Source organism: Staphylococcus sp. HMSC65H10 (genome assembly GCF_001839185.1).
Classification (GTDB): domain Bacteria; phylum Bacillota; class Bacilli; order Staphylococcales; family Staphylococcaceae; genus Staphylococcus; species Staphylococcus simulans.
In genome coordinates, this window is the sequence record NZ_KV840310.1 from 1 (window position 1) to 57,671 (window position 57,671).

The 57,671-nt window shown below is 34.9% G+C and carries 58 protein-coding genes and 1 pseudogene (1 of these 59 running past the window's edge); 41 read left to right on the forward strand and 18 right to left on the reverse strand.

Annotated elements, in window-relative coordinates:
• Positions 1 to 66: 66 nt before the first annotated feature.
• Both HMPREF3270_RS01420 and HMPREF3270_RS01425 read left to right on the forward strand, forming a co-directional pair.
• A complete protein-coding gene (locus tag HMPREF3270_RS01420; protein WP_070848347.1) occupies positions 67 to 1,638 on the forward strand; it encodes a DNA-binding protein in 1,572 nt (523 codons plus the stop codon).
• A gap of 21 nt (positions 1,639 to 1,659) precedes the next feature.
• A complete protein-coding gene (locus HMPREF3270_RS01425; RefSeq protein WP_070848346.1) occupies positions 1,660 to 3,207 on the forward strand; it encodes a bifunctional metallophosphatase/5'-nucleotidase in 1,548 nt (515 codons plus the stop codon).
• 207 nt (positions 3,208 to 3,414) lie between these two features.
• Here the strand turns inward: HMPREF3270_RS01425 and thiD are convergent, their stop codons facing one another.
• The gene (gene thiD, locus HMPREF3270_RS01430; protein WP_023015477.1) at positions 3,415 to 4,245 is read right to left on the reverse strand and encodes a bifunctional hydroxymethylpyrimidine kinase/phosphomethylpyrimidine kinase; all 831 of its coding nucleotides are present in this window, start codon (positions 4,243 to 4,245) and stop codon (positions 3,415 to 3,417) included.
• Between the two features lie 107 nt (positions 4,246 to 4,352).
• Between thiD and HMPREF3270_RS01435 the strand changes: the two genes are divergently transcribed.
• From HMPREF3270_RS01435 to HMPREF3270_RS01455, 5 genes are all read left to right on the forward strand, one after another.
• Entirely contained in the window at positions 4,353 to 5,018 is a 666-nt protein-coding gene (locus tag HMPREF3270_RS01435; RefSeq protein WP_057510139.1) for a uracil-DNA glycosylase, read from the forward strand.
• Positions 5,011 to 5,388: a DUF5327 family protein gene (locus HMPREF3270_RS01440; protein ID WP_002481371.1), complete on the forward strand. Its 378-nt coding sequence runs from the start codon at positions 5,011 to 5,013 to the stop codon at positions 5,386 to 5,388. Before HMPREF3270_RS01435 ends, HMPREF3270_RS01440 begins: the two co-directional genes overlap by 8 nt.
• Positions 5,389 to 5,408: 20 nt before the next feature.
• Positions 5,409 to 5,792 carry a DUF423 domain-containing protein gene (locus tag HMPREF3270_RS01445; protein ID WP_002481372.1) on the forward strand — a complete coding sequence of 128 codons (384 nt, stop codon included), beginning with the start codon at positions 5,409 to 5,411 and terminating at the stop codon, positions 5,790 to 5,792.
• Positions 5,793 to 5,857: 65 nt separating this feature from the next.
• Positions 5,858 to 7,360 (forward strand): APC family permease, encoded by a 1,503-nt coding sequence (locus HMPREF3270_RS01450; protein WP_371106793.1) that lies wholly within the window; start codon positions 5,858 to 5,860, stop codon positions 7,358 to 7,360.
• A gap of 195 nt (positions 7,361 to 7,555) precedes the next feature.
• Positions 7,556 to 8,182 (forward strand): DedA family protein, encoded by a 627-nt coding sequence (locus HMPREF3270_RS01455; protein ID WP_070848345.1) that lies wholly within the window; start codon positions 7,556 to 7,558, stop codon positions 8,180 to 8,182.
• A 162-nt stretch (positions 8,183 to 8,344) separates the two neighbouring features.
• Here HMPREF3270_RS01455 and HMPREF3270_RS01460 read toward each other — a convergent pair whose 3' ends face one another.
• The gene (locus HMPREF3270_RS01460; RefSeq protein WP_070848344.1) at positions 8,345 to 9,136 is read right to left on the reverse strand and encodes a DUF2812 domain-containing protein; all 792 of its coding nucleotides are present in this window, start codon (positions 9,134 to 9,136) and stop codon (positions 8,345 to 8,347) included.
• A gap of 170 nt (positions 9,137 to 9,306) precedes the next feature.
• On the opposite strand from HMPREF3270_RS01460, the gene HMPREF3270_RS01465 reads away from it, so the two are divergent.
• The 7 genes from HMPREF3270_RS01465 (at position 9,307) to HMPREF3270_RS13870 (ending at position 17,749) form a co-directional block, all read left to right on the forward strand.
• Positions 9,307 to 9,525 (forward strand): hypothetical protein, encoded by a 219-nt coding sequence (locus tag HMPREF3270_RS01465; protein WP_070848343.1) that lies wholly within the window; start codon positions 9,307 to 9,309, stop codon positions 9,523 to 9,525.
• 70 nt (positions 9,526 to 9,595) lie between these two features.
• Positions 9,596 to 10,873: a glycosyltransferase gene (locus tag HMPREF3270_RS01470; protein ID WP_070848342.1), complete on the forward strand. Its 1,278-nt coding sequence runs from the start codon at positions 9,596 to 9,598 to the stop codon at positions 10,871 to 10,873.
• Positions 10,870 to 12,996, forward strand: a complete 2,127-nt coding sequence (locus HMPREF3270_RS01475) for a peptidase domain-containing ABC transporter (RefSeq protein WP_070848341.1) — start codon at positions 10,870 to 10,872, stop codon at positions 12,994 to 12,996. Before HMPREF3270_RS01470 ends, HMPREF3270_RS01475 begins: the two co-directional genes overlap by 4 nt.
• Before the next feature lie 25 nt (positions 12,997 to 13,021).
• On the forward strand, positions 13,022 to 13,876 hold the full coding sequence (locus HMPREF3270_RS14405) for a lantibiotic dehydratase (protein ID WP_176747534.1): 855 nt from the start codon (positions 13,022 to 13,024) through the stop codon (positions 13,874 to 13,876).
• Between the two features lie 29 nt (positions 13,877 to 13,905).
• Positions 13,906 to 15,948, forward strand: coding sequence for a thiopeptide-type bacteriocin biosynthesis protein (locus HMPREF3270_RS14410; RefSeq protein ID WP_070848339.1), 2,043 nt, complete (start codon positions 13,906 to 13,908; stop codon positions 15,946 to 15,948).
• A complete protein-coding gene (locus HMPREF3270_RS01490) occupies positions 15,945 to 17,090 on the forward strand; it encodes a lanthionine synthetase LanC family protein (protein WP_070848338.1) in 1,146 nt (381 codons plus the stop codon). The genes HMPREF3270_RS14410 and HMPREF3270_RS01490 overlap by 4 nt, the downstream gene beginning before the upstream one ends.
• A gap of 497 nt (positions 17,091 to 17,587) precedes the next feature.
• Entirely contained in the window at positions 17,588 to 17,749 is a 162-nt protein-coding gene (locus HMPREF3270_RS13870; RefSeq protein ID WP_176746705.1) for a hypothetical protein, read from the forward strand.
• 464 nt (positions 17,750 to 18,213) lie between these two features.
• Here the strand turns inward: HMPREF3270_RS13870 and HMPREF3270_RS01495 are convergent, their stop codons facing one another.
• The 3 genes from HMPREF3270_RS01495 to hemQ form a co-directional block, all read right to left on the reverse strand.
• Positions 18,214 to 18,675, reverse strand: a complete 462-nt coding sequence (locus HMPREF3270_RS01495) for a threonine/serine exporter family protein (protein WP_070848337.1) — start codon at positions 18,673 to 18,675, stop codon at positions 18,214 to 18,216.
• A 15-nt stretch (positions 18,676 to 18,690) separates the two neighbouring features.
• Entirely contained in the window at positions 18,691 to 19,473 is a 783-nt protein-coding gene (locus tag HMPREF3270_RS01500; protein ID WP_070848336.1) for a threonine/serine exporter family protein, read from the reverse strand.
• A gap of 809 nt (positions 19,474 to 20,282) precedes the next feature.
• Positions 20,283 to 21,032, reverse strand: a complete 750-nt coding sequence (hemQ, locus tag HMPREF3270_RS01505) for a hydrogen peroxide-dependent heme synthase (protein ID WP_023015472.1) — start codon at positions 21,030 to 21,032, stop codon at positions 20,283 to 20,285.
• A 168-nt stretch (positions 21,033 to 21,200) separates the two neighbouring features.
• Between hemQ and pta the strand changes: the two genes are divergently transcribed.
• From pta to HMPREF3270_RS01535, 6 genes are all read left to right on the forward strand, one after another.
• Positions 21,201 to 22,190 carry a phosphate acetyltransferase gene (gene pta / locus HMPREF3270_RS01510; RefSeq protein ID WP_002481381.1) on the forward strand — a complete coding sequence of 330 codons (990 nt, stop codon included), beginning with the start codon at positions 21,201 to 21,203 and terminating at the stop codon, positions 22,188 to 22,190.
• Complete coding sequence (locus HMPREF3270_RS01515) at positions 22,190 to 23,029, forward strand: lipoate--protein ligase family protein (RefSeq protein ID WP_002481382.1); 840 nt, start codon at positions 22,190 to 22,192, stop codon at positions 23,027 to 23,029. Before pta ends, HMPREF3270_RS01515 begins: the two co-directional genes overlap by 1 nt.
• 460 nt (positions 23,030 to 23,489) lie before the next feature.
• Positions 23,490 to 24,413, forward strand: coding sequence for a mevalonate kinase (gene mvk, locus HMPREF3270_RS01520; RefSeq protein ID WP_002481383.1), 924 nt, complete (start codon positions 23,490 to 23,492; stop codon positions 24,411 to 24,413).
• Between the two features lie 5 nt (positions 24,414 to 24,418).
• Entirely contained in the window at positions 24,419 to 25,414 is a 996-nt protein-coding gene (gene mvaD, locus HMPREF3270_RS01525) for a diphosphomevalonate decarboxylase (RefSeq protein ID WP_060803733.1), read from the forward strand.
• Entirely contained in the window at positions 25,411 to 26,487 is a 1,077-nt protein-coding gene (locus tag HMPREF3270_RS01530; RefSeq protein WP_070848335.1) for a phosphomevalonate kinase, read from the forward strand. Before mvaD ends, HMPREF3270_RS01530 begins: the two co-directional genes overlap by 4 nt.
• Positions 26,488 to 26,649: 162 nt before the next feature.
• Positions 26,650 to 26,991, forward strand: a complete 342-nt coding sequence (locus HMPREF3270_RS01535; RefSeq protein ID WP_002481386.1) for a YuzB family protein — start codon at positions 26,650 to 26,652, stop codon at positions 26,989 to 26,991.
• 151 nt (positions 26,992 to 27,142) lie between these two features.
• Here the strand turns inward: HMPREF3270_RS01535 and HMPREF3270_RS01540 are convergent, their stop codons facing one another.
• A complete protein-coding gene (locus HMPREF3270_RS01540; protein ID WP_002481387.1) occupies positions 27,143 to 27,376 on the reverse strand; it encodes a hypothetical protein in 234 nt (77 codons plus the stop codon).
• A 424-nt stretch (positions 27,377 to 27,800) separates the two neighbouring features.
• On the opposite strand from HMPREF3270_RS01540, the gene HMPREF3270_RS01545 reads away from it, so the two are divergent.
• From HMPREF3270_RS01545 to HMPREF3270_RS01600, 12 genes are all read left to right on the forward strand, one after another.
• Complete coding sequence (locus HMPREF3270_RS01545) at positions 27,801 to 28,277, forward strand: GNAT family N-acetyltransferase (protein ID WP_023015467.1); 477 nt, start codon at positions 27,801 to 27,803, stop codon at positions 28,275 to 28,277.
• Between the two features lie 33 nt (positions 28,278 to 28,310).
• Complete coding sequence (locus HMPREF3270_RS01550; RefSeq protein ID WP_002481389.1) at positions 28,311 to 29,609, forward strand: HD domain-containing protein; 1,299 nt, start codon at positions 28,311 to 28,313, stop codon at positions 29,607 to 29,609.
• 64 nt (positions 29,610 to 29,673) lie between these two features.
• Positions 29,674 to 30,201, forward strand: coding sequence for a YwhD family protein (locus HMPREF3270_RS01555; RefSeq protein ID WP_141763116.1), 528 nt, complete (start codon positions 29,674 to 29,676; stop codon positions 30,199 to 30,201).
• A gap of 156 nt (positions 30,202 to 30,357) precedes the next feature.
• Complete coding sequence (locus tag HMPREF3270_RS01560) at positions 30,358 to 31,542, forward strand: amidohydrolase (RefSeq protein WP_070848333.1); 1,185 nt, start codon at positions 30,358 to 30,360, stop codon at positions 31,540 to 31,542.
• Positions 31,543 to 31,672: 130 nt separating this feature from the next.
• Positions 31,673 to 32,089, forward strand: coding sequence for a YwiB family protein (locus HMPREF3270_RS01565; RefSeq protein WP_002481392.1), 417 nt, complete (start codon positions 31,673 to 31,675; stop codon positions 32,087 to 32,089).
• Positions 32,090 to 33,754 (forward strand): arginine--tRNA ligase, encoded by a 1,665-nt coding sequence (argS, locus tag HMPREF3270_RS01570; protein WP_057510148.1) that lies wholly within the window; start codon positions 32,090 to 32,092, stop codon positions 33,752 to 33,754.
• 136 nt (positions 33,755 to 33,890) lie between these two features.
• A complete protein-coding gene (locus tag HMPREF3270_RS01575) occupies positions 33,891 to 34,796 on the forward strand; it encodes an ABC transporter substrate-binding protein (RefSeq protein ID WP_060803726.1) in 906 nt (301 codons plus the stop codon).
• A 1-nt stretch (position 34,797) separates the two neighbouring features.
• Complete coding sequence (locus tag HMPREF3270_RS01580) at positions 34,798 to 35,745, forward strand: FecCD family ABC transporter permease (RefSeq protein ID WP_031262631.1); 948 nt, start codon at positions 34,798 to 34,800, stop codon at positions 35,743 to 35,745.
• 58 nt (positions 35,746 to 35,803) lie between these two features.
• A complete protein-coding gene (locus tag HMPREF3270_RS01585) occupies positions 35,804 to 36,547 on the forward strand; it encodes an HAD family hydrolase (protein WP_060803725.1) in 744 nt (247 codons plus the stop codon).
• On the forward strand, positions 36,522 to 37,346 hold the full coding sequence (locus HMPREF3270_RS01590) for an alpha/beta fold hydrolase (protein ID WP_070848332.1): 825 nt from the start codon (positions 36,522 to 36,524) through the stop codon (positions 37,344 to 37,346). The genes HMPREF3270_RS01585 and HMPREF3270_RS01590 overlap by 26 nt, the downstream gene beginning before the upstream one ends.
• Before the next feature lie 166 nt (positions 37,347 to 37,512).
• Positions 37,513 to 38,019, forward strand: a complete 507-nt coding sequence (locus HMPREF3270_RS01595) for an SA0570 family protein (protein WP_070848331.1) — start codon at positions 37,513 to 37,515, stop codon at positions 38,017 to 38,019.
• A 116-nt stretch (positions 38,020 to 38,135) separates the two neighbouring features.
• Positions 38,136 to 38,849, forward strand: coding sequence for a hypothetical protein (locus tag HMPREF3270_RS01600; RefSeq protein ID WP_002481399.1), 714 nt, complete (start codon positions 38,136 to 38,138; stop codon positions 38,847 to 38,849).
• A gap of 138 nt (positions 38,850 to 38,987) precedes the next feature.
• Here the strand turns inward: HMPREF3270_RS01600 and sarA are convergent, their stop codons facing one another.
• Together sarA and HMPREF3270_RS01610 are read right to left on the reverse strand one after the other, a co-directional pair.
• Positions 38,988 to 39,362, reverse strand: a complete 375-nt coding sequence (gene sarA, locus HMPREF3270_RS01605; RefSeq protein WP_002481400.1) for a global transcriptional regulator SarA — start codon at positions 39,360 to 39,362, stop codon at positions 38,988 to 38,990.
• 326 nt (positions 39,363 to 39,688) lie between these two features.
• Positions 39,689 to 40,612: an efflux RND transporter periplasmic adaptor subunit gene (locus HMPREF3270_RS01610; protein WP_070867151.1), complete on the reverse strand. Its 924-nt coding sequence runs from the start codon at positions 40,610 to 40,612 to the stop codon at positions 39,689 to 39,691.
• A gap of 321 nt (positions 40,613 to 40,933) precedes the next feature.
• Between HMPREF3270_RS01610 and HMPREF3270_RS01615 the strand changes: the two genes are divergently transcribed.
• On the forward strand, positions 40,934 to 41,158 hold the full coding sequence (locus HMPREF3270_RS01615; protein WP_002481402.1) for a hypothetical protein: 225 nt from the start codon (positions 40,934 to 40,936) through the stop codon (positions 41,156 to 41,158).
• Between the two features lie 52 nt (positions 41,159 to 41,210).
• Here the strand turns inward: HMPREF3270_RS01615 and HMPREF3270_RS01620 are convergent, their stop codons facing one another.
• Entirely contained in the window at positions 41,211 to 41,423 is a 213-nt protein-coding gene (locus tag HMPREF3270_RS01620; protein WP_002481403.1) for a DUF2922 domain-containing protein, read from the reverse strand.
• A 15-nt stretch (positions 41,424 to 41,438) separates the two neighbouring features.
• Positions 41,439 to 41,642, reverse strand: coding sequence for a DUF1659 domain-containing protein (locus HMPREF3270_RS01625; RefSeq protein WP_002481404.1), 204 nt, complete (start codon positions 41,640 to 41,642; stop codon positions 41,439 to 41,441).
• Positions 41,643 to 41,947: 305 nt separating this feature from the next.
• Here HMPREF3270_RS01625 and HMPREF3270_RS01630 point away from each other — a divergent pair, with 305 nt between their 5' ends.
• Positions 41,948 to 43,996 (forward strand): cation:proton antiporter, encoded by a 2,049-nt coding sequence (locus tag HMPREF3270_RS01630; RefSeq protein WP_070848329.1) that lies wholly within the window; start codon positions 41,948 to 41,950, stop codon positions 43,994 to 43,996.
• Between the two features lie 107 nt (positions 43,997 to 44,103).
• Here the strand turns inward: HMPREF3270_RS01630 and lif are convergent, their stop codons facing one another.
• The 5 genes and pseudogenes from lif to HMPREF3270_RS01650 form a co-directional block, all read right to left on the reverse strand.
• Positions 44,104 to 45,345: a lysostaphin resistance FemAB family serine transferase Lif gene (gene lif / locus HMPREF3270_RS01635; protein WP_141763117.1), complete on the reverse strand. Its 1,242-nt coding sequence runs from the start codon at positions 45,343 to 45,345 to the stop codon at positions 44,104 to 44,106.
• Positions 45,346 to 45,466: 121 nt separating this feature from the next.
• Positions 45,467 to 45,561 (reverse strand): annotated as a pseudogene (locus HMPREF3270_RS13875).
• 382 nt (positions 45,562 to 45,943) lie between these two features.
• Positions 45,944 to 46,876, reverse strand: coding sequence for a manganese ABC transporter substrate-binding lipoprotein MntC (gene mntC / locus HMPREF3270_RS01640; protein WP_002481407.1), 933 nt, complete (start codon positions 46,874 to 46,876; stop codon positions 45,944 to 45,946).
• Positions 46,873 to 47,709 carry a metal ABC transporter permease gene (locus tag HMPREF3270_RS01645; protein WP_070848327.1) on the reverse strand — a complete coding sequence of 279 codons (837 nt, stop codon included), beginning with the start codon at positions 47,707 to 47,709 and terminating at the stop codon, positions 46,873 to 46,875. The genes mntC and HMPREF3270_RS01645 overlap by 4 nt, the downstream gene beginning before the upstream one ends.
• A 24-nt stretch (positions 47,710 to 47,733) precedes the next feature.
• Positions 47,734 to 48,447, reverse strand: a complete 714-nt coding sequence (locus HMPREF3270_RS01650) for a metal ABC transporter ATP-binding protein (RefSeq protein WP_070848326.1) — start codon at positions 48,445 to 48,447, stop codon at positions 47,734 to 47,736.
• Between the two features lie 125 nt (positions 48,448 to 48,572).
• Between HMPREF3270_RS01650 and HMPREF3270_RS01655 the strand changes: the two genes are divergently transcribed.
• Positions 48,573 to 49,229, forward strand: a complete 657-nt coding sequence (locus HMPREF3270_RS01655) for a metal-dependent transcriptional regulator (RefSeq protein ID WP_002481410.1) — start codon at positions 48,573 to 48,575, stop codon at positions 49,227 to 49,229.
• A gap of 156 nt (positions 49,230 to 49,385) precedes the next feature.
• Positions 49,386 to 50,090: a phosphatase PAP2 family protein gene (locus HMPREF3270_RS01660; protein ID WP_023015454.1), complete on the forward strand. Its 705-nt coding sequence runs from the start codon at positions 49,386 to 49,388 to the stop codon at positions 50,088 to 50,090.
• A 58-nt stretch (positions 50,091 to 50,148) separates the two neighbouring features.
• Here HMPREF3270_RS01660 and HMPREF3270_RS01665 read toward each other — a convergent pair whose 3' ends face one another.
• From HMPREF3270_RS01665 to HMPREF3270_RS01675, 3 genes are all read right to left on the reverse strand, one after another.
• Positions 50,149 to 50,640: a GNAT family N-acetyltransferase gene (locus HMPREF3270_RS01665; RefSeq protein ID WP_002481412.1), complete on the reverse strand. Its 492-nt coding sequence runs from the start codon at positions 50,638 to 50,640 to the stop codon at positions 50,149 to 50,151.
• A 10-nt stretch (positions 50,641 to 50,650) separates the two neighbouring features.
• Complete coding sequence (locus HMPREF3270_RS01670; protein WP_070848325.1) at positions 50,651 to 51,403, reverse strand: M50 family metallopeptidase; 753 nt, start codon at positions 51,401 to 51,403, stop codon at positions 50,651 to 50,653.
• Positions 51,404 to 51,513: 110 nt separating this feature from the next.
• Entirely contained in the window at positions 51,514 to 52,071 is a 558-nt protein-coding gene (locus HMPREF3270_RS01675) for a sugar O-acetyltransferase (protein WP_023015453.1), read from the reverse strand.
• 137 nt (positions 52,072 to 52,208) lie between these two features.
• Between HMPREF3270_RS01675 and tarA the strand changes: the two genes are divergently transcribed.
• From tarA to HMPREF3270_RS01700, 5 genes are all read left to right on the forward strand, one after another.
• Positions 52,209 to 52,964, forward strand: a complete 756-nt coding sequence (gene tarA / locus HMPREF3270_RS01680; RefSeq protein ID WP_070848324.1) for an N-acetylglucosaminyldiphosphoundecaprenol N-acetyl-beta-D-mannosaminyltransferase TarA — start codon at positions 52,209 to 52,211, stop codon at positions 52,962 to 52,964.
• A gap of 235 nt (positions 52,965 to 53,199) precedes the next feature.
• On the forward strand, positions 53,200 to 54,396 hold the full coding sequence (locus HMPREF3270_RS01685) for an MFS transporter (protein ID WP_070848323.1): 1,197 nt from the start codon (positions 53,200 to 53,202) through the stop codon (positions 54,394 to 54,396).
• Positions 54,397 to 54,452: 56 nt separating this feature from the next.
• A complete protein-coding gene (locus tag HMPREF3270_RS01690) occupies positions 54,453 to 54,779 on the forward strand; it encodes a DUF2200 domain-containing protein (RefSeq protein WP_371106794.1) in 327 nt (108 codons plus the stop codon).
• Between the two features lie 428 nt (positions 54,780 to 55,207).
• Positions 55,208 to 57,115: a threonine--tRNA ligase gene (thrS, locus tag HMPREF3270_RS01695; RefSeq protein WP_060803716.1), complete on the forward strand. Its 1,908-nt coding sequence runs from the start codon at positions 55,208 to 55,210 to the stop codon at positions 57,113 to 57,115.
• 241 nt (positions 57,116 to 57,356) lie between these two features.
• Positions 57,357 to 57,671: the 5' portion of an aspartate aminotransferase family protein gene (locus tag HMPREF3270_RS01700; protein WP_070848320.1), read on the forward strand. 1,023 nt of this gene lie beyond the right edge of the window; 315 of the gene's 1,338 nt are visible here — the first part of the coding sequence; it begins with the start codon at positions 57,357 to 57,359; its stop codon lies beyond the right edge, outside the window.

Here is a 57,671-nt window from a genome sequence, read left to right on the forward strand (position 1 = left end):
ATATATCAACCGAATTTGACAAAGAGCCTAATAAAGACAGAATTTACATTTGGAGGTATTTTAAAAGTGAGAAAATTAAACAAATTTTTTGCAGCTTTAGCTATTTCTACAATTTCCATCACTACTGTTCCAATTGATACATACTCAAATGCTGCACAAGCAGCACCGACTATCGGTACGAACCAAAAAGGAGAAGTAGTATTTGATAATTCACACGGGCAAACTGCGGGAGCAGCAGATTGGACGATTGATGGTGGCTTCTCAGATTATGCAAACAGTATTGTGAAACAAGGGTATAAGGTGACAGAACTGCGCGGGGAATCTAATATCACACCACAAGCCTTAAAAGGTAAAAAGATATTGGTTATTCCAGAAGCAAACATTCCTTTTAAAACCTCAGAACAAAAAGCAATGACTGATTTCACACAACAAGGAGGCAGTATTCTATTTATTTCTGATCACTATAACGCCGATCGCAACTTAAACCGAATTGATTCATCAGAAGCGATGAATGGTTATCGCAGAGGCGCATATTCAGATATGACAAAAGGTATGACGGACGGGGAACGTAAATCTAAAGCGATGCAAGATGTTCAAAGTACAGACTGGTTAGCACAAACATTTGGCGTACGCTTTAGATATAACGCTTTAAATAATTTAACAACCTCTCATATGTTACAAGGGAAAGAAGGTTTAGGAATCACAGACAATGTCAAAAGTGTCACAATACATGCAGGTTCTACACTTGCGATTACAAATCCTGATAAAGCTAAAGGAATTGTTTTTACACCTGAGGGTCTGACTGCTAAGCAGAAATGGGGACATGCGGTAGACGAAGGTGTTTATAATGGCGGCGGTCAAGCAGAGGGGCCTTATATTGCGGTTTCAAAAGTCGGAAAAGGTAAAGCAGCCTTTATTGGAGATTCTTCATTAGTAGAAGATAGTTCTCCTAAATATAAACGTGAAGATAACGGTCAAGCTAAGAAGACATATGATGGGTTTAAAGAAGCAGACAACGCACAATTGCTTAAAAATCTTACGACATGGTTAGGTAAATCAGAAAATGCAGATTCAATTACAGGATTAGGTGTTTCAAAAGATAAAGCCACTGCACTAAAAGATTTCGAGCAACCTGAAAATTCTACAGAACCGCAACAAGAGCCTTGGAATACACCACCAAGTCATTATAAGTGGTATGACCGTTCTACTTTTGCGGCAGGCAGCTATGGTGCAAAAGAAAATAAGGATGATACTGTAAAACCAGAAGACAATCAAAAACCGGATGGTAACACATCTAATACGAAATTAAACAGCAGCGGGGTGTCTTTCGAATTACCAAGTAATTTAGAGGCGGGCAGTACATTTTCAGTTAAAGTAACATTAAAGCATCAACCGAAAAATCAAACACTCTCTAATATACGTCTAGGTATTTATGCAGAAGGCGGTCAACAATTAGGTATATTTGGAGAAAATACAACGCCAGGTTACAGTACACCGCAACAAGTGAAAACAGATAGTCAAGGCAATGCTGTATTAACATTCGAAGGTAAAACAGCTTCTGATTTTAAAGGTGACGCAAATGTAAGGTTAAAACAAGGCGATACAACGATTAAGACACAACTTATTCAAATCAATTAACGTATTTCAGGAGGAATCACAGTGACACAGATAGCTTTTTACATCGTCAGTGATGTGCATGGATATATTTTCCCGACGAATTATCAAGAAAGACAACAACAATTGCCGATGGGTTTATTACATGCGGAACAACTCATCAATCAGGATAAAGTCAATTACCCGCTTCACGTTCTCATTGACAACGGTGACTTCTTACAAGGTTCTCCGCTGGGTCATTATCTAGCCAAAGAACTTGGTTCAGCAAAACAATTAGCGTATATTTATAACCATTTCAAATTCGATGCAGGTGTGATCGGCAACCATGAATTCAACTTCGGTATGTCGTATTTAAACCAGACACTAGAAGCACTCAATTATACTGTACTGTCTGCTAATATTTTAAAAGATGGCGAACCGTTCACAGGCCACGGTGTACGCTATATTGAACGCGGCGGGTTGATTATCGGAATCATCGGATTAACGACACAATATATTCCTCATTGGGAACAAGCAGCACATATTGAAGGTCTTACCTTCGAAAGCGCAGCAACCGCTTTAGAACGTTGGCTGCCAGAAGTGAAAGCGCATGCGGATATCATTGCGGTTTGTTATCACGGTGGTTTTGAATGTGATTTAACAACAGGCGAACCGACGGAAGACCTGACAGGAGAAAACGAAGGTTATGCGATGTTGAAACAGTTCCATCAAGATATTGACTTACTCATCACAGGACATCAACATCGTGAAATTGCGGAAACTGTTTATGATATCCCAGTCATCCAGCCCGGTGCGAAAGGTGAGAAGGTAGGAAGAATCATCATAGACGTTGAAAGAGGCAAAATACAAAATGCGGAAGTCAGTCTGCTTAGTAATGAAACATTAACACCTGCTTCTGATACAGAGCCTGAATTCGCACAAAAAATGGCCGCATTTGATGCGGAAGTGGATGCTTGGCTAGATGTGCCGATTGCGCGATTAAAGGAGACGATGATTGTAGATGATGCATTTGTCGCCCGCACAACACCGCATCCTTACATTAATTTCTTAAATTACATCTTAATGGATGTGAGCGGTGCTGATATTGCAGCATCTGCGTTGTTTGATTTGTCTAGTGGATTCGGAAACGAAGTGACTATGCGGGATGTCTTAAATAATTATCCATTTCCTAATACGTTCAATGTACTTGAACTGACAGGACAGGATATTAAAGATGCGATTGAATTAACTGCAGAATATTTTTCTGTCAAGGATGGCCAAGTCACTGTGAACCCAGAATTCATTTATCCTAAGCCGCAACATTACAATTATGATATTTACTCAGGTATCAGTTATACCATTAAAGTCAGCAACCCTGTCGGTTCACGTGTCGTGCAATTAGATTATCAAGGGAATCCGATCCATATGAAAGAGAGTTATAAGGTTGTCTTAAATAACTATCGTGCAGTAGGCGGGGGGAATTATCCGATGTTCAGTGCGGATAAAATTGTTGAAGATATTCAAACTGAAGGAGCACAATTGATTATTGATTATCTGCAAGCGCACCCAGAACTTAAGATTCCAAATGTTACTGATTTCAAAGTGGAAGTATAACTAGGTGTGTATTTATATGAATAGTACCAATTGGATTCATCCAAATAATAAAGCCGAAGAAAAGATCTAGATTTTCCTTGGCTTTGAAACACAAACGTGTATTAGAAAGTTTATTAAATTGTAAAAGGACGATTTTCATTTTGTGAAAATCGTCCTTTTGAATATTGGAACATTTATATTCTGACATTCATTTTATTGATTATTAGATTAAACTTCTTGAACGTCTACATCGATTTTTTCGATACGGTTATAAGCACCGTGGTCTACAGGACCTACGAAGTCGTTCATTTTCCAACCGTTTTTAATTGCAGATGCGACGAATGCTTTTGCGTTAACAACTGCATCTTTAGGTGATTGGCCGTTTGCTAGGTTAGCAGTTGTGGCTGCTGCGAACGTACAACCAGCACCATGGTTATAACTTTGTTGGAACATATCTGTTGTTAATTGATAGAATTTATCGCCGTCGTAGTATAAGTCATAAGATTTTTCTTGATCTAATGCTTTACCACCTTTGATGACTACATTTTGTGCACCTTGATCATAAATGATTTTAGCTGCTTTTTTCATATCATCGATAGATTTTAATGTACCTAATCCAGATAATTGACCAGCTTCAAATAGGTTAGGTGTTGTAACTGTTGCTTTAGGTAATAGATATTTAATCATTGCATCTGTATTACCTGGGTTGAGTACTTCATCTTCACCTTTACAAACCATAACTGGGTCAACAACGAAGTATTTCGCACCTGACTCTTCAAATGCTTCTCCTGCACGTTTGATGACTTCTTCAGTACCTAACATACCTGTTTTGACAGCGTCTGGTCCAATAGAGATTGCTGTTTCTAATTGTTTGTTAAATACGTCGAAAGGAATTGGTGTTACATCGTGTGACCATGTTTCTTTGTCCATTGTCACGATTGCTGCTAAAGCAACCATTCCATAAGTGTCTAATTCTTGGAATGTTTTTAAATCTGCTTGCATGCCAGCTCCTGCACTTGTATCTGAGCCTGCAATTGTTAATACTTTTTTCAATGCCATATGTTCATACACTCCCTAACGTTTCTTTTACTCTATAATAACATGTTTACAAGGGTGGATTGAACTTTTTGATATATCGTGTGTTATCATAGTTTTGAGGTGATACCATGGAGTGGTCTGAAGTATTTCATGATATAACAAGTCGTCATGATTTCAAAGCAATGCATGATTTTTTAGAAAAAGAATATACGACAAAAATAGTTTATCCTGATAGAGAAAATATATATCAAGCGTTTGATTTAACGCCTTTTGATAAAGTAAAGGTCGTTATCTTAGGCCAAGACCCATATCACGGCCCTAAACAAGCGCATGGACTAGCATTCTCTGTTCAGCCAGAAGGAAAGTTTCCACCTTCTTTACGCAATATGTATAAAGAACTAGAAGATGATATCGGCTGCAAGAGAACGGTATCTCACTTGCAAGATTGGGCGAAAGAAGGCGTGTTATTATTAAATACTGTCTTAACTGTGCGTAAAGGTGAAGCTCATTCACACCGTGGTATCGGTTGGGAAATCTTTACGGATGAGATTATTAAAACCGTTTCTGAACAGCGTGACCATGTGGTCTTTATTTTGTGGGGTAAACCTGCACAACAAAAAGAGAAGTTAATAGATACGTCTAAACATGATGTGATTAAGTCAGTACATCCAAGTCCATTATCAGCGTATCGCGGTTTCTTTGGATCTAAGCCGTATTCTCAAGCGAATGCTTATTTAGAAGCACATCATCAAACACCAATAAATTGGTGTGGTGAGGAGGCTATGGATGAATAAAGAGAAGTTAATTGCGTTAATTGAACGTGAATTAGTACAAGCGGATGAAGCGGCGAGTGAAGCGGAATTCAGCAAGCATATGTATGCGATTCATACACTGACTTCACTGTATACAGATAGTGATTCAAGTGACGTGCCTGCACGTTCATCAAAACAAACAAGTATGACGTATCAGCAAGCGCCTTCAGTGACGTCTCCAAGTTATACGACAAGTTCACATTCACAAGTATCAGCGGCAGAAATTAAAGCGATGGGTGGGAAAGTGTCATCGCAACAGAACTCATCGAATTTATCGACACCACCGGGGAACTCTAATAAAATGGTAACTGATGACGAATTAGGAAATGGCGATTCTATTTTTGACTTTTAATGACAAAGGAGAGACTTTATATGAACTTTAAAACGATGAAAACGTTCGTAGCAATTGGCGCTGGGTGTGCAGCACTTTCAGTTGCGACTGGTGCGTTTGGTGCACACGCATTAGCAGATAAATTATCACCGCATTATTTAGATGTGTGGAACAAAGCAACAACATATGAAATGTATCACAGCTTAGGTTTAATCGGCATTGGTATCTTAAGCGGTACAACTAAATTGAACTTAAAAGCTGCAGGTTGGATGATGCTTGGCGGTATTGTTATCTTCAGTGGCTCATTATACACTTTATCATTAACACAAATTAAACCGTTAGGTGCAATTACACCAATCGGCGGAGTGTTATTTATCGCTTCTTGGGTAACTTTACTCGTACAAACACTAAAATTAAAAAAATAAACTAATAAACGGTTCAAAAATTCACCTCACAGGGTATAATGTATCGAATGAGGTGAATTTTTATTATGGGAAAAATAGAGAAAAGACACCATAAAAAAGTAGACCGAGGAGATTTACAACAAAACCTATCTGAGAAATTTGTATGGGCCATTGCCTATGGTTCATGTATAGGTTGGGGGTCATTTATTTTACCAGGGGACTGGATCAGTCAATCTGGTTCTATCGCAGCAGCAATCGGGATTACAATTGGTGCATTACTAATGATTATTATTGGCGTGAGTTATGGCGTATTAGTGAAACACTTCCCAGTATCTGGGGGTGCATTTGCGTTCAGTTATTTAAGCTTCGGGAGGTATGTCAGCTTCTTCTCATCATGGTTCCTGACATTCGGTTATATTTGTGTGGTCGCATTGAATGCCACCGCGTTTAGCTTACTCTTGAAGTTTATGATGCCGGGCGTACTTGAACACGGTAAGCTATATACCATCGCTGGATGGGATGTTTACATTACCGAAATTATTATCGCAACAGCTTTACTTTTACTCTTTACATTTATTACCATTCGTGGTGCACAAGTTTCAGGTAGTCTGCAGTACTACTTCTGTATCGCAATGGTAGTCGTTGTTTTATTAATGTTTTTCGGATCATTTTTCGGTAGTGGTTTCTCATTGAGCAACTTACAACCTTTAGCTGACGAGAAAAAAGGATGGTTTACATCAATTATTATGATTGTAGCTGTCGCACCTTGGGCGTATGTCGGGTTTGATAATATTCCACAAACCGCGGAAGAATTCGACTTTGCGCCGAATAAAACATTTAAATTGATTGTTTATAGCTTGCTTGCGGCAGCTGGCACATACGTTTTAATGATTTTATATACGGGCTGGTTAAGCAGCCGTGGCGCAGAAAACAGCGACTTATGGGTAACAGGTGCTGTGACACAACAATCCTTTGGCTATATTGGTTTATTTGTCTTAGCTGTAGCAATTACTATGGGGATTTTCACAGGACTTAATGGTTTCTTAATGAGTTCAAGTCGTTTGTTATTCTCAATGGGACGTTCAGGTATTATGCCTGGTGTATTCAGTAAAATCCACCCAAGATTTAAGACGCCATATGTCGCAATCTTATTCTTAGGTGCTTTAACATTAATTGCACCTTGGTTAGGACGTACTGCATTGACATGGATTGTAGATATGTCTTCAACAGGTGTATCTGTCGCATATCTTGTGACATGTTTATCAGCAACGAAATTATTCAGTTATAATAAAGAAAGTAATACTTACGCACCGATTTATAAAACATTTGCGATTGTCGGTTCAATCTTTGCGTTTATTTTCTTAGGATTACTCTTAATCCCAGGATCACCAGCCGCATTATCAACACCATCTTATATTGCGTTGATTGTATGGTTAGTTCTAGGCTTAGCATTCTTCGTTGTACGTTATCCAAAATTAAAAAATATGGATAAAGACGAACTGAGTCGACTAATCTTAGATACAAGTCAACAAAAAGTAGATGAAATCTTAGATGAACCAGACTCTGAACCTACTCAAACAAAAGCATAAATTATATATTAAGAGCGATGATCTAATTAGAGGTTCATCGCTCTTTTCTTATGAAATCATAAGTTTTAAAAGATACAACTGTACTATAATCACGCATAATTACTTGCATTAACTAAAGGAATAATATAAGTTATTAAAAACAAATAAAATGGAGATTCCATGGTATTTGTTGAAAATCCACTTAGGAGGAACGATATGGAAAAGATGGTCGAGCAGTTTATCGATCAATTTGGTTACCTCGGTGTATTCTTATTAATCGCATTAGAAAACATTTTTCCACCTATCCCATCAGAACTGATTTTAACATTCAGTGGTTTCTTGACGTTACATTCAGATATGAATGTCGTAGGTGTCATTATTGCGGCAACGTTAGGTTCTGTATTCGGAGCCATTGTACTTTATTTTGTGGGTCGTTTATTATCAACAGAACGTTTACAGAAATTAGCGAATGGTAAAACCGGAAAAATCTTGCGTTTTAAAGCGAGTGATATTGAAAAAGCAGATGATTGGTTTGATAACCATGGTAAAAAGATTGTTTTCTTTGCACGTTTTATTCCTGTTATTAGAAGTTTAATCTCTATACCAGCTGGAACAACTCATATGCCTTTAACATCATTTATTATACTGACAACTCTTGGTACATTGATATGGAATACAGTATTAGTCATTTTAGGTCAACAAGCTGGAGAAGCATGGCCAAAAATTTCAGCCGCATTTGATTCTTTTTCAAGCATTGTCTTGATTCTTTTAGTTTTATTACTTATTGTTGGAATCATTTATTATGTGAAGCAACGTTTTAAAAACTCAAAATCAGATAAATAATTAATCGCCGTTATCTCCCTAGTGTTTAAAAAGGGGATAACGGCGATTTTTGAAATCATTTTTAAATAGAACTATTGATTTTACTCATTAATTCTATTTAATTGGTGTTTATGTTAGTTTATTTCTGTTTTCTTGATAAAATCGAATAAGGGTATCCCATATTTAAAAATGCATATAAATAGGGAATAAGTCCCATTGTGAATATACATAAATATGCTCATTTGAAATGTTCAATTCTTTTTGAATCGCCGATATAATGGTTTCTTTTGGCTCTTTGCTTAAAAGGCTATAGTAATGTTTGCCTTCTTTCTCTGTTTGGTAACGCCAAGCACCAAGATATTTGAGAGAATCAATGTTAGGAAGTGCTGATTCATTTTTGATGGAAACAGAATAACTTAAATATAATTCATCGTGAAGTTTAGGGCATGATTTACGAATTCTTCGATTGATTAAAATACTAAAAAATAAAGTGATTAGAAAAACAATGAGCATAATTTGAATTGGCATTATTAAAGTAGATGATGGTTTGCCAATTGCAGTGTAGTAAGACCATAAGGCAACACAAATTATCATTGTCAAAATTGCCAAAGTAAAGTTTATACGCTTAAAGAAACTAAGATATTCATGTTCAATGTTTTTGGTATCGCTAATAGTACTGTATATAGGATCATCATTATTTTTAAGATAACTATAAAGCACAGTATACTTTGAGTAAAAAAGTTTTTTTGCTAGTACTGAGAGGAAAGGATTTTCACTTCTATTTTGACTATTTCCTTCTAAGTCTTTTGTTTTTGCAAATGTTACATGAAGTGTTGTGTTACGAACTTCAGGGTCTTTTTCAAAAGTATAGATGTTATTTTGTATATCCTTTAATACATAACCTTTCTGCTGTTGGCTTTCTAAGTAACGAATTTCCGAAGGGCTGCCCTTGCAATAAAATTTGATGTTTTTCATGATGATGTACCTTCTTTCATAATCGGGTGAAAAATAGCTAATAAAAGTTTGGATGTTATATTATCAACTAATATCTTATAATATTTCTTTACAAATGTCAAACGCTTAAATATAATTATATATGATAAGTAATGCATTATATATCAAATAAAAAAGAAGGAGTGATTTTTATGGAAGACAATAGCAAAAAAGACTTAATTTTTGAAGAAATGGATTTTGACTTCGAAGTGATAAGCGATGATGAGATGGAAAATATTTTCTCAGGAAAAGGATATGGATTTCACAATTATTTAGAAATGTCAGCAAGTTTAGCTTTTGCAGCTACTGGCATTGCTTCAGGTTTAGATTGTTGTTATGCCAATACATGTACTGAATTAGGATGTTGTTAGTATGAATTTCGAGGGCAAAGTTGTGTGATAATTCACACTACTTTGTCCTTCAATATATGGAGGTTAAACCATGAAAGCTGTAATACTTACTAATGATGAATATAGCCATGTGCAAAGTATTTTAGATTTAACCAAAGAGTTGAGAAATGCGAATGTTGAAGTAACCGTATTTATAGGAAAAATCTTAAGCGAAAGATTTAAATTTTCTACAGGTGTTAAATTAAAATTTTATCCTGATGTAATATCTGTCCAAAATAAGACTCTGTTTGAAAACAACTATTCTAATTTAATGAAATTGCAAAAATCAAAAATAAAACATTCGACGAATAGTGAATTAATAGAGGTTCATAAGCAAATGTTAGAATATAACTTTGAATCTTCAGAAAATTACTACAAAAATATAATTTCCGAAGTCAAAAAAATAAATCCAGACTACATTATAAGAGATGCATGTGCAATTTACGGTAGAAAGATAGCGGATGAACTAGGAATTAAATGCATTGGCTATGCAACAAGTATGATTTTTAGGGAAAAAGAAGTGATTAGTAACCCTGATCTTGCTTTACAAAATATATATGGTGTAAAAATTTTTAGGGAAAACAATGACGAGTTGAAAGAACTGTTAAAAAGTTTGATAGAAAATATTAAACACTATTCTAAAAAATATAAATACAGAAAATTGCCATTATTGTATCAAATGGATCCTGACGAAAGAATCAATTTCTCATATGGCTTGCCATTTGATGATACTATTAAAAATAATAATTATTATTATTTAAAACCTCCATTATTCTATGATTTAAATCATACAAAAAATAGGAATAAAATTGATTTGATATATGTTAGCTCTGGTACAATCACCTCTTTTCCATTAGAAATATACAAAAAAATTATGAAAATAAGCAGGGTTTGTAAATTTGATTTTAAAATTTCTTTCAAGTTGACCAACTTAATAAAGATTAAAAATAGCCATAGATTAGATAATGTAGAGTATAGTAGTTTTTATTCTCAAAGAGAAATGCTAGAAATATCAAAACTACATATTACTCATGGAGGTTACAATAGCATCTTAGAATCTTTATATTATTTGACACCAATGATAGTCCTACCAATGAGATATGATCAATTTATAAATGCTAATATGGTTGTGAAACAGAACTTAGGAACTTATATGGATTCTTATGAATTTTGTAATATGAACGAAGAGAGTTTAAAAGAAGTGATAGATACATTGTTAAAACCCGAACAAGTATTTAGAATGCTAGATTACCGAGAAAAGTTATTAAGAATGGAGTTGGATAATAGTTATATTTGTAAATATATTATAAAGGATAATTTATTAACATGAGGTACAAAACGATATGTCAAGAATATACTAATGATTGCGGACCAGCATGTATAGCGACAGTAGCAAAATATTATGGTAAAAATATAAGTGTTCCAAAGGTTAAAGATAGTATTGAAAAGAATGACAAACCATTAAATTTAAAGGATATGAAGTTGGCCTTGGAAAAGTTTGGTTTTAATACAAAATTTGGAAAAATTAAAAAAACGAATTTATTTAAGGTTAGAACGCTTCCGTTTATACTATCAATAAGAATAAATGATTCAAACCATTATATCGTTGTATTTTCGATTAAAAAGAACCATATAATAGTAGGAGACCCAACTACAGGAACAATCAAAATCAACAAGACAAATAATATGTTTGATGAAATTAATGCAATAATACTTTTAAAAACAAATATACATTTTCAAGATGTCGAAGAAAGCAAGAGTTTCGAAGAGTATTTTCGTAATATTCTGATTATAAATAGGAGAAGAGTTCTTAAAATTTCTACCATTTCTATACTTTTGACCATATTATCTATTTCATCATGTTTTATATATAGCTTTATGTTTGATTATATAATCCCTCAAAAGAGTATTAGTAAAGTAATAATAACATGTTCATTCTTCGGACTAATATATATATTGAAGTTTATTTGTGATTATTTAAGGCAAAAATCCATAATTCTTTATTCTCAAAAAATAGAAAACCATATTATGAGCGACATTTATAATTCGTTGCTGTATTTACCGAAAAGGTATTTTGAAATAAGAAAGAAAGGTGATATATTAGCAAGAATTCATGATGCATTTAGCTTAAAAAATACACTTTCTGTAACATTAACTTCTATTTCTATGGATAGCTTAATAATAATAGTTGGAATATCTGCACTCTCTATAATAAGATACGAGTTATTAGTTTTAATTGTTATACAAATAGGTTTTTCTATATTTTTCCTTAAAATTTTCAAAAGTAAAATAATAGAGTTGGACAAAGAAGTAAAAATAAGATCGTCAAATCTAGAAGCAATAATTAATGATATAATCAATGGGTATCAACACGTTAAGATAAATAGTGCTGAAAATTTAAAGTTGTCTAAAATATGGAGTGAATATTCAACTATATCAAACCTTAATGTCAAATATGGGAATGTTATTACTTTGAATATAAATTTGTCAGAATTATCGGATAATTTATTTAGGATTATTTTATTATGTGTAGGGTCATATTTGGTTTTAGAAAGGAAGATTAGTTTAGGTGAACTAGTCACATTTATTTCAATCTCTACATTTTTTAATAACCCAATAAAAAATTTAGTCAATTCAATACCTCAATTCTTGTCTGCGAATATAACGTATAATAGGACACTAGAAATAATTGATTGCAGAAAAGAACAAATATATGATAACAAAGAAATATTTGAAGAATTCAACACTTTAGAAGTTAAAGACATTTCATATAGCTACGAAGGAAAATATATATTGAAAGATTTAAACTTAACATTTTCTAAAGGAGAAATAATTGGAATCATAGGAAACTCTGGCTCTGGTAAAACGACACTTATTAATCTAATTTATGGGTTTTTAAAGTTGCAGAATGGATTAATATTGATCAATGGTAAACCAATAACAACATATAAATTAAAATCACTTAGAGAAAAAATAGGTTATGTAGCTCAGTCTTCTTATTTATTTTCCGAAAGTATCAAATCGAATATGATAGGCTGTTCTGAGGAAAAAGAAAATGAAATGAAAAAGTTGATTAAGGAATTTGGACTAGAAAAAACAGTTCTGTCACTACCAAATAAATACGATACGATTGTAGCTGAAGGAGGAAGTTCATTCTCAAAAGGCCAGTTGCAAAAATTTTGTATAATCCAGCAATTACTTAGGGATACAGAAATATTAATATTAGATGAAGCAACAGCTTCTCTAGATATACTTAGCGAAATTAAAATTATGAGAACACTAAAAGAATATAATAAGAGCATAATAGTTGTATCCCATAAGGTGAGTACAATGCTGAATTGTGACAACATTTATATTTTGGAAGATGGAAAATTGAAATTTAATGGTACACATAAAGAACTATTAGTTAGAAGTAAATATTATAGAAGTATTTATGAGCATCAAAAGATTTGAAGTTTTAAATGTTTGGGGTGATTTAATGAAAGATAAAGTAAGAAAACCGATATACAAAGTATCTAAAAAATACATTGTTAGAAGAACTCCTAATGGAAAGTTTAATGATTTACTAGAATTTCAAAAGTTAGCCGTTGAGGAGAAAATAGATGTCTTAAGGCAAGATAAAAAGTTTAGAGAAGCTTTATTTATAGCAAGTACAGATTTATACGAGACATTTATAACTAACGATATCTGCACAAAAGAAGTATTAAATAGTATAATAAAGTACTATATAAGATATACAACAAGAGCAACACCGTTTGGTCTTTTTTCTAAGTGTGGGATTTTAACTGATTCTAGTGAAATAAAGAACTTTCAAAAAACAGTAATAGAAGTTAGTAAACAATGGATTTCTGAATTAGTTAAGAAGTTAGAAGAAAAAGACAGGATTGTGAAAAAATTAAAGCTTAAAGTTAATTCATCGTTATATTCAGATAACTATAGAATTAATGATTTTTTTGGTAAAAGCAAACAATCCAACAATCCCCATAGATATACAATTATAATAAATGATTTTATAGCTGATCATTTGAAATATATCGGAAACAAAGAAGTGAGTGTTAGCAATTTAATCAAATTTTTCACTCAAAAATACAAGTGTAATGAACAGGTTTATTTAAAAGTTTTGAAAAAAACATTAAAGAAAAATATTTTTTATACTAATTTAAGGTGCCACATAAGTAGTAATGAACATTTAGTTTTAATTATGCAAGAGTTGAAATCAATAGACGAGAAAGCATCAGCTGAGTTAAGTGATTTATTACATTTACTTGAGTATACAAATCAAAATTTAAGCGAAAAGAATTTAGAGAGATTAACCAATACACTAAAAAAATAACTAAATCCAAAAGATATTTGGATTGTAGTATGATAGATGGTTTGAAATGCGATATGAGTTTAGAAGATGATAGGATTAAAATCATAGAGAAATTTGCTGATTATGCTAATTGTATTTCTTTTAAAATTAATGAAGAATTATCGGGATATAGACTTTTCAATTTTAAGTCGAAATTCCTTGAAAAATATGGATATGATGAAGAAGTCCCTGTGTTATCTGCTCTTGATCAATATTATGAGTATTTAAAAGATAACGAAAATGAAATTTTTACTAAAAGCAGAACTTATATAAAAATAAGAAATTATATTTATAATTTAATAGATAAATCTAACCATATCAATTTAGACTCTAACTTTTTTAAAGGATTGTATGAAGAAGTTTTTAATGAACAGAAAATTATAGGTCAAAGTTTAGAGTTATTTACAACTCAATTTGGAGACGATGATAAGTATTTTTACTTATCTAGAGCAATCGGATCATTACAAGCTGGAAGCACAATAAGTCGCTTTTACAATGAATTTCCGGAAAAATACCAGAAGTTTATAGTGGAAAATAATAAACGATTAAATAACGTCTATAATAGTAATAACATAAAATTAGTTAATTTATTGCCTGATTCGAACAGTCTCATTGCTCCCGATGTAATTCCTAATCATTGTTTTACTGATGAGGTGGTAACTATAAATGAGTACGTCCCTAAAAATAATGTGGAAAATATTAATTTTGATGATATCCTTATCGGAATTAATAAGAGTAATCGGATATACTACAAGAAAATCGGAGATGATAGACAAATAGAATTCACAAATTTTAGTAATTTAAATAATAAAATTGTTGGTGAAGCTTACGATTTTTTGATTACTTCTTCAAGATACAATGACCCTTATTTATTTTTAAAAATTTTAATTTGCATTTTAGAACCGTTTCATCAAAAGCCAGCTATATTTTATAACAAGTTACAAGTTTTCCCAAAACAGTTAGTGATAAATTATGATAATCAAATCAAAAATTTTGATAGTATTGAATATGCAAAAGAGTATTTTAAAGCTGATTATTTCTACATACAAAATGGAGATAACAGATTACTTATTTGTACTAATATTGAAGAAGATAGAGAAATTTTAAAAAAAGAATTAAAACGAATGCGCAGTTTAACTCTGAATGGTGTTGAAAAGGACCTTTTGGAAAGGTTGAATAATGAACGTGATATCGATTACTCAGAAAAAGTATATCAATTATTTATTGAAGAAATCAATGAATCAAAAAAAACGATTAACATTCCAAGAAGAATTTCAGAGCCAGCTACTAATTATAGAACGTCATTTCCTTTTGAACAATGGACGCAATTCAACATATATATGCATAAGGATATTCAAAATCATTTTCTAACCAATTATTTATTGGTTTGGATTAAACAAAATAAGGTTAGTGATTACTTCTTTATTAAGTATAAAGATGAGAAAGGAAATCATATAAGGTTTAGAGTTAACAAGTTGACTTTCAAGTTAATGGAAGACTTTTTAATTTTTCTACGTAAGTTAAAAAATGATTCGTTTATTTATAGTTATGAAATTGTACCATATCGACGCGAAATAGAGAGGTATGGTAATTGTGTTGATTTCGGTTTAGTAGAAAATCACTTTGTTGACCAATCTAAGTTATCAATGAATTTAATTGGGCTTTCAAAATTACAAATAGATTTTAATGTTGTTGTGTATTGTATTAATGCTTTGAAAATTATGGATGTAGACTTCACATTAGTGACAAGTATATTAGGAGAAAAGAGAGACGCTGTTAACGATGCGCTATATAGGAAAATAAGTAAAGATTTATTAGCCTTTTATAAGAACTATGAGTGTATAAAATTTGATTATACATCTTTAAAAGTATATTCAATAGAATTAAAGGGGAAAAATGTAGATTCATATAAAAAGACAAACATTTTATTTAGCATGATTCATATGCTCTGTAATAGGGTCTATGGTATTGATAGAACTTCTGAGAGAAGGATTCTTGATTTTACAAGAAAGTTTTTGAAGACATTGTCTTTTGTTGAGGAGAGTGAAAATTGAATTTAAGAAATGAAGTTCTTTCGTTTGTGAAAAATCAAGTTAATGACTATCGGAATATTAATTGCTCATTACTGATAGATAGCTATATTAGAAAAAAGACAAACAAATCTTATTTAGATAATGATAAGATTAAAGAATGCCTTGCTAGTATTAAACCTAGGTTAAAAACACTGGATAATGTAAATGGTATACCGTTACTTGGGTACTCATTATCTGTATCTAATGACATATTAGATAATGTTACTTATACTAAATTAAAAGAGTTAACAAAAATAGAAAGTATAAAAAGAGTGAAATTAAATTTAACTCGGAAGATTTCGCTAAAAAATGAAGAACTGATGAGTGGTAATTCAGGTTTGATAGATTATTTAGCACACAATTATTTTGATGAATCTATTAATTTAATCCTTTTAGAACTCGAAAGAATCTACCATTTGATAGGCTATAATAATAGTTCTGCAATTATATGCCCGAAATGGAGTACAAAAGACTTTTTTAATCTTGATGATATTCGCGATTTTCCTGATGGTCATATCAGGTTTGGATTAGCACACGGTAGTTCGTCGTTATTAATTTTTCTTGCGAAATGTTTAAAAAAAGACATTGGAAATAATAAAATAAACAAAGATAAAATGAGTGTAGTTATAGATCATCTAGTTAATGAAATTATTTATACTAATAATATAACTTCATGGCCAGCAAAAAAAGATATTATTGTTCATGATAAATATAAGAGCAATGTTTATATCATGAGTTGGTGTTATGGTGTTGCAGGAATATGCTATTCAATAAGTTTAGCGGGAGAAGCACTAAATGAAAAGTGGTTGAAAGATTTTTCTGAGAAAATACTTATAAAAAATATTGAGAACATAGATTATGATTATTTGTTTGATTCATTTTCGATTTGTCATGGATATTTAGGGCTTTATTTGGTTATGAGAAGGTTAGGTTTGAGTTGTGAAAAATTACATTATAAGTTAATCGAGCATGCAAATAAATTTATAAATGGCTTTGGAAACGAAGAAAATCATTGGAATATTCTTAATGGATATACCTCTTCAATATTAGGGATGTGTTCCCTTTTTTTAGAGAATGAACCTGATGATGTATTAAATAAAATGATTTTTCTTTCGGATTGGTAATTGATTGTTACGAAAAATATATGATGAGTAATATTTATTTGGTGCTTGTTGCAGAATGAATTGCAGTTTTTTTGGTTTGATTGTAACCCCGTTTTTTATATTAAGTGCATCGCCTCATGGTTAAATATTTCATGAGGTGTTTTTTGTTGTATGCTTGTCGTGGCTAATTATATAGCAGCGAAAGTCTTCTACAGACTTGAAAATAAAGATTATTAACACATGACAGAGGACATGTGTGAAATCAAAGGTTAATAGAAGTAGGACATAAATATCTACATTACTGGAAACATTGGTATAAGGTAAATTTATCATGAAGTTAAAGAAAAGTAATGTAATATTCGATTATTGATAAAATATAGTGCTTAAAGAGGGGATAACGGCGATTTTAATAGTATCAATATGTCCATAATACTAATTTTTATATTGTGAAATATATTATATTTGTGTAGAAGAAAACATTCGAGTTAAGCAACTGAAATGAATAAGAAGGTGACAACATGAATACCACAAAATTAGTTGTTTTATTTGGTATTGTTGGTATCATACTTGCGGTGAATTATCAGTTGGATTTGATTGTTCCTGTTCCGCTTTTAGTTGGTGCGAGTACTATACTTATTGTGAACTTATTTAAGAAATTGTTGAAATCGAAAGACAAATGAAATCAAAACGCATACCTTCTACTTTTGAAAGTATGCGTATTGATTTTGTAATCTTAGTTTGGTTTTCGTACTTTTAGGATTTGGATGAGATATAAGAAAATGAAAGTGATACCACCATATTCCAATAAGTCAATACAATTATTTTTATCTATGAGTGTGGGGTTATCTGATAAATAATTAGTAATCATCAGGTAGCATCCGCATATTAAAATTGTGAGAAGTGTCGCTAAAGATGATGGACGTGCTATTTTTCGATTCATGATGTTATCCTTCTTCCTACGTTATGTATACTTTTAGTTACATTTTAAATATTCCGATAATTTTATACAAGCACTTTTATATTGTTTTTATGCAGAACGAAATTATTTTTTTGAATGCGGATCTATTATAACAACTCACACACCCTGTAAAGCTGACATGTACACTTTACAGGGTGTGTTTGATGACTTGGAATATTACGAATATTATGATCTTGTTTTAGGTGTGAATTTACTTTTGCTCGTCATGACTAAGCGTGCAAGTTGATCAGCAAAGAGCAAGCCCATTGCAATGGCACCTGCAATTAAAGTCACTTCTAGCATAGTAGGAACTGCTTTACTGAACTGTAAAATAATTAAGCTTTTTGTAGTATCAAAAGCGAGACCTCCAGGCACTAAAGGGATAATACCAGGCACCATAAAGATAATGACAGGTTCTTTTTTAAAACGTGCCATGATATGACTGATAATACCTAGTGTCAGACTAGAAAAGAATGAAGCGTAAATTGTATGAATGTGTAGGCCAGAAGATAAGAAGATATAAACCATCCAGCCACAGGCACCGACAAAACCGGCCCAGAAATACATGCGTTTTGGCGCATCAAATATAACACAGAAGAACAGTGATGCAATATAACTAAAGAAAAAATGTAAAACCCAAAAGAGCATCTTGTCATCACCTTCCTAAAAGAGTAAAAGCATTGTGCCGACACCGGCGCCTATGCCGAATGAAGTCACTAATGCTTCTAAAGATTTGGTTGTAAACATCATCATATGACCGCCGAATAAATCTTGAATCGCATTCGTAATCAAGACTCCAGGTACAATCGGCATGACGGCCGCGATGATAATCGCAGAAAGCGATCCGTCTGGTACTAAGTTATGACCGAGTATCGCAATGCCTCCAATGACAACAGAGCCTAAAAACTCTGGGATAAATAAAGTTTTTAAGTTCGCACGATATAACATTTCGACTAACAAATAACCCAAGCTTCCAGCAAAAATAGTAGCAACAATATCTACAAAATTACCAGTCTGTAAATATAAGAAGCTGATTGAAATAATTGCGGCTGCGATGCCTTTATAAATTAAATCATGGGTTTGTTTGGCATCATAAATCCTTTTTAAAGTCTCATAGGCTTCTTCTAGGTCAATTTTTCTTGCCGAAAGCTTACGAGAAACAGAGTTTGTCTGTGAAATTTTGATTAGATTGGTATCACGTGACTCAATACGATACATGCGTGGTGTCGTTTGATTATCTAATAAAAAATTGATAACTGTATTTGTGACGAAGCTGTTGCTTTCGTAAAAACCAAGTGTTTCGGCAATACGTGTCATTGTTCCCTCTACACGTGTGCCTTCAGCGCCGGACTCTAATAAAATACGTCCTGCTAACATGATAGTATCTTTCGCAAGGCGTTCTTTCGGGGTATCTTCTATATAACTTATTCTATTATCTAGTTCCATAACATCACTCATTTTCCTTTGTTGTATATGTAATATTAAACTTTTTAGAAAATTCAATTAGTATACCTATTATGTCGGAAAATACATAGAGAAACAACCTAAGATTTCGTTTTGATTATGTAAACTTTTTTCAAGAACAGTGACATAGGAGAGTGGAAAGAGGTTAAAATGATATATACAAACAATAAATGATAAATGTAAAATATTATGTGTATAATTTCTAATTAGGTATCATAATATGCTTGCATACTATATCTAATGTTTCAAATATTTCAAAACGGTTAAAGTTATAATGGTTAGCTGTTAAAGCATGTTAACTGAGTAGCGACAGTGGCTGCTTATCAGTTAACCAGCTAAACAAGTAGTGGCAGAGTTCTCCAAGGACACTACACGAGGGATGAGCGGCACTGTATTTCAAGCCATACATGTGTACGCTTAGACGGCAGAAGCTACCGACATTAAGAGTGGATGATGCCGAGAAGAACGTGCCGCTAACGTACAGGCTGTGTCGACAGCGTACATGTGGTACATAGGTGTCGTTCAATTCTTAATGCTGGTCTAGTCTTCTGCTTTAATTAATGAATAACACCATTACTATAGATTACTTGAAGAGAACTTACAGCGAGAGGGGCGTTGTAGAGTTCTCTTCCATCTTAATAACGTACGTTATCTTGTAGCCCTTGGAGGAGTTTATACATAGAAGTGCACCTGTTCTTTGATTTTAGAGCAGGTGCTATTTATATATGAAAGAAGGGACTGATATCGATATCAGTCCCTTAGTTTCGTTATATTATTTTGTGTAGCGTTATTTAAATACTGAAGAATTTTTCTAGACTGTCTTCAGGTAATCTATGGCCGATAAAGAAGCTACCGAATTCTCCATAACGTGCTGTTGTTTCATCGAAACGCATTTCATAAACGATTTTTTTGAATTGCAGTACATCATCAGAGAATAGTGTAACGCCCCATTCGTAATCATCAAAGCCGACTGATCCTGTGATGAATTGTTTGATTTTACCTGCATATTTGCGTCCGATCATACCGTGGTCATACATCAATTTTTGACGTTCTTCCATTGAAAGCATGTACCAGTTATATGTTTCGTTACGGCGTTTATTCATTGGGTAGAAGCAAATATATTCTTTTTCTGGTAATTCAGGGTAAAGACGTGCTTTTACATGAGGGTTCTCATATGGGTCTTCGTCTGATTTTCCAGCAAGATAGTTACTTAATTCAATGACAGAAACATATGAGTATGTCGGGATTAAGTAATCTGCGATACGTAATTTGTTCAATGCTAGTTCTATTGCATTCAATTCTTGCATTTCAGGACGTAATACCCAAAGTAAAATGTCAGCTTTTTGACCTGTTACGTTATAAAGTACATGGTCACCGTTATGATGCTCACGTACTGAACCTAATTTTTCTAAGAAATCTTGGAATTCTTTGACAATTTCTTGACGGTCTTCATTAGGTACAAGACGTAATGTCGGCCAATCGATTGCATATAATAAATGGAGGCTGTACCAACCATCTAATGTTTCTGCTGCTTGACTCATTAATATCGCTCCTTTTGAAATATCTTTTAATTCAATTCAAATTTTATCATAAAGACAGAGACAAAGCATACAAATCGATTAAAGGTCGGAACGTGGAAATTACTTCGCAAATGGCGTATAATTATGGATGAAAAAATATTAAAAAGCGAGATTTTCAAGGAGGATATTATGCCTAGTTTATTAGATGTATTGAAAGACAAACTTTCAGGAAAGAATGTACGTATTGTATTACCTGAAGGTGAAGACGAACGTGTATTGACTGCAGCAACAAAATTACAAGCTTCAGATTTCGTAACACCTGTTGTATTAGGTGACCAAGACAAAATTGAAGCATTAGCGAAAGACAAAGGTTTAGATATTTCAGGTATTGAAATCATCACACCTTCAACAAGCGACTTGAAACCAGAATTAGTAGAAGCATTTGTAGAACGTCGTAAAGGCAAAGCGACAAAAGAACAAGCTGAAGATATGCTTAACAATGTAAACTACTTCGGTACAATGCTTGTTTATGCAGGTAAAGCTGAAGGACTAGTCAGCGGTGCTGCACATTCAACAGGCGATACAGTTCGTCCAGCACTACAAATCATCAAAACTAAACCAGGTGTTGCGAAAACATCAGGTGTGTTCTTCATGATTAAAGGCGAAGAACAATATGTTTTCGGTGATTGTGCAATCAACCCTACATTAGAAGCAACAGACTTAGCTGAAATTGCGGTAGAAAGTGCAAAAACAGCGAAAAGCTTCGGCATGGATCCTAAAGTAGCATTATTAAGCTTCTCAACAAAAGGTTCAGCAAAATCAGACGATGTTGAAAAAGTAGCGGAAGCAACAAAAGCTGCACAAGAAAAAGCTGAATCAGAAGGCTTAAAAGATGTTGTTATCGATGGTGAATTCCAATTCGACGCAGCAATCGTTCCAGAAGTGGCGGCTAAAAAAGCACCAGATGCACAAATTAAAGGTGACGCAAATGTATTCGTATTCCCAAGCTTAGAAGCAGGTAACATCGGTTACAAAATTGCGCAACGTTTAGGCGGATATGAAGCAATCGGACCTGTTTTACAAGGTTTAAATTCTCCAGTAAACGACTTAAGCCGTGGTTGCTCAACTGAAGATGTATACAACTTATCAATCATCACTGCAGCGCAAACATTACAATAATGGATTTAGCTGAACGTTATTTTGACGGTAAAGATTGGCGCTATGTAGACCATTCAACAGGGTTTGCGCCTATGCAATCTTTTGCGTTTGATGACACATTTTCAGAAAGTGTGGGCAAGGATTTATCTTGCAGTGTAGTCCGCACTTGGATTCATCAACACACCGTTATTTTAGGTACACATGATGCACGTCTGCCACATCTGAAAGAAGGCATTCGTTATTTAGTCGATGAACGCGGCTATAATGTGATTGTCCGTAATTCTGGTGGATTAGGTGTTGTATTAGATCAAGGTATTTTAAACTTTTCGTTGATTTTTAAAGGAAAGACAGAAATTTCCATTGATGAAGCATTTAATTTAATGTATTTAGTTGTAAATAAAATGTTCGAAGATGAACATGTAACGATTGAAACGAAAGAAATTGAACGCTCCTATTGCCCGGGAAAATTTGATTTAAGTATCAATGATAAGAAATTCGCGGGTATTTCACAACGCAGAGTCAGAGGCGGGATTGCCGTTCAAGTATACTTGTGTGTGGAAGGTTCAGGTGAAGAACGTGCTGAAATGATGAAGGCGTTCTATGACAAAGCTCTACAAGGCGAAGAAACAAAATTTAAATATCCAGATATCGATCCATCTTGTATGGCTTCGCTTGAAACGTTGTTCGGACATGAACTGACAGTTCAAGATGTGATGTTTAAACTACTCTATGCCATCAAAGATTTAGGTGGAACATTGAATATGGAGCCTATCAGTGAAGAAGAGTGGGAACGCTTTGAGAAATATTTCGAACGTATGATTGCACGTAATGCTAAAATCAACGCTAAAATGGACGATTAAGCACAAAGGGATGTAAATGGCTGAGAAGCTAGGTGCATCCCTTTTATATTGTGCGCCTTGAAAAATATTCTTGTAATTTACCCATGAAAGTGAAAATTATGACCGATATATGAACAAATCGTTTAAATCATCATCAATTTTCGGTAAAATGGGGAAGTAGTTTAATATCAGGTATTAATTTTACAACCTAGGTATGATAAAACAATGCAAAAAATAGGGTATAATAAAACTGTGTTTGAATAAATATATCAAAAGAAAACAAGCTAATTGATAAAAATTAGAATGTCGGAAATAAATTATGGATATATCAATGACAAAAAGACGCAGACAGCATCTTTTAATCCTGTCATTTTCTATCAACCCAGATAAAGAGAGTGACTGGATGTTTTAACATGCAGAGAAACAGGGTGGAATATAGATATACCATGACAAACTAGGAAAGTGCTAAAGGTGATGCGATATGACACGAACAGGCTACGGAGAATCTAATGGGAAAATAATATTAGTAGGGGAACATGCGGTAACATTTGGTCAACCTGCAATTGCGATGCCATTTTCTTCTGGAAAAGTGACAGTAACAATTGAAGAAATGCCAGAATTGGCAGTGTCAACGATGATCAGTGATGTATTCGAAGGTGAAATTGCAGATGCCCCTGAACATTTACATGCTTTAATCAGCAGATTCGAAGAAGAAAATCATATTGAATCACCTGTAATGATAAAAATTGATGCACAATTACCGCCTTCAAGAGGGTTAGGTTCTAGTGCTGCAGTAGCGGTTGCTTTTACGAGAGCAGCATTTGATTTTATGGATCAGCCGCTATCTGATGAAACATTAATTGAACATGTAAACTGGGCGGAAATGATCGCACATGGTAAACCAAGTGGCATTGATGCACAAACGATTGTTTCTAATAAACCGACTTGGTTCCAAGAAGGTGTCTTTACGCCTTTAAAAACTTTGAATGTGGCAGGTTATATGGTCGTTTTAGATACAGGCATAAAAGGGAATACCAAAGAAGCTGTCAGCGATGTGCATGAATTAGTGAAAAACAATCAAGAAAATATGGCGTTTATAGAACGCATTGGACGTCTGGTGCATAAAGCAAATCAAGCGATTAATACACATAACTTTGAATCTTTAGCAGAGATTTTTAATGAGTGTCAAACATACTTATCTACATTGACTGTCAGTCATCCGAAGATTGACCGTTTACTGCAAGTGGCGAAACAAGCAGGTGCAGTAGCTGGAAAATTGACAGGAAGCGGACGTGGCGGCAGTGTGATTACTTTAGTGAAAGATTATGCGACAGCGAAAAAAGTCGCTCAAGCAGTTAAAGAAGCAGGCGCGCAACATACATGGATTGAGAATTTAGGAGGTTAATTCAATTGGTGAAGACGGGCAAAGCGAGAGCGCATACCAATATTGCGCTGATTAAGTATTGGGGGAAAGCTGACGAAGCATTGATTATTCCGATGAATAACAGCCTATCGTTAACTTTAGATAAATTTTATACAGAAACACGCGCAACATTTGATGCGCAATTAGATCGAGACTACTTCTACTTAAATGGTGAAGAAGTGGATGAAAAAGAAACTCAAAAGATTTCAGCATACTTAGATCTTGTCAGAGAACGTGCAGGAACAGCGTTGCACGCACGTATCGATAGTACAAACTTTGTACCGACAGCAGCTGGTTTAGCTTCTTCAGCGAGTGCTTTTGCGGCTTTAGCTGCTGCATGTAATGAAGCGTTAGAAATGAACCTTTCTGATAAAGACTTATCACGCTTGGCACGTCGTGGTTCAGGCTCAGCAAGCCGCAGTATCTTTGGCGGATTCGCGGAATGGGAAAAAGGACATGATGATGAATCCTCTTATGCACACGCGATTGATGCAGATCATTGGGAAGATGACTTAGCGATGATTTTTGTAGTCATTAATCAAAAATCTAAAAAGGTTAAAAGTCGTGCAGGGATGTCGTTGACGAGAAATACTTCACGTTTCTATCAGTATTGGTTAGATCATGTAGAAGCGGACATCGCTGAAGCAAAAGCTGCCATTGCCGATAAAGATTTTGATCGCTTAGGTCGTGTCTTTGAAGAAAATGGTTTACGTATGCATGCGACAAATTTAGGTGCACAACCGCCATTTACATATTTAGTACCTGAAAGTTATGATGCGATGGCTTTAGTGCATGAATGTCGTGAAGCAGGTCTGCCCGCATACTTTACTATGGATGCAGGACCTAATGTAAAAGTGTTAGTACAAAAACAACATCAACAAGCTGTGATTGATAAATTAACAACGTATTTTGATTCAGACCAGATCATCGCAAGTGATATCGGTACAGGCGTTGAAATTATAAATGAGGAAGATGAGCTATGATTCAAGTCAAAGCCCCAGGTAAACTTTATATTGCAGGTGAATATGCGGTAACAGAACCCGGATATAAATCCGTGTTAATAGCAGTAAATCGTTTCGTTACTGCCAGCATTGAAGCTTCTGGAGACAATGGTGGTTCTATTCATTCTAAAACATTACACCATGAACCGATCACCTTCCAAAGAGAAGGTGATAAGATTTCTGTATCTGATGCAGATGCGGCGAAACAACTAGCTTACGTCATTACGGCAGTAGAAGTGTTTGAACAATACGCTAAAAGCTGTGGTAAAACATTAAGACACTTTAATTTAGTGATTGATAGTAACTTAGACGATGCTTCAGGCCATAAATATGGCTTAGGCTCAAGTGCTGCAGTATTGGTTTCAGTGGTTAAAGCTTTAAATGAATTTTATGAGTTAGACTTAGCTAATCTGAGTATTTATAAATTAGCGGTCATTGCGAATATGAAACTACAAAGTTTAAGTTCATGCGGTGATATCGCAGTCAGTGTTTTCACAGGTTGGCTTGCTTATAGTACGTTTGATCATGACTGGGTCATGCAGCAGATTGAAACGTCCTCTGTCGCAGAAGTTGTGAAGAAAAACTGGCCAGGTCTTTATACAGAACCGCTTCAAGCCCCAGAAAACATGGAAGTCTTAATTGGCTGGACCGGCTCACCAGCCTCTTCTCCTTACTTAGTCAGTGAAGTGAAGCGTCTCAAATCAGATCCTGATTTCTACAGCCGCTTCCTGGAACAATCGCAATCTTGTGTAGAACGTCTCATCTACGCATTCAAAACCAACAACCTAAAAGGTGTGCAAGCGATGATCAGACGCAACCGTTCAATCATCCAAATGATGGATAAACAAGCGATTGTAGATATCGAAACACCACAATTAAAATTACTATGTGATATCGCAGAAACCTACGGCGCAGCTGCCAAAACATCAGGTGCAGGCGGCGGAGATTGCGGAATTGCGATTATCGGCGACTCAAAACATCGCCAGTCTATTTATGAAAGCTGGAAAGCCTCTCATATTAAGCCTTTACCTTTCCACGTTTATCAAGGACAATAAGACATCAGGCTGTCTCACCGGTCAACTTTACGGTGCGGCAGTTTTTTGATGTTTAAAGCGGTCACAAAATCGTTGCTTGAAAAATTACGGAAAAAGAGTAAAATAGATAAAGTTGAAATAGTTTAAAACAAATTATAGAGATAAAGTGAGGTGGACAGAGCAGTGAAAAACAAATTTTTGATTTGTGATGATTGCCAAGCCGTAAATTGCAAATCCTTGGAAAGAAAATTAAAGAAACTAGATCCAGATGCTGAAATAGAGGTGGGTTGCCAATCATACTGCGGTCCAGGTCGCAGAAAGACATTTGCTTTCGTGAATAACCGTCCATTAGCCGCATTGACGGAAGATGAATTGATGGAAAAAGTTGAGAAGCAACTTCAAAAACCTCGCGACCCTGAAGAGGAAGAACGTTTACGTAAACGTAATGAAGAACGTAAACGCAGAAAAGAAGAACAAGATCGAAAATTAAAAGAAAAATTAGCCAAACGTAAACAAGCAAAATAATGATACAAAGTATATAAAAAACAGGCCCGTATGACTGGTGTGCTACCAGACAACGGGCCTACTTTCTTATCGTTATAACTATCGCGAGATTCGTTTTTATATTGACTGTTTAATGAACTTGATGTGACTGCACTCGTGATGTTTGATTCTTTTAGTAAACTTCCACATAAGATCTGCACGCATTTAAGACATCTTTAGTATAGAAGTGACGTAAATTATCTTTAGTATAAGACGGGATTAATTCTTTACGTTTCACCCATTTATCAATCAGTGAAGGTGGAATACCATCTACCACCATTTCTGATTCATCTGTAACTAAAGTGTCCCAATCTAACGTAACAGGTTGTGAGTCAATATAAATGTTACCAAAGCTCGTATCATCCATATTTTAATCACCTTTTATTGAATTTTTAGTCCCTTAAGCATAATTAGATAGGGTACCTTGAGTTTCTTCTTGCAAAATTCATATACCCCGCTTATATATGAGTTATTCATCTTTTTTACAAAAACTTTACTTTTTGTTCAATTTTAGTGTAAATAGGGTGGAATTAATACACGATATGGGTTAGAGCACCTTCGTGAATTTTGCTTAATACGTAAATATCGAGCAAAGAGGTTTTAAGTATAATAAAAATTAGAGTATGAAAAAAGGGTTTTAAATGTAAAAGTTAAAGACAATGAAAAAACAGGGTAAAGATGATAAGTACAAGGTAAAATAAGAGTGCGTTTTACCACAATTTGAGAAACTATATGATATAATTAATTTATTCATTTTGAAAGTTGAACTATGTAAGGAGACGTGATTAACGATGCGTACAGTGAGAGAAGCAACACCAGCAGATGTTGTCGGCATCAGAGATGTGGCAACAAAAGCATGGTATGACACGTATTTAAATATTTATGCTGCGACAACAGTGAATGAATTGCTTACAGCAGCTTATAACGAGCAGCATTTACTTAAACGATTAAAAGAACAATTATTTTTAGTGGCAGAAGAAGAAGGCGAAATTGTCGGGTTTGCGAACTTTATTAACGGCAGCGAACTTTTCTTATCTGCACATTATATTCACCCTAAAGCACAACGTAAAGGTTATGGTACAGCGTTGCTTGAGAAAGGGTTAGAACACTTTAAAGGACAATATGATGCAGTGTATCTTGAAGTGGATAACCAAAACGAAGAGGGTGTTGAATACTACCGTCAACAAGGATTTGAAATGGTGCGTGCGTATAACCGTGAAGTATACGGTGAAGTAATGGACCTTGCCTTGATGAAGAAAGCATTTTAATGAAAATAATGCTAACACGATGGAGGGATACTCATGGCTGAGACAGATTACGGTACTCAAAAATTATATGAAGAGAAAGTATTCAAAGATCCGATTCATCGCTATATTCATGTCAAAGACCAAGTGATTTGGGATTTGGTGAAAACAAAAGAGTTCCAACGCTTGCGTCGTATCAAACAACTCGGTACGTTGTATTTATCTTTCCATACAGCAGAACATAGCCGCTTCGGCCATTCATTAGGCGTCTATGAAATTGTACGTCGCATCATCGATGAATCATTTGCGGGACGTGAAGCATGGAATAATGATGATCGTCTGTTGGCATTATGTGCAGCACTCCTTCATGATTTAGGCCATGGTCCGTTCTCTCATAGTTTTGAGAAAATCTTCAATACCGATCACGAGGCATTTACACAAGCGATTATTACAGGGGATACAGAAGTTAATGCGGTATTAAGTAAAGTATCACCGGATTTCCCGAAAGCTGTTGCTGATGTCATCAATAAAACACATCCGAATAAGCTGGTGATTTCTATGATTTCATCACAAATTGACGCAGACCGTATGGATTATTTACAACGCGATGCTTATTTTACAGGAGTCTCTTATGGGATGTTTGATATGGAACGTATTTTAAGATTAATGCGTCCAACTAAAGATGAAGTGTTGATTAAAGAAAGCGGGATGCATGCAGTAGAGAACTTTATTATGAGCCGTTACCAAATGTATTGGCAGATTTATTTCCATCCGGTAAGTCGTGCTGGAGAAGTGATTTTAAACAATTGTTTAAAACGTGCGAAGGAATTATATCAATCAGGTTATCAATTTAAATTGTTCCCTAAAGACTTTATTCCGTTCTTTGAAGGAACGATGACGATTGAACAGTATGTAGAGTTGGATGAAGCGGTCGTACTTTATTACTTGAAAGCTTGGGTTAAAGAAGATGATGCGATTCTAAGCGACTTAGCACGCCGTTTTATTAACCGTGATTTATTTAAACATCTGCCGTTTGACGGCTCGATTATTACGATGAATGAATTAAGAGAGCTGTTTGAAGCGGGCGGTATTAATCCAGATTATTACTTCGTCAGTGAATCTTTCTCTGATTTGCCTTATGATTATGACCGCCCGGGGTCTAATCGCCAACCGATTCATCTACTGCAACGTAATGGCAATATTAGAGAAATCAGCAGTCAATCTATGATTATTCAAAGTATTACAGGCATTAATCGCCAAGATTATAAATTATATTATCCTAAAGAACTGGTGCATCACATTGAAGATGACAAAGTTCGTGAACGTATTCTCAGTATTTTGAACGAATTGAATTGATAGTCAAACGATTGTGTTCGAAAAGTATCAGATGATACGGTAAAATAGATAAAGGTAATTAAAAATGGAGGTGTGGCTTGTGGCAGAGAATAAGGGTTTTCAATTCAATATTATTAAAAATGACCCGTTAGATGGCCATAAAGGAACGAATATCGGGGCAATCAGTTTGGATAACGTTGCACCTGTATTTATAGATTTACAAGAGAAAGAAGCATTTATTGATATTGGTGCGATGCATGCACGTGCAGATGTTGAAAAGGGTGTTAAATGGATTACAGATAAAGAAACTGTTGAAGGCCCTGAAGCAAAAGCTTATTGGTTATGCTGGGTGACAACTGAACGTGGTGAACAAGGTGCTTACTATGCTGGATTGACAGCTTGTTATTTATTAGTGAACAAGAAAATCCGCAGAGGTTATAAGAGTATGCCTGAACATGTCAACATGATGGATAAATCTATGAAACATAAAATTGTCATTGATCATATCGGTGATGAAAATATTGAGATTATCCGTGGTTTCTTAAAAAATCATGATAAAGACATGTGGGATAACTCAAGTGATGAATTAAAAGAAGCACTACACGATAAATAAAAGCAATTATTAAAGGCAGAAATCACGTCATGTGGTTTCTGTTTTTCTTTCTTAATACTAAGTTATTTTTATACTTAAAAAGGATAAGTATGTTAGAGTGTAAGTATTATATTTTGAATAATCACAATAGTTAAATAATAAAAGGAGAGAGGGCATATGAGTTCAGAATTAATCAAACGTTTACAAGAGAAAGAAGAACGTATGGTCGAAATCAGACGGTATTTACATGCACATCCGGAGTTATCATTTAAAGAAGTAGAAACGCCAAAGTATATTGCGGATTTCTATAAAGATAAGAATTGTTTAGTAGAAACAAACGTCGGTGACAATGGGGTGAAAGTCACTATAGATAGCGGTAAACCAGGGAAAACGATTGCGATTCGTGCTGACTTTGATGCTTTACCGATTGAAGAGGCAACAGGACTGCCATTTGCGTCAGAGAATCCAGGCGTGATGCATGCGTGCGGGCATGATGCACATACGGCTTATATGTTGATTTTGGCTGAAACGTTGATTGAAATGAAAAATCAATTTTCTGGAAAAGTGGTCGTGATTCATCAACCAGCTGAAGAAATGCCGCCAGGTGGTGCCATCGGTATGATTAAAGATGGTGTGCTAGAGGGCGTAGACCATGTCTTAGGTGTACACGTGATGAGTAATGGTGAACGTGGTACGATTTATTATCGTGAAGGCAACGTACAAACTGCACGTGGTTACTTTAAATTAGTCATTCACGGTAAAGGTGGACACGGTTCTTCTCCACATGACGCAAATGATGCGATTGTAGCAGGTGCGAACTTTGTGACAACGGTACAAAGTGTAGTCTCAAGACGTATCAGCCCATTTGAAACAGGTGTCGTTTCAATCGGTTCATTCGATGCGAAAGGTCAGTTCAATATTATTAAAGATAAAGTGGAAATCGAAGGTGACGTCCGTGGTTTGCATGATGAAACGAAAGATAAAATCGCACAAGAGTTACAACGTGTCGTCGATGGTTTAGAAACAACGTTCGGTGTGACTTGCGACTATGAGTATCTAGATGATTATCCAGCAGTATACAATGACCCAGACTTTACAGAGTACGTAGCTGAGACCTTAAATAACGCAGAGCGTTCTGCGATTCAAAAAGTAGAACGTTGTGATCCATGGCCGCCGTCAGAAGACTTTGCGTACTATGCGAAAGAAGTACCAAGTGTATTCATTTATGCAGGAGCAGCACCTGAAGAAGGTGAAGTTTATCCGCACCATCATCCTAAATTTAATATCAGTGAATCTTCAATGATGACAGCGGCTGAAGCTGTCGGTACGGTTGTATTAGATTATTTGAAGGATGAATCTTAATAAGCAGAAAAATTTAATTGATTTTATGATGTACAGCGCATACAGTGTGAATTTAGTCACTGTGTGTGCTGTATCTTTATGTTATAATTTGGTATATTAATGAATAATTCAGAATAGGGTGAGCGCGTCTTTGAATCAAAACATTCGTATCCAAACATTACAGACGATTGAACGCGATGATGAGTTTGATGAATTTGAATTTGAAACAGATGGCACTTGGCAAGAGAAGCGGAATGCTGAATTTATCCGCTATGATGAACAAGTTGAAGACTTGACGGTGCATATTACATTGAAAATTCAAGAAGATGAAGTTAGATTAATGCGCAGCGGGAATATTAAACAGAACCTGCATTTTGTTGAAGGAAAAGACACCGTATCTTTATACGAGATACCGACAGGCAAAATTCCTTTAACTATTCGTACTTTAAGCATTCATCATTACGTACAACCAGACCAATCAAAACTTAAAATTCGTTATGAACTCTTCCAAAACGAAGAGAAGATGGGCACATACCTTTACCAAATTACCTATAAGGAGCTGAAGTAAGTGAATATTATTGATCAAGTCAAACAAACATTAATTGAAGAAATAACAGCAAGTGTTAAAGCCGCTGGACTTGCAGAAGAAGTTCCTGAAGTCAAAGTGGAAATTCCGAAAGACCCAAAAAATGGGGATTACTCTACAAACATTGCGATGGTGCTAACAAAAATCGCAAAACGTAATCCACGCGAAATTGCGCAAGCTATCGTGGACAATTTAGATAAATCTAAAGCGAATGTTGAGAACATCGAAATTGCAGGACCTGGTTTTATCAACTTCTATTTAAATAACCAATACTTAACTGCGATTATCCCTGAAGCTTTAGAAAAAGATACAGATTTTGGTCGCTCTGAAAAGAAAAAGAACCAAAAAATCTTAGTGGAGTATGTTTCTGCGAACCCGACAGGTGATTTGCATATCGGACATGCGCGTAATGCGGCAGTCGGTGATACGTTATGTAATATCTTAGATGCGGCTGGTTATGATGTTACACGTGAATATTACATCAACGATGCCGGTAACCAAATTACGAATTTAGCACGCTCTATCGAAGCACGTTACTATCAAGCTTTAGGTAAAGAAGCAGAATTACCTGAAGATGGCTACCATGGTAAAGATATCGTGAATATCGGTAAAGATTTAGCGGAAAAACGCCCTGATCTACAAGAACTCCCTGATGATGAGCGCTTAAAAGTGTTCAGACAATTAGGCGTCGATTATGAAATGGAAAAACTTAAAAAAGACTTAGCTGATTTCAATACACACTTTGATGATTGGTTCAGTGAAACAACGTTATATGATTCAGGCGAAATCAAACGTGTCTTAGAGTTAATGAAAGAAAATGGTCATACGTATGAAGCGGATGGTGCGACTTGGTTACGTACAACGGACTTTAATGATGATAAAGACCGCGTATTAATCAAAAAAGACGGCACATACACTTACTTCTTACCAGATGTGGCATATCACTATGACAAATTCCACCGTGACGGCGGCCAAGATATCTTGATCAACTTATTCGGCGCAGACCATCATGGTTATATTAACCGTCTGAAAGCATCTGTTGAAACATACGGTATTGATGCAGAACGTCTTGAAATTCAAATCATGCAGATGGTGCGTTTAATGCAAGATGGCGAAGAAGTTAAAATGAGTAAACGTACGGGTAACGCGATTACATTACGTGAAATCATGGATGAAGTCGGTATTGACGCGGCACGTTACTTCTTAACAATGCGTAGTCCAGATACGCACTTTGATTTTGATATGGAACTTGCGAAAGAAAACTCAGCTGAAAACCCTGTTTATTATGCACAATATGCACATGCGCGTATTTCATCTATCTTAAAACAAGCGGGTGAACGTGGCGTAGTGCCATCTGAAAATGCAGATTTCAGTGTTATTAAAAATGATAAAGCGATTGATTTATTGAAGAAAGTTGCAGAATTTGAACCGATGATTGAAAGTGCTGCAGAACAACGTGCACCACATCGTGTAACCAACTATATTCAAGAATTAGCAGCAGCTTTCCATAAATTCTATAACGCTGATAAAGTCTTAACAGACGATGAAGCTAAAACACAAGCTTACGTTTCTATGATTGCGGCAGTACAAATTACATTACGCAATGCCTTGGCATTAGTAGGTGTAACTGCTCCTCATACGATGTAAGATTATATAAAGAAGCATTCTTGACGGGTGCTTCTTTTTTTATTTTTAAACTTGTAAAATTTTTGTTAGATTCATCTTCTCAGCCCGCGTAAATATGCTAAAATGAGATTTACAATACAAGTATGAGGAGAAATTGATGAAACAGAAATTATGGGTGTTTTTAATCTTAATTATCTTAGTTGCGGCTGGGTGTTCTGCACCGAGTAATAAAGAGAAAGCAGACAACAAAAACCAATCAGAAGAAAAGACAAAGCAAACGCAAAAATATCATCGTATTATCTCGTTGATGCCAAGTAACACTGAAATACTCTATCAACTCGGTTTGGGTAAAGAAGTTATAGGAGTGTCTACAGTGGATGACTATCCTAAGAGTGTTAAACATAAACAGAAGTTTGATGCGATGAAACTCAATAAAGAGCAGTTATTAAAAGCAAAGCCAGATTTGATTTTGGCGCATGAATCACAAAAAGGTATGGGTGATAAAGTATTAGGCGATTTAGAGAAAAAAGGCATTAAAGTCGTCTACATACCTGAAGCACATAACTTTGACGAAATTTATGGTACGTTCAAACAAATCGGTAAAATCACAGGTCGTGAATCACAAGCTGACACATTAGTTTATGATACAAAACATCGTGTTGACGCTGTGTTGAAAGATGTGCCGAAGCATGAAAAAGCACCGACTGTCTTTTTAGAAGTCTCACATGAACCAGAGATTTATACAGCCGGAAAAAATACATTCTTCAACTATATGATTGAAGAACTGCATGCGAAAAATAGTTTCGCAGATTTAGAAGGCTGGAAGAAAGTCAGCAAGGAAAGTATTATTAAACATGACCCAAATGTTTTAATTACGACAGAAGGTATCACACGTTCGGATTACTTGAAAATTATTCGTAAACGTGGCGGCTTTGAGAATTTAGAAGCTGTGAAGAAAGGCCGAATTGAAGCGGTAGATGGTGATACGATTTCAAGACCAGGTCCTCGTATCGACCAAGGCCTTAAAGCATTAAGAGATGCGATTTACCGCGATGAAAAATAATATGAAACAAACCACTATTATTATAGGATGGTGTCTCGCGTTAATCGTGAGTATCGCAATCAGCTTGTTTTGGAATTTAGGCAGCTGGTCGGACCCCTTAAATCATAGTATTTTGTTTGAAGTGCGCTTACCGAGAGTGTTCGAGGCATTGTTGGCTGGTATCGGTTTATCGATAGCCGGCCAGATGTTTCAAACCGTTTTGAATAATCCGCTTGCAGATAGCCTGACTTTAGGCTTAGCGAGCGGTTCTGTTTTAGGTAGCGGTTTAGCTGTATTTATCGGTTTAAGCAGTTTATGGATTCCGTTCGCTTCAATTGTTGCAAGTATGTTAACTTTAGCTATTGTTTTAGGGGTGACTGCCGCAATTTCACAAGGTTATATGATGCGCGCGTTGATATTATCAGGTATCATGATAGGTGCATTATTCAATGCGTTTTTATATCTATTGATTCTACTTGATGAACGCAGAATGAAAAGTATTGTGATGTATATGTTCGGCGGTTTTTCTAATGCAGAATTGCATGAAGTATACGTGATTGCACCCATTATGATGTTATGTATCGTGCTACTAGGCTTACTGCTGCCGAAGGTAAAGTTACTGCAAGTCGGAACGTTGAAAGCACGTTCTTTAAGTTTGAATGTCAGACAAATGATGTTTATGGTGTTAACTTTATCATCTATCATGACAGCTATTATTGTCTCGTATACCGGCATTATTGGTTTTATCGGTATGATTGTGCCACAGCTGATTAGAAGAACGACGCAGACTACATTAGGTGTACAAATGTTGCTGAACGGCGTTGTCGGCGGTACAGTGATGGTCTTTGCGGACACGTTAGGTGCACAATTATGGAATCCGATTGAAATTCCAGCAAGTATCATTCTTGCTTTATTAGGGATACCTGTACTCGGGTATTTAATCGCAACCCAGAAACACTCGTATGAATAATCTGATGAATAAAGAAATAATCACAGATGCCAAATAGGCATTTATAGGAGAGAAGCTTATGAATTTAGAGGGGATTAAGGCAGTCGTATTCGATTTAGAAGGCACGCTGTTAGATCGTAATAAATCAAGAGAGAAGTTTATTGAAGAACAATATGAACGATTTCATGATTATTTAGTTCATGTTCAAGCGCGTGATTTTAAAAAACAGTTTATTGAATTAGATGATGACGAAGATCATGATAAGCCTGAACTGTATAAAGCGATTATCAAACGATTTCATGTCGATCGTTTAACATGGAAAGATTTGTTCCGCGATTTTGAAACACATTTTTATCGTTACGTGTTCCCTTACCATGATACACAATATACACTAGAGCGTTTAATCCAAAGAGGTTATTTGACAGGTGTGATTGCGAATGGTAAATCTAAAATTAAACAATACCGTTTAGAAAACTTAGGTATCTTATCCTATATTCATTTTTTATCTACTTCTGAAATGGTAGGGTTTAGAAAGCCGCATCCTAAAATCTTTGAAGATATTATGGATCAATTAGATGTTAAGCCTGAAGAAGTGATGTACGTCGGTGATGATGCCTTAAATGATGTTGCACCGGCCCGTGCAATGGGTATGGTCAGTGTATGGTTCAATCATGAAGATGATGAAGTAGAATTGGCACCAGAACCTGAAGAGATGGACTTTGAAATTTCAACTTTGGAAGAATTGCTAGAGATATTACCAAAAATCGCCCCACATTCTAAGGAGAGTGAAAAAGCAGATGGAACTATTTACGACGAAGGATAATACGACGTTAAATTATATAACAAAGGGAAGCGGACAACCTGTTGTGTTGATTCATTCCGCTTTTGAGAACTATTCGATTTTCGATGATATTGCGACGCAATTATCATATGATTACCAAGTCGTCAGCGTAGATTTACGTGGGCATGGTTATTCAGATAAACCTTTAAATATTGATTTTGCAGATTATGTAGAAGATATTAAAGACTTGTTAGATTACTTATATATCAAACATGCATTCTTTATCGGTCAAGAACTGGGTGCGACGATTGTGGCAGATTTTGCGTCTAAATACGCTGAGTATAGTGATGGTATTATTTTAATCAATCCAGCAACATTACAAGCAGAATTGCCAGAAGCGCGTTTATACAGAAAGTACGCAGATCAAATCAGAACGTTAGAAGAAAACAAACAACAAAAATTCTTAGATAAACATACGTATGGTTCACCGAAAAAAGCAGGAAAAATGTTGAAACACTTTTCTGATACGTTGACATTAATGACAAGACTTGAAAAAGAAGCGGTAACAAAATCATTTGAACAAACTGAAATTGATTTAGACTTACATCAAATTAAAGCACCGGCATTAATTATCGTCGGAAAATATGATGAACGTTTAACCCCACAAGAGTTAGATACTTATACAAAAGGAATCGTTCAAGCACAAGTTGAAACGTTTGAACATTCAGGATTGTATCCGATGGGTGAAGAAAAGAAAGCTTTCTTAGAAACTGTAACAGCATTTATCAATGTGAATGAAGTATTAGAAGATGAGCAGAAACGCGTGACTACGCAACAGTAAAGTTTTTAATCATTAATATTAGCAATTAAACTCCAATATATTATACAATATTACAAAAGATTACATCTAGAGACTGATTACATCAAGGGTAATTAGGGGTATAGTGTAATAAGCGCAGAAAAAGTTACAAGAAATTTACAAAAAGAGAGCAAAGGAGTTATTGCTTATGAAAAAATTACTTTCAGCGGCTATTGTTTCTGCAACAGTGGTAACTGGACTAGGCATCTCTCAAGCAGATGCAGCGTCTGGAAATACGATTCAAACCGTTCAACAAATCCACCACGGAGATACTTCTCTAGAAGGCGTTAAGCTAGGTCAAAACATCCAAGATGTTTTGAAATCACAAAAACTCACAGGGTACTCTTATAAACCTGATAAAACAAAACACTATTATGAGTTTAACTCTGACAAAGGCTTATTGATTGTGACTGCTGATGGTAAAAAAGACCACGGCAAGGTAACACACGTTACTATGAAATACAACAAAGCAGATGGCCCAAGCTTTAATACTGTACGTAAACAGTTAGGCAATACGGTCACTTGGAGATATAACTATAATGAAGTTACAGGAAACTTCGGTTACATTAAAGATAAAGATACTTCTTATCAATTTACAAGCCAATCACCAAAAGATAAAAACTTAAAACTTTATCGCATTGATATTGGTAAATAAGTATACATGAAATAAAGGCAGGGGTGTTGTACACTCCTGTCTTCTTTATATTGATTGAACTAAGCAATTGTGCCATGATAAATTAGTAAGGATAGTAAATTTAAAGGAGTCACATCATGCGACCGAATGACAAAATTTTATTAGAAAATATCAGTGATTACTTCAACTATAAAGGGATTGCGCCAAACATGATTGACGATATTAAAGAGAAAATTCGTCAAGATTTACCGAAATCTGAAGCGCATGACGTCGATTATATCGAATATCGTAAAAAGGCACCGGCAGAGATTATATTAACCATTCAAAGGAACTTATTTGGTTTACAGCTGAATCCGATTCTCTTTTTCATTATCAATTTCTTATTAATCTCTTACCTGTACGATAAACAGTTCGTGCCATTTCAGGCTGCGACAGGATTATCACTCATCTATTGTTTAATCATTTTTCCAATTACTGTTTTTGTATATTTCAGGATTGTGCGAAAGAATTATTTATATAGCAATAAAGCTGAAGTGATGATAGGGATAGGCATTGTGATTGTGGCGGCTATTTTAGTGGCACTGCATGGTTTGAATATTGATCTTGGTGTTATAGTCGTAACGAAATATGCGCATATTTTTGTGTTCTTTTTCGGCTTAATTATGGCTGGTTTAGGCCTGTATTATAAGCGTTTTGAATTTACAGGTGTAGGTTTATTGTTAGCACAAAAAACGATTGATGCGGTTATTTTAGACCCTAATATAGCGCAAATCGGTACGATTATCATTTGGGTATTAATCTTGGCGGTTATTATCTTTTATTCAATCAAGTTATCTACACGAGGGAAATAATAAGAGTTGTCCAAATAAAATACAAAATGACAATAAAATACGTATTTTCGTTGTAAACAAAAAGCGTGGTGCTTTGAATGTATGTCATTCTAAGCATCACGCTTTTTGTATTATCCTTTATAATCTATCGTCAGCTGATCAGATTTTGATTTCTTTGTTTGCAGTTAAGATACGCTCGTTAATACGATTTAATAATTCATTGATTTTTTCACGTTGTTTAGAATTTACTAAGATTAAAACAGTTCTTTCATCTTGTTCGTTACGTTTTTTATCGAAGTAATCTTCTTGTGATAAATTTTTAACAGCTTTAACAACTTGTGGTTGTTTGTAGTTTAAGTGATTAATAATATCTTTTAAGAAATATTCCTCGTCATCTGATTGACTAAGGAAAGTTAACACTGCAAACTCTTCGAAGCTGATTGTAAACTCTTTTTTAATAATGCTTTTCATCTTGTCAGCATATGTCACCATTGCTAAAAGATCAGATGAATTTTTAATTTTTGATACTGCCATTTGTATTTCCTCCCTTGACATTCCCATTATCGTAGTATTATTGGCAAATAGACTAATATTAACATTAATTTCATAATTGGGACTAGATGCTATTGCATCAAAATATTCCTGCCCCTATTATTTATTTAATTATAACTAAATAAAAATGAAATGTAAACAAAAAAACATTATAAAACAATGGCTATTTCAAACAAATGATACTTTCAAAAAATTACCCAATGAACCCAGAAAATTTATTGAACATCATTTGAATTACACATTATAAATTAAGATAATGTCTATTTTTTCTATTTAGCCTTTTGATATGGGTTAATTATATAAGAACTCTAGTTTAATGTGAAGTTTTTGGGTTGAGCAATAACTTTTTCTCCCGGTAATAAACCTTCACTAATAATAACCATACCCGATTTTTCATGGTATTTAATAATTCTTTTAACCATTTGTTCATTTCTTTTAATTAATATTGCGTTTTTATCATATAGTACGTCCTTTGGAAGAGTAATTAAGTGCGTAGGAATCGTAATTTGAAAGTGGGTTCCTACAGGTATAACACCATTAGTAGAAATTTGAACTTCGTAATAAGATTTATTTGTTTCACTTTTTGTAACATCAGGATAATGACTAATACTCAAAATTTTGCCTTTAAACTGTTCCGTTGTTTTTGTTTTAATTTCAACAGATTGGTTAAGTTTCAATTGTTTGAGTTCAGTCTCAGAAATATAAGCTTTAATTATACGCTTTGAACTGTGAATTTGCGCAAATAATTGATTTTTCTTACTTGGATGCTTATCAATAATATGGACAATGCCTTCTGACATACTGAAGACTTGTGTTCTGAGTCCAAGCTGAATACGATCATATTCTTGTTCCAAATAGGTATGCATATTTAGGAAGTTTTGACGATGCTGATGACTATCTAAAGTATTCAAATGCTTACGTACTGCAGTTAATTGTTGTTCAAGTGTTTTATTGTAGTATTCGAACAATGGCTGATCTTTTTTTATCATTTTACCTTCAGCACTATACCAGTCATGGATGCTTCCCATACGAGCATCATAGTAAAAGGATTGTGTTGTTTCAGCAGATTGAATACCAGAAAATTGAATCGGTCGGTTATAGGTTGCGGTGTACGTTTTAACGTTTTGAGTTGCCTGAAGTGTGTAATGTCGGAATGCGGCATATAATCCGACGGCAGTTGCGCTTAAAAGGAGAAGGAGTATTAAGGCAATCAACCAGGGGTGTTTAAACAAAATTATGCTCACCTCATCTTATTTAATTTCTTGGTTATTATACAATGTAAATAATGGTTGGTGCAACGCCTAAATTAATTATCTTGTCGCATATTTTTAATAAATATAAAAAAAGAAGAAAAATAACACAAATGTACTGAAAAACGACGAATATCAACTTAATCTCGTTATGCTCTGTGTTAAGTAATAGGTAAATTGTGTCACTTTTTATTTGTAAATTGTAAAAGTTGTAGATTTTTTTGAAATATCAATATATAATTTGTTGAAACGAGATGTTTTACATAAAGCGATTTATGAAAAGTGGGAAAAGGGGGGCGCATCATGACAAAAATGACTATCATTCGGGTGTTAGACGAGGAAACATTTTTTATAGATGCAGGACATAGTGCTTGTATTAAACAGCACCAATTTATAGAAGTATTGAACGCTAAGCATTCATATAAAAATTTAGCGCAAGTCGTGGATGTTTATGATGATTATGCTTTATGTAGAAAGTTAGGTAGTAAACGCGTGTTTTTCGGAGATGTAATTCAACCGAGGCAATAATCAAAAAATAGCCGAGTTTACTCAAATGTTGAGCAAACTCGGCTATATTTAATTAGAAGATAACATGTGTTTCTTTTTCTACGATTTGTGCTCCTTTAATCGCAATGATTTTTCCTGATGGAGGATTTAATACATTGCTTTCTAACAAAGTGCTCATCGCATTACGGATAGATTCTTCAGATACTTGTTGTTTAATATCTGGAACTTGGAATTTGACCGGTTTGTGTGCTTCATTGATATAAATCAATTCTAGTGATTTTGTCATAATCTGATTCTCCTCTTATAAAGTTTCTACTGTTGTGACTTCGATGTTGTCGTATGTTTCACCTGTTAATTTTTCAATAGCTGATTTGAAGCTGTTTAATTGTGCTTCAGTGCTTTGTGGGTTTAAACGGGCAAATCTACGACGTTTGATAACTGGTTTTGCTTCTTTTTTGTCTTCGACACGAATAAGTGTCACTGCAAGATCTTTGATTGTTTTCATTTCTGTTCACCTCCTTGCTCACTCTATATATCGAAATTTCTAGAAAAAAAGCACACCCTTTTTTAAAATTAATTTCAAAAACTTTTGAAAGAGGGGGTGACGGGGTAATTAAACAGGTATATAAAGCTTCTTCTCTAAGGTAGATGAATCATCGCAATATCTATAAGATGATGAAGTTTTTAGAATAGATTTCACACAATTGATTATAGTATTATTAAACATAGACACTTGATATATGGTCGGAATCTTCAATGATATTGAAGAAAGATATATGAAGTATATACAACAAAGAAAGAGGTGACGCTGTGGAAATTATTGAAGGTCTTTTGGTCTTTATAGCAGCAATTATTTTAAGTTCATTAATCCATTCATTATTTCTCCCTAAAGTACCACTAGCGTTTATCCAAATCATTTTAGGAGCGCTGATCTTTTTAACACCAATTCCGGTAAACTTTAGATTTGATACAGAAGTTTTTATGGTTGCGTTGATCGCACCTTTACTATTCATTGAAGGTGTTAATGTATCGCGTGTGAGTTTGAAGCGCTACATAAAACCAGTAATGATGATGGCGTTAGGTTTAGTATTTACAACAGTCATAGGGGTAGGGTTCTTTATTCATTGGGTATGGCCAAGCTTACCCATGCCAGCCGGCTTTGCGTTAGCTGCTGTTTTATGTCCGACAGATGCGGTAGCTGTGTCGGCAATTACGAAAGGGAAAATTCTACCAAAAGGTTCTATGACAATCTTAGAAGGGGAGTCATTGTTAAATGATGCGGCAGGTATCATTTCATTCAAAATTGCTGTCGCAGCACTGATTACAGGCGCATTTTCTATTACGGATGCGATTGGTCAGTTCTTAATTACTTCAATCGGCGGTTTAGTTATTGGTCTGATTGTCGGTATTATCTTAGTTCGTTTACGTATTGTATTGGCACGTAAAGGTGTAGAAAGCAATAATATGTTTGTATTCATTCAGTTATTGACACCATTTGTGTCATATCTTGCGGCAGAAGTCTTCCATGCTTCAGGTATTATCGCGGCAGTGATTTCAGGACTGGTTCATGGTTTTGAGCGTGATCGGATTAATCAAATCAGTAACCAGTTGAAATTGAGTTATACACAAACATGGAACTTATTGAGTTATGTATTAAATGGCTTTGTATTCGTAATTTTAGGCTATATTGTACCTGAAACTGTTAAAAACATTATTAAAACAGAGCCGCAGAACCTAGTCTTCTTACTTGGAATTACAGGTTTGATTGCCTTAGCGGTATATGTATTTCGTTTCTTATGGGTGTATGTTTTATATCCGTATTTCTACTTACCGGTCAGTCCATTCCAACGCGCAATGAATGATGGTGAGAATAAAGAACAAGGAGAAACGAAACCTAAACGTAGTAAATACGCGATGATTATGACTTTATGCGGAGTACATGGAACGATTTCATTAGCCATTGCTTTGACGTTTCCTTATATGCTTGGAGAACATACATCATTTGTTTATCGTAATGACCTACTCTTTATTTCTGCAGGTATGGTGGTATTAAGTTTGGTAATTGCTCAAGTTTTATTACCGTTAATTACACCAGTCATGAAGAAGGTCGAAGTGGAAGGTATGAGTTTCAGAGAAGCTCGTATCTATATTCTTGAACAGACAATTGACTACTTAAGAAGACATGCGACGCCTGAAACTTCATTCAATTATGGTAATGTCATCAAAATCTATCATGATCGTATTGCTTTTATGAAAGTGATTGACGATGATGATGAAAACTCTAGAGAACTTGAACGCTTACAAGGGATTGCGATTGATACAGAGACAGAAACATTAAACGAGCTCGTGAAAGAAGTCAGAATTACACAAAGTGATTTTGATAACTATATGCGCTATGCCGAACGTACACAAGTGTATCGTCAAGCTTCATTGATTCGCAGAATTATTATGCGCATCAAAGTAGCCATTTTAAGACGTCGTGTGCGTGTACAAACAAACGCATCTTCCTCATTAGATGTGCAGCAGAACTTAAAAGAAATTTCGAATATTATGCGTATCGTTCACTACAATGTAGTCAAACGATTAACAAAAGAAGCTAATGCTGATAACAAATTAGAAATCGGCACAATTTGTGATAGTTATTTAATGCGTTCAGATAATCTGACAGCGGCTAATATCTTCTCAAATAAAACGGGTCATCGTAATAATGTAGCTAGAATCAAGCTCAATGCTTTACGTGAACAACGACATATTTTGAATGAATTGGTCGAAGATGAAGAAATCAGTGAAAAAACAGCTTTAAAATTACGTGAAGCGATTAACTATGATGAAATGGTCTTAGTGGACCGTTTAACATAATTATAAATAGAGCACAGCCTGCATAACAAACAGACTGTGCTTTTTCATATAGTAAGATAAAAGGAAGAACTATTATAAATTGTTAGATAGTTGAGAATTGTTAACTTTTATCTATTTAACAATTGATAAATCTTGTAAAAGAAAGGTTTAATCGGTTTAATAAAGTCGCCGACATATTCTTCAACATGGGCATTAAAGCCTTCTTTGAATTTTTGAACACCGAAATCTTCAGCATCTTCACTGAAATCTCCTGTAATACCGTAAAAATTATAGCGATCAATACCTTTATTTTTCGCAAATTGAATCATTTCCCATTGGAGTCTGTACGCACCCATATAGGCATTGTATTTAGGGTTTGAACCGCTGGATAGGTAGTAAACTTCATGAGGGTTATAGATATAGTAAGCTGCAGCTAAGTCTAATACAGGTCCATCTGTTTCTATCAATTTTTTCGTTTCAGTAATTTTTCGTTCTTGTGCTGCTAATTGCTTTTGGTATTGCGCATATTTATTTTTGTTTTTCTTAGAATTAGGGTTTTCTTTTAATGCCGCTTGAACATTTTCAATATCTGTATTTAACTCAGCGACTTTCGCATTTTGTGCCTCTAATAATTCTTCTAAATCGATGTAAGCCAGCTTTAACATACTGTTATCAGCGTATGTTTTCTGCATTCTTTCAAAATAACTTTGATCTCTGAATTTGAAGCCGTGTTTTTCTTCAGCCATTTTAAATAATTTAAAAAATCGATCTGTTTCATCAATTGATAAATCACGGACTTTCACCTGCATTTCATAGGTTTTCTTAATATTACGGCGTGTTTGATAATCCATTTCTTTTAACAATTGTTTTTCATCTTTGTTTTCTAGGTTTAAGACAGACAACCATCTGATCTGACTTGTTTGAGAATAACCTGTAGTAAACCCTTGATGACGGTAATCTAATAAATTCATCACATTCATAAAAGTTTCGTTATCATAAGATTTAAGGATTTCTCCGTCACAACTTCGAATATTTTCTAACAGGTAAGGATCAGTTAAAACATATAAGCAGTTATGCTTTTTTAGATATGTCGTTAAATTTTCATAAAAAAATCTGACTAACTCATGGTCTTTAAAGTTCATGACTGGACCGCGATGTGTATAGAAATATTTAAAGAACTTTAAACAACGTGCCTCAGTCAGTAAACAAGCAGCTAATACTTCACCTGTTTCATTTTTTACGCCGACTAAATGTACATTATTTTGATGCTCATTTTGATAATTGAAGTGTGAGGATGATTGGGTGTAATGTGATGCATTTTCATTAACAAAATTTTCAAATTCTTGAATGTTTAACTTAGAAAAATTCAAAAAAAGACCTACTTTCATATAGAGTTTTTTAACATTGATTAGATATACACAAAAAAATCGATTGATTAAGTAACCGCAATTGTTAACTTATCAACCGATATCAATATTGTTTAAAACTAAGCGGAGGGAGAAGGATTCGAACCAACGCAAGCACTGACGTGCTCCTAATTAATAAATAAATATTAACCCCCTTAAACCAGACTTGGGTATCCCTCCATGAATAACTAAATTAATCATAACTTTAGTTTTTCTAAAAGTAAAGGAAAATTATAAATATTTTGTAGATAAACAATTGAAGATATTTAAAGAAATATAATAAATGACTAAATTTTTGTTGTTTATATTTAAAAGGGTAAAGATGTGATCTTGTGATGAAAGATTGAGTGAATTAAACACAAAAAAAGCGACAGCTCTTGAGGGGAACTGTCGCTTCGAAAATCGATGTCATCGCAAGCACCGATTTTCTTAAAGTGGTGTGTGGTCCAGTGGGAGGAAAGACCACAGCTTATTTATGTTTAGGATAGATTATTTATGGATTAGCGGAAATGGAATGGACATACTAGGAGGTCTTTTTCCGCTAATTGAAAGGATAAATTGTTTACTTCATGCTTTGATGAACGGTTTCAATGTTAGATTCCATCATTTTGTAGTAGGAATCTCCTTTACTGCCTTTTTTGCCAATAGAGTCTGTGTAGACTTCTCCTGAAATTGGAACGCCTGTTTCTTCACTCAAGCTCTTCATGCTTTTATGATCGACACTTGTTTCGACTAATAGATTTTTCAAGTTGTGATCTTTAACGAATTTAATTGCTTGTTTCATTTGTTCAGGTGTTCCTTGTTTTTCAGTGTTAATTTCCCAAATATAGCCGGGAGTGATGCTATATTGTTTTGAGAAATATTTAAATGCGCCTTCACTTGTGATCATAGCGCGTTGATCTTTAGGAATGTCATCGAACTTGTCGTGACTGTCTTTATTTAATTTTTCAAGCTTGTTGATATAAGCATCACCTCGTTTTTCGTAGTCTGCTTTGTGTGCTTTATCATGATTGATTGCAGCTTGCTGAATTGTTTTTACATATTTGATGCCGTTCTCTAGACTTAACCAAGCGTGAGGATCTTGTTTTGTCTCATCGCCTTCAGCACCGTTCAGGTAAATTGGTTTTACATCTTTAGAAACGCGTACGACACTATCATCTTTAGTTGTTTTGCCAGCTTGGTCTAAAGCATTTTTAAACCAACCATTACCTGTTTCCAGATTCAATCCGTTATAAAGGATGATATCTGCGTCTGTTAAGGCTTTGATGTCTTTAGGTTTGACCTCATATTCATGAGGATCTTGGCCGATAGGAACTATGCTATGTATATCCGCATGGTCCCCGACTACGTTGTCGGCCATGTCATATAGTATTGAATTGGTTGTGACGATTTTAAGTTTATGATTATCAGAGGCTGTTGAGTTTGAATCTTTGCCTCCGCCGCATGCTGCTAACAGTAATAACATGATAGCTAATAATGGTACTAATTTTTTCATGATGTAACTCCTTTTTTGATTTTGAGAGTCAATTTAGAATAGATAAATGTACCGACATAAATAGCAAACGCACACAAGACAATTGTTGCACCACTAGGGATGTTATAAATGTAGCTGAAATACATACCGATTATTGAACTGATTACACTGATCAGACTGGCTACAATCATCATAGACCATAATTTCTTGGTGATGAGAAAAGCTGCTGAAGCGGGTGTAATCAACAGTGCAACAACGAGTATAATACCCACAGTTTGAATGCTTGCAACTGTCACAAGTGACAAGAGCAGCATCACAAAGTAGTGGATGGCTGTTGTGTTTAAACCGCTCATTCTACTAAAGGTTGAATCGAAAGTAGAAATCATTAATGGGCGGTAAAAAATGATGATAAGCAAGAGTACTATTATGCTGACCACAATCGTCGACCAGTATGCACTATTGGTAATCGCTAGCAAATTACCGAATAGAATATGATACAAGTTCGTCGTACTATTGATCAAGCTGATAATAATAACTCCGGTAGCTAAGAATGCTGTGAAGCTGATGCCGATGGCTGCGTCTTGTTTAGTTTTACTTCGTTCAGAAATAAAACCGATGAATAGACTGGCTAGCATTCCAGTAACTAAAGCTCCGACAAACATCGGAATTTTGAAGAGGAATGATAGTGCAACCCCTGGCAATACAGCATGGCTCATCGCATCACCCATGAGTGACAACCCTCTTAAAACAATCAGGCTGCCGACTGTTCCGCACACAATGCCGACACAAATGGCAATAATCAGAGCGCGGTTTAAAAATTGATATTGTGTGAGTTGTTGTATAAATTCGTACATAAATTTGACTCTCTTTCTAATTCTTTAATGGCGCTGTGGTTGATTCATGAATGTCTCGTTTAATCGTTCTGTGGTCATTGCTTCTTCGCTTGGTCCGAAATAACGTAAAGTTTGATTGAGCAGAATGACACGATCGAAATAAGTAGTTGCTTTTGATAGATCATGATGCACGATTAAAATTAATTTGCCTTCGGCCTTTAAGCCTTCTATTTTACGCATAATTAATTGTTCACTCGTAAAATCAATTCCTACAAAAGGTTCGTCTAATAAGTAAAGTTCGCTCGTCGACATCAAGGCGCGTGCAACTAATACACGTTGCAGCTGTCCACCGCTTAATTGAGAAATTTGGCGTTTACGTAAATGTGTTAATTCCATTTCTTCTAATAATTGAGTTAAGCGTTGTTTAATTTGTGCAGAAGGGCGTTTAAACCACCCAATCTCTTTATAAGCGCCTGATAGTACGACGTTTTCAACATCAATTGGAAAATCTAAATCTAAGTAGGCTTTTTGCGGTATGTATGTGATGTTCTTAAGTTGTGATTCGACTGATTGATTGTTCAACAATTGGACACCTTGTGATTTAAACTCTCCGATTAACGCTTTGATTAATGAGGATTTTCCTGCACCGTTCGGACCCATAATACCGATAATTTCACCGTGAACAGGAATAGACAAGTTGATGTTTCGCAAGACATGCTTATTGCCTAAATACAAATCCAAATTCTCAATTTCTAACAATATCACACCTCCTAAAAGATTTTTTAGGGCAACCTAATTTATTTCATCATAAGACATGAATTTTCGCGTGTCAAGTCTTTTCGTGATACAATAAAGTGAATCTGGATGGAAGGAACGGTGACAAGATGTTAACGGAAGAAAAAGAAGATTACCTCAAAGCGATTTTGAATAATGGCGGCGCAACTTCATTCGTTACAAATAAAAAACTTTCTCAATACTTAAATATTAAACCCCCATCCGTGAGTGAGATGGTCAATCGTTTAGAAAAAGCGGGCTATGTAACTACCAAACCTTATAAGGGTGTCAAATTATCCGAAGAAGGTTTCAACCATACATTAGAAATTATTAAGCGTCATCGCTTATTAGAACTTTTCTTAATCGAGATATTGAAATACAACTGGGAAGAAGTGCACCAAGAAGCAGAAGTGCTTGAACATAGAGTGTCTGATTTGTTTGTCGAACGTTTAGACTCATTGTTGAATTATCCGACGACATGCCCACATGGTGGTATCATCCCAAGAGATGGTAAATTTGAAGAAATTTACAATGAATCCTTAAAAACATTCCAAGCAGGAGATCAAATCGTGATTCGTCGTGTACGAGACCGTACGAAATTATTAATTTATCTTTCTAGTAAATTTATTTCAATCGGGGATGCGGTGACGGTGATATCTCGTGATGATACTAACGAAGTTATTGCTATTCAAAAAGGGGATGACCCATTAATTATTTTAAGTTATGAAAACGCGGCACATATTTTTGGGGAATTAGCGGACGTATAAATAGAATAGGAATCAGAGTGGTTCATCATTGGCGTAATCTATTTAGGTTACGTCTTTTTTGTCGTTCTAATTAATGAGATGTATATCATTCTTTGTACCTATGGATAATTCAAAAAATCGTCATATAATAATAAAAAAGATAAAAGAGGTATAAGGATGAAGGAGAATACAGCACATCAATCAGAAAAAATAGTGTTAGTTGTCAGCTTACTGATCTTTTTGTTTATAATGATTGGGAATTATTTAAAGTTAGATTTTTTACGATATATGGATCAAACGACATTACGATGGTTTATTCAAACGTTTGGTGAACCGAAAATGCAGTTTGGTCATGGCTTTCTTAATGATTATATGAATGCACTGGCTACATATGGAGATGTTTTAACCTTTGTAGTGATGTCTATTGTCATTGCGATTATTTTATTATTCAAGCGTTACTATGTATTAAGTTTATGGTTGTTAAGCACAGTGGCTTCAGGAGGTATCTTAGGAATTATTTTTAAGGATGTCATTCATCGTCATCGTCCGTATGACCATTTGTTAGCAGACACAGGTTTTTCTTTTCCAAGCGGGCATTCATTATCTAGTACGCTGATTGTGATCATTATATTTGCGGTGTTTTTACCGAAAGTGAAACATCGTGCAATTCAAGTGACAATTGCTGGTTTGCTTTCAGTGTTATGGGCAAGTATTTTATTTTCAAGAATGTACTTTCACGCACACTTTTTAACTGATGTGATAGGCGGTGTCTCTTTAGGTATCGTTTGGGTAATGGGTGCTATATTGATATATCGCTTGTTATTAACGAAGTTGCCTCAAATCAATTTACTGCGAAAAGGTAAGATGTTTTATATAAAATAGTAAAATAAAGAAGCTTTGCGGTGTCGCAAAGCTTCTTTTGTTCATCTATTCATCTCTATTAAATTTGTTTGCCCCAAATATTTAAGTCTAAGCGTTGATTATCGATGTGTGCGATTTGCGGCATTTCTCCCCAAAGAACGTAGCCTTGTTTTTCAAATAATTTATTACATGGTATGTTTTGTGCGAAAACATAGCCAGTTAAGAAGCGAATCCCTAACGCTTTGGCTTCTTGTTCTAGACGTTGCATCACTTTAGTACCAATACCTTTCCCACTAATCTGTTGATCCAAATAGATACTAACTTCTGCAGTTTCATCATAAGCAGGTCTGCCGTAAAAGTAATTCAGACTTGCAAAACCAATTGGGCGCATTTCTTCATCGTATACTGTAAACAAAGGACGCATGGCATCGTGTTTATCAAAGACGTGTGCCATTTCTTGTTCTGTCATTTCATCAATATCTGCTGTGATGTTACGTGCAGCGATGGCTTGATTATAAACTTTTGTAAATAAAGATAAATCGACTTGTGTTGCTGGACGAAGCTTTACCATTTTTATCACCTTAATTCTGTAAAAGTAGAATAGTGATAATAGCGTACACGATATAAACGTTAAAGGCAATCCATAACAAACTGAAAATTACGACAGGGATGCCGGTTAATTGACGTAAAGCTAAACCATCCCAGTCGATGACATGTTTCGTAAAAGTCAAAGTAATAATCGTCCAAGTCGATTGTAGCAACTCTCCGAACAGCACACCTAAAATAAAGTGGTAAATCAATGATAAGATAATGACAATGAATTCAGGTTGACCGTTTTGTACTAAACCATAAATCATGACTCCTAGTAAGAGCGTGAGTAAAATAGGGATACCTTTTCTAGAAGTAATCAGCACAAAATAAATAAAGATACCTAGATAGCTGAATACGAAGAGTGAAGGATAATGATAATAACCTGCAAAGAGTCCGACTGCCAACATCAACGGAGGCATCACATAACCGCCAAGTGTCGTAATTATCATCGTCACTCTACTTCTAGCTCTGGTGACCGCAAAGCCTTGTCGCGAGGTCTGTATACGTTCTCTAGGAGAAGTAACAATCACTAAATCCTCGGTATGACCGCCACTGATTTTGTTAAATAGAATATGACCGAATTCATGTGTCAGTACCGGAATGTAATTTAATATAATGTCTAGAATCGCAAAACTTGGTTTATGACGATTGCGATGCACAAATAGATAAGCAATAGCGATTAATACTACCCAATATAAATGGAGTGTCATAGAAGTGCTTAGAATATCTTTAATCAACTGCATAATTTAACCTCTTCTTGAATTAGAAAAAGTTGAGATACATGACCTCAACTTATGATTTATCTTCATTGTATGAATTTTTAGCATTTACGTCTTGCGTCTTCGGACCTATTTTAATCATTCGGCACATCTTTGATGTAACGTGCTGGATTACCTGCGACAACTTGATTTGCGGGTACATCTTTAGTGACGACGCTGCCTGCGCCGACAACAACATTATCGCCAATGGTAATACCTGGCAAAATAATCGCACCTGCGCCGATCCAAACATGATTACCGATTGTTATAGGGTAGCCTAACTCTAGTCCAGCGGCACGTGTTTTAGGATTTAAAGGGTGAGTTGCGGTAATCAACTGAACGTTCGGACCTAAGAGTACGTGATTGCCAATCGTAATTTTTGCGACATCTAACATCGTCGCATTAAAGTTCGCATAGAAATGGTCTCCGATTGTAATGTTATAACCGTAGTCAAAATGGATGTCTGGTTCGATGAAAACTTCTTCGCCGCAAGCACCTACACTTTGGCGGAATAAATGCATACGTTCTTTAATAGAAAAGGCATTGTTGATTGCTTTTGTTGCGTGGCGTGCTTTATGACGTTCCTTTACTAACTCAGGATCTCTTGAGTCATAGAGCTGACCGCTCAACATTTTGTCTTTTTCACTTGTCATAGTATCTAACCTCTTTGATTCTCATAATAAATTCAGATTACCACTTATAGTGAGGAATGCAATCAATTCAACTGGCGTGTATAATAAGATGAAATGAACTTTTATTAATCAGAGGTGCAAGTTAGGAGTTTGAAGCGATGAGTATTCAACATAAGCATAAACAGAATAAAGTAGATATTTTGTCTGTTCAATTTGATAACGTCACAATGGACGAGATGAAAGAAGCGGTCATGCATTTTAGAGAAACAGATACAACTGATAACATGTTTGTTGTGACTGCAAATCCTGAAATTGTAGATTACGCATTAGATGATCGAAGTTATTATAATTTAATCAGTGAAGCAGATTATATCATTCCAGATGGATCAGGGATTATTCAAGCAGGCAGAATATTAGGTACCCCGTTAAAAGAACGTGTGCCAGGTATCGAATTTATGGCAAAGTGTTTAGAAATTGCTGAGCGTTATCATCAGCGTGTCTTCTTATTAGGTGCATCTGAAGCTGTAGTCGCAAAAGCCAAACAAGAGCTACAACATCGATATCCTCATGTGACTTTCGATGCACATCACGGTTATATTGATTTAAAAGATGAACAAGTGGTTCGTAAAGTAAGTAAATTTAATCCAGATTATGTTTTTGTCGGTATGGGTTATCCTAAACAAGAACAATGGATTAAACAACACCGTCATCGCCTTCAACATACATTACTGATGGGTGTCGGCGGATCCATTGAGATTTATAGCGGTACAAAAAAGCGTGCACCTCTATTCTTCCGTAAAACGAATCTTGAATGGTTTTACCGCTTAATTACAGACTGGAAACGTATGGCAAGAATGCGCAGATTACCTAGATTTGTATCCAAAGTTTTCCGTAAACGTTTGAAGCGTAAATAATATTTAAATGAGCCTTCTCTAACAATACAGGAAAGTTAGAGCAGGCTTTTTTATGAACAAAATATGATATCTACATAATGTGTATTGAATATTTAGAAAAATAAAGTAATATTGTATCATTCACATATGAAGTGTCTTGATAAGCATGATTGAGACATGATTTGTGACAATCATTTCTTTAAGAGCATAAACAACAAACATCAAGAGGTGACAACATGAAAAAGGGATTCTATTATTGATTTTCGATTTAGTTTCGACCTTTGGTTCGGAAATCTTTTTCTTTGCTTGTTCGTTTTATATTTTAAGAGAAACAAGCAATGGTGCATTATACGGTTTTGTTATAGGTATGATGGCTGTAGTTCAAATTGTGTTAGGTCCAATTATGGGGAACCTAGCCGATTATAAAAGTAATCGAAAGATGATCTTCATTGCGCAATTATTAAGCGTGCTATCCATCACTGTGTTTTTAGTGGGGTATCAAAATCATTTATGGGCACTGGTTATTTTAATGATGATGCTTACTGCGACTGATGTGCCAGTAGGTTTAATCATTGAATCTAATTTAGCGAAGATAACAGGGGAGCAATTAGAGCGCTTTGTGTCTTTAAGGAATATTGTAATTATGGCCACATCATTCTTAGCGCCAGTAATCGGCGGTATTGTGGTAGGATTCCTTTCTATTGAACAAATGGGATATGTGATTTTAGTGACTGAATCACTCGCCATGTTGACGATAGCATTTATACCTTTAAACAGACATGTGGAAAAAGAGAACCAAGCTTTCATCAATAATTTCAAAAAAGGTTTTCACTACATATGGGCTAAAAAGGATTTAGCGACGATGGTGGTTTATTTGGCAGTGATTAATATTATTTTGTATGCGATACCGATTGGCATTTCAATGTTAGCCATTCAAAAGATGCATGTATCTTCAAGTGCATTTGGATGGATAGAGGCTTCTTTAACAATCAGCATGGCGTTAGGCAGTATCATTCTTGCGATTTTCCCGCCTAAACAAAATTTACGTTTATATTTAATTGGATCGAGCTACACGATTGCGATGATTTTCTTTGCGTTGGCATTGATTACGATGATGGCAATGGGAAATTTAGCTGGGGTGTTAGCGTTAATTGGCGTTTATATTGTATTAGGTTTCAGCGCACAATACAGTAATATTCCACTTCAAATCTACTTCCAAAAACGTATCGAGGAAAGTTATAAAGCAAGGGTCTTCTCTGTCAGCTTTGCGCTCAGTCAATTCACCAAACCTTTAAGTATTATGTTCTTCAGCTTTATTCTTGGTTTCAATTACACGCTTGTATTTCTGATTACAGGATTAGTTTTCGTCATGATAGTAGTTGTATTTACTAAAATTGTCCCTAAAGATGTGTTTGATAAAGGTATCAACACGTCATCAGAAGAAGGAGTATAATAGAGATAAATATAAGCAGAGGAGTGACATGCGTGGCAAGACATAAAATTTATGATATGGCATTCGCAAGTGTTTATCCACATTATGTGACAAAGGTTGAGAAAAAAGGGCGTACGAAAGATGAGTTGCATGAAGTCATCACTTGGTTAACAGGATATGATGAAGCAGGTTTACAACAAGTATTAGATGAGCGAGTACCGTTTGAAGATTTCTTTGCGCAAGCACCTGACTTAAATCCGAACCGCAAGTTAATTACGGGTGTCATTTGCGGCATTCGTGTTGAAAACATTGAAGCACTTTTAATGCAGGAAATTCGCTATTTAGATAAGATCGTAGATGAGCTCGCAAAAGGTAAGCCATTAAATAAAATAATGAGGAAATGATTTAAAGAATAAAACGTTTTCAAGTTTTACAAAATGATGAACTTATAAAAAATATATTGCAGAATCGTAATCGTTACGATACAATGTACTTAATTTAAAAACGGATTCGATGAAAAAGATATGAAATACAAGATTTAAGTCAGAGATAGAAAGTCAGCGGCTGGAAGCTTTCTAATTACTTAAACTGTGTTTTACTCCTTTTGAGATGTATGTGAAAGCATACCGACTAATGGCATGTTACGCCATTCTAATGAGGAAGCAAGTTGAGACTTCTAGGAGAGCAACTCCAATTGAAGTCTTGTTTAATGACTTGTTTCGAATGTGGGTGGTACCACGAGCATAAACTGCACTCGTCCCTGTTATCAGAGGATAAGTGCAGTTTTTTTATTGAATAAAATCAATCATTAGAATTTAAGGAGGCAATAATTATGGCAGAACAAGTTATCGTTACTTTACCAGATCAACGCAAATTGGAGGTGGCACAAGGCACAACACTTTACCAAGTTGCGCAACAAATCGGCAGTTCTTTTGCGAAAAAAGTTGCGGTTGCGAATGTGGATGGCACATTTTATGGTTTGAACGAATACATCGGAGAAGATTGCCAAGTTGAATTCTTGACATATGAAGATGAAAAAGGGTTAGAAGCCATTCGTTATACTTTAGGTTATTTAGCAGGTGAAGTCCTAGAAAAACACGGTGCAAAAGTTGCGGGATTCGGTGTAAACAAAGAACAATTCTTTGTAGACTTCAAACCTGAAGAAAACTTGAAAGCAGCGGATTTAGAAAAAGTTTCTAAAGACATTCAAAAAGCAGTAAGCGCCAATCATCCAATTGAAGTTCGTGAATTATCAAAATTAGACGCATTAGACCAATTTAATGAAAATGCTTTTATGCAACATCATATTGAACAAGCCTCAGAGCCTGTGAAAGTTGCAGTGCATGGAGATTACGCAGCAGTTATCGACCAACCTTTAGTACACAATTTATCTAAAGTGAAACACTTCAGTTTACAAGCAGTATCCGCAACTAACTGGTTACGTGATGTGAACAACGAAGCATTACAACGTGTATCTGGTTTTGCATTCGCAGATGCGAAAGCCTTAGAAGACCATCAAGCGTTTATTGATAAATATGAACAAGTGAACCATCGTCGTTTAGGTAAAGAATTAGATATCTTCTCATTCTCAGAATTTGCACCAGGTATGCCATTCTATGCGCATAACGGCCAAGTGATTCGTTTGGAATTACAAAATATGTTGAGACAATTACAGTTTGAAGCGGATTATGAAGAAGTCTATACTCCATTTATCATGGACGAAACTTTATGGAAAAACAGTGGACACTGGGATCACTACCAAGACAATATGTACTTCACTGAAGTTGATGAACAAACTTATGCGTTAAAACCAATGAACTGTCCTGGACATATGTTGATTTACAAAAATCATTTACATTCATATCGTGATTTACCAATTCGTATGGCTGAGTTCGGACAAGTACACCGTCATGAATTAAGCGGTTCTTTAAATGGTTTATTCCGTGTAAGAACATTCAACCAAGATGATGCACATATCTTTGTACGTCGTGACCAAATCGAATCAGAAATCTTAGATGTCTTAGGTTTGATTCATAAAGTATATAGTGTCTTCGGCTTCGATTACAGTATTGAACTTTCTACTCGTCCAGATGACTTTATGGGTGAAATCGAACTTTGGGATTTCGCTGAACAATCATTAGAAAATGTATTGAATCAACATGGTTTTGAATATACAGTCAATGAAAAAGACGGCGCGTTCTATGGTCCTAAAATTGATATTCACATCAAAGATGCATTAGGACGTAGTCACCAATGCGGTACTGTACAACTAGATTTCCAAATGCCTGAAAAATTCGATTTAACTTTCGTTAATAAAGACGGAGAAAAAGAACGTCCAGTGGTTATCCACCGTGCAATTTACGGTTCAAGCGATCGTTTTATCGGTATCTTACTTGAACACTTTGGCGGAAACTTACCATTATGGTTAGCACCTGTACAATTAGAAGTGATTCCTGTCAATGCAGACTTGCATTTAGATGCGGTAAAAGACTTGAAACGTCAATTGAAAGCTGAAGGCTTCAGAGTAGATCTAGATCTTTCAGACGAAAAAATGGGTTATAAAATCCGTCAAGCACACTTAAGAAAAGTACCATATACACTTGTTGTGGGAGATAACGAAGTAGAAAATGGTACAGTTGCGGTAAGAAAACGCGGTGCTTCTGAAGAAACTAGCGTAGATGTGAAAGACTTCATCGAACAATTAAAAGCAGAAAGAGATGTTTTAAACTCAGTAGAGTAAGTTTAAGTTATATTTATTAAAAATTAGTATATAGCCTAAAAAAGTAATCATTCTAAGAATGGTTACTTTTTCTATATAAATAATATTGTTGCTTTAAAAAGATAAAATCTCCTAGATATATTCTTATTTATCAGAATATTTTAAATAATCTGTTTACACCGAGAGAGAATAGTAGTATATTACATGTATTCGACTCTACAAATTCAAATAAAATTGTGCAAAATAAAGGGAGATGTTTTAAATGGGAAATGCTCAAGAAATATTTAATCGGGATCATAAATATTTTGCTGAAGCAGGTCGGATACCTTATTATCCACTCATTATTGATTACGCACATGGAGCAACATTAACAGATATCGATGGAAAAGAATATATCGATTTATTATCAAGTGCGAGTTCACAAAATGTTGGTCATACACCTGAGAAAGTTGTAAAGGCTATACAAGAACAAACAAGTAAAATGATTCATTATACACCGGCTTATATGTATCACGAGCCGCTAGCTAATCTTTCTGAAAAACTGTGTGAGTTATCACCTGGGAAATTTAATAAAAAA

What these genes read in the sequence shown, in the direction of transcription:
- pta (WP_002481381.1), top strand. Translation starts at nt 21,201, where the DNA reads ATGCCTAGTTTATTAGATGTATTGAAAGACAAACTTTCAGGAAAGAAT.
- HMPREF3270_RS01575 (WP_060803726.1), top strand. Translation starts at nt 33,891, where the DNA reads ATGAAACAGAAATTATGGGTGTTTTTAATCTTAATTATCTTAGTTGCG.
- HMPREF3270_RS01470 (WP_070848342.1), top strand. Translation starts at nt 9,596, where the DNA reads ATGAAAGCTGTAATACTTACTAATGATGAATATAGCCATGTGCAAAGT.
- HMPREF3270_RS01460 (WP_070848344.1), bottom strand. Translation starts at nt 9,136, where the DNA reads ATGAAAAACATCAAATTTTATTGCAAGGGCAGCCCTTCGGAAATTCGT.
- HMPREF3270_RS01615 (WP_002481402.1), top strand. Translation starts at nt 40,934, where the DNA reads ATGACAAAAATGACTATCATTCGGGTGTTAGACGAGGAAACATTTTTT.
- HMPREF3270_RS01495 (WP_070848337.1), bottom strand. Translation starts at nt 18,675, where the DNA reads ATGCTCTTTTGGGTTTTACATTTTTTCTTTAGTTATATTGCATCACTG.
- HMPREF3270_RS13870 (WP_176746705.1), top strand. Translation starts at nt 17,588, where the DNA reads ATGAATACCACAAAATTAGTTGTTTTATTTGGTATTGTTGGTATCATA.
- HMPREF3270_RS01440 (WP_002481371.1), top strand. Translation starts at nt 5,011, where the DNA reads ATGAATAAAGAGAAGTTAATTGCGTTAATTGAACGTGAATTAGTACAA.
- HMPREF3270_RS01455 (WP_070848345.1), top strand. Translation starts at nt 7,556, where the DNA reads ATGGAAAAGATGGTCGAGCAGTTTATCGATCAATTTGGTTACCTCGGT.
- HMPREF3270_RS01670 (WP_070848325.1), bottom strand. Translation starts at nt 51,403, where the DNA reads ATGCAGTTGATTAAAGATATTCTAAGCACTTCTATGACACTCCATTTA.
- hemQ (WP_023015472.1), bottom strand. Translation starts at nt 21,032, where the DNA reads ATGAGTCAAGCAGCAGAAACATTAGATGGTTGGTACAGCCTCCATTTA.
- HMPREF3270_RS01550 (WP_002481389.1), top strand. Translation starts at nt 28,311, where the DNA reads ATGGCTGAGACAGATTACGGTACTCAAAAATTATATGAAGAGAAAGTA.
- HMPREF3270_RS01645 (WP_070848327.1), bottom strand. Translation starts at nt 47,709, where the DNA reads ATGTACGAATTTATACAACAACTCACACAATATCAATTTTTAAACCGC.
- HMPREF3270_RS01515 (WP_002481382.1), top strand. Translation starts at nt 22,190, where the DNA reads ATGGATTTAGCTGAACGTTATTTTGACGGTAAAGATTGGCGCTATGTA.
- mvk (WP_002481383.1), top strand. Translation starts at nt 23,490, where the DNA reads ATGACACGAACAGGCTACGGAGAATCTAATGGGAAAATAATATTAGTA.
- HMPREF3270_RS01585 (WP_060803725.1), top strand. Translation starts at nt 35,804, where the DNA reads ATGAATTTAGAGGGGATTAAGGCAGTCGTATTCGATTTAGAAGGCACG.
- thiD (WP_023015477.1), bottom strand. Translation starts at nt 4,245, where the DNA reads ATGGCATTGAAAAAAGTATTAACAATTGCAGGCTCAGATACAAGTGCA.
- HMPREF3270_RS01620 (WP_002481403.1), bottom strand. Translation starts at nt 41,423, where the DNA reads ATGACAAAATCACTAGAATTGATTTATATCAATGAAGCACACAAACCG.
- HMPREF3270_RS01435 (WP_057510139.1), top strand. Translation starts at nt 4,353, where the DNA reads ATGGAGTGGTCTGAAGTATTTCATGATATAACAAGTCGTCATGATTTC.
- HMPREF3270_RS01465 (WP_070848343.1), top strand. Translation starts at nt 9,307, where the DNA reads ATGGAAGACAATAGCAAAAAAGACTTAATTTTTGAAGAAATGGATTTT.
- HMPREF3270_RS01530 (WP_070848335.1), top strand. Translation starts at nt 25,411, where the DNA reads ATGATTCAAGTCAAAGCCCCAGGTAAACTTTATATTGCAGGTGAATAT.
- HMPREF3270_RS01595 (WP_070848331.1), top strand. Translation starts at nt 37,513, where the DNA reads ATGAAAAAATTACTTTCAGCGGCTATTGTTTCTGCAACAGTGGTAACT.
- HMPREF3270_RS01545 (WP_023015467.1), top strand. Translation starts at nt 27,801, where the DNA reads ATGCGTACAGTGAGAGAAGCAACACCAGCAGATGTTGTCGGCATCAGA.
- HMPREF3270_RS01560 (WP_070848333.1), top strand. Translation starts at nt 30,358, where the DNA reads ATGAGTTCAGAATTAATCAAACGTTTACAAGAGAAAGAAGAACGTATG.
- HMPREF3270_RS01675 (WP_023015453.1), bottom strand. Translation starts at nt 52,071, where the DNA reads ATGACAAGTGAAAAAGACAAAATGTTGAGCGGTCAGCTCTATGACTCA.
- tarA (WP_070848324.1), top strand. Translation starts at nt 52,209, where the DNA reads ATGAGTATTCAACATAAGCATAAACAGAATAAAGTAGATATTTTGTCT.
- HMPREF3270_RS01555 (WP_141763116.1), top strand. Translation starts at nt 29,674, where the DNA reads ATGGAGGTGTGGCTTGTGGCAGAGAATAAGGGTTTTCAATTCAATATT.
- HMPREF3270_RS01625 (WP_002481404.1), bottom strand. Translation starts at nt 41,642, where the DNA reads ATGAAAACAATCAAAGATCTTGCAGTGACACTTATTCGTGTCGAAGAC.
- HMPREF3270_RS01500 (WP_070848336.1), bottom strand. Translation starts at nt 19,473, where the DNA reads ATGGAACTAGATAATAGAATAAGTTATATAGAAGATACCCCGAAAGAA.
- HMPREF3270_RS01655 (WP_002481410.1), top strand. Translation starts at nt 48,573, where the DNA reads ATGTTAACGGAAGAAAAAGAAGATTACCTCAAAGCGATTTTGAATAAT.
- HMPREF3270_RS01665 (WP_002481412.1), bottom strand. Translation starts at nt 50,640, where the DNA reads ATGGTAAAGCTTCGTCCAGCAACACAAGTCGATTTATCTTTATTTACA.
- HMPREF3270_RS01445 (WP_002481372.1), top strand. Translation starts at nt 5,409, where the DNA reads ATGAACTTTAAAACGATGAAAACGTTCGTAGCAATTGGCGCTGGGTGT.
- HMPREF3270_RS01475 (WP_070848341.1), top strand. Translation starts at nt 10,870, where the DNA reads ATGAGGTACAAAACGATATGTCAAGAATATACTAATGATTGCGGACCA.
- HMPREF3270_RS01580 (WP_031262631.1), top strand. Translation starts at nt 34,798, where the DNA reads ATGAAACAAACCACTATTATTATAGGATGGTGTCTCGCGTTAATCGTG.
- HMPREF3270_RS01690 (WP_371106794.1), top strand. Translation starts at nt 54,453, where the DNA reads ATGGCATTCGCAAGTGTTTATCCACATTATGTGACAAAGGTTGAGAAA.
- HMPREF3270_RS14410 (WP_070848339.1), top strand. Translation starts at nt 13,906, where the DNA reads ATGATAGATGGTTTGAAATGCGATATGAGTTTAGAAGATGATAGGATT.
- HMPREF3270_RS01660 (WP_023015454.1), top strand. Translation starts at nt 49,386, where the DNA reads ATGAAGGAGAATACAGCACATCAATCAGAAAAAATAGTGTTAGTTGTC.
- mntC (WP_002481407.1), bottom strand. Translation starts at nt 46,876, where the DNA reads ATGAAAAAATTAGTACCATTATTAGCTATCATGTTATTACTGTTAGCA.
- HMPREF3270_RS14405 (WP_176747534.1), top strand. Translation starts at nt 13,022, where the DNA reads ATGAAAGATAAAGTAAGAAAACCGATATACAAAGTATCTAAAAAATAC.
- HMPREF3270_RS01590 (WP_070848332.1), top strand. Translation starts at nt 36,522, where the DNA reads ATGGAACTATTTACGACGAAGGATAATACGACGTTAAATTATATAACA.
- HMPREF3270_RS01600 (WP_002481399.1), top strand. Translation starts at nt 38,136, where the DNA reads ATGCGACCGAATGACAAAATTTTATTAGAAAATATCAGTGATTACTTC.
- HMPREF3270_RS01540 (WP_002481387.1), bottom strand. Translation starts at nt 27,376, where the DNA reads ATGGATGATACGAGCTTTGGTAACATTTATATTGACTCACAACCTGTT.
- sarA (WP_002481400.1), bottom strand. Translation starts at nt 39,362, where the DNA reads ATGGCAGTATCAAAAATTAAAAATTCATCTGATCTTTTAGCAATGGTG.
- HMPREF3270_RS01450 (WP_371106793.1), top strand. Translation starts at nt 5,858, where the DNA reads ATGGGAAAAATAGAGAAAAGACACCATAAAAAAGTAGACCGAGGAGAT.
- thrS (WP_060803716.1), top strand. Translation starts at nt 55,208, where the DNA reads ATGGCAGAACAAGTTATCGTTACTTTACCAGATCAACGCAAATTGGAG.